Genomic DNA, 57671 nt, shown 5'->3' on the forward strand with positions numbered 1-57671 from the left:
AGTGGTAATCATAATTACCCCCGACGACCCTTCAGAGCCATAAAGCGCTGCTGCTTCAAGACCCTTCAGAACAGTAATGCTTTCAATATCATTGGGGTTAATATCTGCAATACGGTTCATGTAGTCATTGGCACGGTTTGGACCATCAGATACCAAGCCACCTTGAGAGAAAGTATTGTTACTTACGGGTAAACCATCAATTACATACAAAGGTGAGTTGCTACCACCAATAGACGTAGCACCACGAAGCTGCACTTGTGCCGATGCACCTGGTAAACCTGTTGTTGGCGTCATCGTAAGACCAGCCACACGACCTTGCATCGCCATCAAAAAGTTACTGCGACCAGTGTTCGAAATTTCCTCACCTTTTACATCTTGTACCGAGTAACCTAAGGCTCTTTTTTCTTGCTTAATTCCTAAGGCTGTTACAACTACCTCGTCAAGTGCAGAGGTCATAGATTTTAAGGATACATCGATTTTTGATTGTTTTCCTACTTTAATTTCTTGTTTTTCAAAACCTAAAAAACTAAAAACCAAAATAGTGTTGTCCGTTACCGAAATCTTAAACGTACCGTCTTCGCTGGTGGTTGCTCCTTTAGAAGTACCTTTGATACTAATACTTACACCTGCTAAACTTGCGTTGTCTTCGGCATTTGTAACTTTTCCTGTTACCTGTCTGTCTTGGCCATAACTCAATTGCACTGTTCCTACCACAATGCACATGAGAAGCCATGTGAGTTTGTTGAGTAATATTTGTTTCATAAATAAAATTGGTTGTTGTTGATTTGAAAAGACATTGTGTATGGTTTATGTGAAAAAACGGAATGACAGTACTTTTCTAGTGCGCTGAGAAAGCTACTAGAAACTACCAACTAGAGAAATGAAACAAGAATAGAAAAGACAAACCGAAGGTGGTGTATAATCAGTTAAATAGAGGTAAGTAAAATGTTATTCAATTGTATGTTGTCTATCTGAAAGTGCTTAAAGTCAGTTGATTAAGTGCTTAAGATAAGACTAAAATAAAACTAACAATTCTTTTACTTAAAAATGAATACATCCATAGGTTTGAGTACACTGAATGTTGGTACTGATAGTGTTTAGAATGATTTGTTTATAAAAAAATAAAAATTATAATATTCACTCAAACTTAACATTCGTAATTCAATGCGATAGATCTCAGGTCTTTTTCATTCAAAACAGTGAAAAGGGCAAGCAAAGGCTTACCCCTTTCTGTTTTGTTATTTAGTTGTGTTGATTAAAGGTAAAATGGTTTAATTGTCAGGATTATTCGGTGTTGAAGGGTTATTCAAACGTTCGGTATTTGGATAAGGGTAATAATTGCGAGAGCGCTCTGCACTAGCACCTTTATCAAATCCTGGACGTGCAAATCTTCTTGAATCTTCTAGATCCAAACCAGACATATATAATTCGATACGACGATTTCTGTAAATTTCGGTCAATACCGCATCTTGTGTATTGGCACCCGAATATGCTGTTAAGCCAGCCCCAAGCCCCCAAACGTCGGTAGTTTTGGTCAATACTTTGTTCAATTCAACTACAGCATTGGTCAAGTCATTTTTTCTTGCATAAGCTTCCGCCTTAATCAAGCTTATTTCACCTGGTAAATACACTGGTATCGAGACAGTATTGGCTGTAAAAAATCCTTTTCCACGATATACACCTTGTACTGGACTGCGTGAACTGAAGTAAAAATCAATGCGTTTGTCGGCTGTGTTAGGTGCCAAACTTGCAGGCAAACCCATATTCAAATCCAATGGCTGATACACGTTGATATTACTCAATGCAGTTTCGAAAATAGGGTTACGACTTTGGTCATCAAACTTATATTCTGACTTTTTGGTAAGGTCTACTTTATTGGCAAGTTCGATTGCTTTGTCATTGTTGCCCAACATTAAATAATATCTTGAAGCCAAGGCATAAGCCGTATTTACATAGTCAATTCCACCAACAATTCGGTTTGTGAAAGTCGTAGGAGCAGTAGTAGTTGCCACTGCATTAGCAGCCGACTCTAAAAGCGTTACAGCTTCTTGTAAAACCTCCTGACGGGTATTAAATGCTGCGTTTTCAGAAACTTTTACTGGTGCTTTTTCAAAAAACTGTGCTAATGTACCTAAAGAAATAGCCTTGAAAATTGAAGCGTGTGCCGAGATATACGCTTTCAAAGCTGGGTCATTTACTTTTGATACATTGTTCAAAATCAAATCAGCGTTAGCTTTTACTAGATTGGATTGCTCCCAAAGATTTTTGACAACGCCGTTGGTTTCAGTAACATTGGCACCGCCTTTTTGTAAGAAATCTTCATCGGCATTACCAGCGTTGAGTACCGTAAGGGACTTTGTCGTCAAACCTGCGGCAGTAACCGAAGCGTAAACTGGACTAGTACGAGACACCGTAAAACGATATTGTAGGCCATTACACAAGGCAATTAAGCCATTTGGGTCGTTTACTACTTGTGTTTCACTGGCCGAACTTGGGTTGAGATATTCGCTCTGACAACCCGTAAGTCCTAAGGTCAGTGCTAATCCCAAAATTGATAGTTTATTGAAATATTTTTTCATACCTATAAAGGTTGTTAATGCTCTAACTAAAATTTTCTTTTGTACAATTGAAAGTGAATTCTGCTAGTCCTGTTATTAGAAGTTTGCAGAAATAGTCAACTGATAAGTACGAGGAATTGGAATATTACCAAAGTCTACACCTCTCAATAAGCTACTGTTACCACCTGCGTTTGTTTCTGGGTCAAAACCGTTGTAGTTATCCCACGAAACTAAGTTACGACCCACTAATGATACATTTAAGTCGTATTTACCAGCTAAGGCTTTTACAAAAGAATATCCTAATGATACTTCACGAAGTTTGACAAATGAACCATTATCTACACGATATTCTTCAATTGGAACAAGGGCGAAAACAGTACCACGAGGAGCCGTGCCACGTAGTTCGGCTTCGGCTAAGTCACCAATACCTACGTTGTTACGAGTACGCTTGTCAGCGTTGAATACTTGTACGCCTTGAATAGCATCCAATAGGAAACGAAGAGATAATTTTTTATACTGAAAATTAGAGCTAAATGAGCCTGTCCAGTCTGGATTTGGATTACCGATAACAGAAGTAATAAATGCACCTGTTGGTTGTCCTGAGGCATCTCTTGAGGCATCTCTTTGTGGGGTATAACTCAAAATACCTGTTTGTGTACCACGTTCACGTTGTGGAAAACCTTGTAGGGTAAGTAATAACGAGCCGTCGGCATTGCGTGCATAAGGGTTGCCATAGAATACTGATGCTGGTTGACCTTCAATCAAGAAGATAGGAGCGCCCGCTGCGTTGGTAATAGCGACGTTGCCACCAGGAAGTTTGGTGATTTTGTTGCGGTTGCTACTAAATACCACGTTAGCATCCCATGAGAAATCTTTCGTTTTGATAACATTGGCACCCAATGAAACTTCAAAACCCTTGTTCTGCATTTCACCCACGTTGTTTACAATACTCGTTCCACCCGACGAAGCGGCTAGTACACGGTTTACCACCAAGTCGGTGATATTTTGTGAGTAATAAGTCAAACCAAGGGATACTTTGTTTTTTACTAAAGAAAAATCTCCCCCAAATTCTAACTCACGCATACGTTCAGGTTTTACCGATGGGTTAGCTAACTGACGACCTGGCAAAATGGTGCTTTTACCCAAATAGGCAGCAGGAGAAAATTGCCAAAAGCGGTCATAAGTACCCAAAGCTGTCAAACCACCCGCATCACCAAATGAGGCACGTAATTTGGCACCATTTAACCAACCGTCTTTTCCTTCAACCAATACATACGAACCACTGATTTTTGGATATAATTGGTTTGTTTGGTCTGGTGAGAAAATAGTCGAACCATCACGACGAATGGCTCCTGTCAAGAACGCACGATTTTTGTAACCAAAAGTAGCTTGAAAAAACTGTCCAGTTACTGCATATCTGTCGAGTCCGTAGGTTGCAGTTACCGTGGTCGAAGCGGCTCCACTAACAGTTTCGATAAATGGAGCCAAGTTCTGACCAGTAGTTGTACTTATATCTGTTTGCGTAAATTGGTGGTTAAAACCAGCCGTTAACGTCATTTTTACATCATCCGAAAGATTTTTGTCATAACCAATATTTACGTCAGTATTGAACAAAAACGTATTACTACTAGCTGTTGCAGCAAAACCCATTGGGTAGCGCTCTAATGGCAAGCCTGCTTCAGTAGCGTAAGGATATGGTTTGATTGTATTTTTTCCTAATTGAGAAAAAGCGTCAATACCCATTACCCAGTCAATCGTAAGCCCTTTGGCTGGCGTCAAGTTCAATTGTAAGTCCGCAATAGTACGGTTGGTAGCCTGTGAAAAATCCATATCCTCAATGGTAGACAATGGGTTTACACGAGTAGGTTCTACTGCCAAAAGGTTTCCTGCTGCATCACGTTTGGTAATATCATAAATATTGTTGGTGATGTTTACAGAGTTGATAGGGCTATAAAATACGTTTCCATTTGGCTTTTCATTTGAGAAGGTGTTGATATAATTCAAACCTGCTGAAACTTTAGCCCAGTTATTCAAATGCTGGTCAACTCGTACTTTGAGTCCGTAACGCTGAAAATCAGCACCTTTAATAATGCCTTGATTTTTCATATACGAAACCGACGCCAAATACTGTGTTTTTTCATTACCACCCGTAATAGATAGATAATTGTCGGTGCCTACGCCAGTTCTGAAAATTTGGTCTTGATAGTCATAACGAGTAACATCTACCAAATTTGTTGCTAAAGGAGTACTTGTTCCATCTCTCAAGATATTGGTTGTAGTAACACCTGGGTTAGCCGCAATTTGAGCTGCCGAAACTCCTCCGATAGTATGTAAACGTAAACCAGCAAAACCAAACTGTTTCCCGTAGGTGCTCACAAATACTTTTTTGCGTAATTGATTTACACTCATGCTTGTTGAGAAGGTAACCTTTGGTGTTCCTGACTTACCTCGTTTGGTCGTAATAATTACCACCCCGTTGCTTGCACGTGAACCGTACACCGCTGCTGCTGCTGCACCATTCAATACGTTGATAGTTTCAATATCCTGAGGGTTAATATCCGCCATACGGTTGGTACCAAGGTTAGCAACACCCGCTTGAGCGTCTACAGCGATTTGAGATACGTTCGACGAAGCGTTACTTACAACAACCCCATCGATTACATAAAGCGGATCGGAACTACCTCTCAAAGACTTAGTACCTCTCAAACGAATACTAATACCACCTGAAGGATCTCCTGAGTTTTGTGTAATTTGCGCCCCCGGAATTTTTCCTTGCAACGCCGAGAACAAATTTGTTGTCCCTGTCTTTTGGAGTGCGTCTGCTTTTACCGAGTTGATAGTATTACCAAGCTCACGTTTGTTAGACGATAACGTAGAACCTGTAAATACAACTTCGTCCAAGGCAAAAGCATCATCATCGCTTAGGGTAAGGTCTAGGTTGAGGGTATTTGAACTCCCTAACGTGATATTTTTTGTCGCATTTTTATATCCTATAGAACGGAATATCAATTCATAGCTGCCTTCTTTGAGGTTTGCACGCAAGGTGTATTCACCTTTAGCATCGGCAACCGTACCCAAAGTTGTACCTTTGATGATTACCGAAGTACCTGCAAGTGCTTCATTTGTCGATTGAGAAGTGATTTTTCCTTTGATGGTATAGGTTTGAGCAAGAGCTGAAATTGACATCAGCATCAGTGCTACCAAAACCATAAAAGGTCTCTGTAAAGTTTTTTTCATAAGTCAATACATGGTTAAAATTGGATGAATGATTTTTGCGCTTTTATGCTAAAATTTTCATGAATATAATATTAAAACAGGCAAATACCTGCATTTTTAAGCAAGGAAATATTGACAAAAATATTGATTTTATTCAGATTTGTTTAAATTTATATAAATATATTACAAAAACTAAGTATAATTCCCTAATTATTAATCATTAATACTTAAATAAAACGGCAAAAACCTGCAAGGTTAATGCTTACTAATCGCAATAGTATGTTAAAAAAAGAAAGACAGGCCTTTATCATCAAGGAAATTAACCTGCACAACAAAGTCTTATCTTCAGATTTGAGTATGGCTTTGGATGTGTCTGAAGATACTATTCGGCGTGATCTCAATGAGTTAGCTTTAGAAGGACGTGTTGTGAAGGTACATGGTGGAGCTTTGTCAAAATCATATCAGATGGCCGCCGTACAGACTGATACTTATGCGTATGAGAAGAAAGAGGTAATTGCCATGAAAACTTTAAAGCTATTTAAAGATGGTATGGTAATTCTTACAAGTGGAGGCACTACCATGCGTGAAATTGCCAAGCGTTTACCAGAATCTTTACAGGTAACTTTTTTTACAATCAGTCCACTTATTGCCCTCGAACTAGCCGAGCATCCTAAAGCCGATGTGATTTTGTTGGGTGGTCAGCTTTCCAATGCGTCAAAAGTAACTATTGGGGCAGAGGTGGTTCAGAAAATCAGCGAAATCAAAGCGGATATTTGTATTTTGGGTATCAATGGCATGGACTTGGATGGTATTACCGATTCGGATTATGAAATTGTGCAGGTCAAAAAGGCCATGATAAAAGCATCGAAACAGATGATTATCCCCACTATTTCGGAAAAACTTAACACTGCGCTTCGTTATAAAGTAACACCGACAGCCGACATAGATTGTTTGATTACAGAGCTTTCGCCTTTGCATGATACGATTCAACCTTATTTGTCTCAGGTGAAACTTGTTTTATAAGGATGAGGTTTTCGGGGAAAATGGGTAACTTTGACGAAGAAAATATCTGAATTTGAGGGTAGGTTGAAAAATATCACTTTCAACTATTCATTGTTTCAAATTCGATTTCACGTTAATCAAAAATCAAAAATGTCGTCAGTTGTAATTGCTCCTATCGCAGAAAGTTTACCTCAATTTTTATCTGATTCAAAGTACTCAAAGGTACACGTGATTGTAGATGAAAATACAAAACGCCATTGCTATTCGCTCGTAAAACCTTTTTTACCCAAGCATACACTCACTCAAATCAAGTCGGGGGAACAAGAAAAAACCTTAGCTACTTGCGAAAAAATTTGGCAAGATATGACTGATGCCGAATTGGATAGACACAGCTTAGTTGTGAATATTGGCGGTGGTGTGATTGGTGATATGGGTGGTTTTTGTGCGTCGACCTACAAAAGAGGGATTGATTTTATCCAAATTCCGACAACCTTGTTGTCTCAGGTAGATGCTAGCGTAGGAGGGAAGTTGGGTATCGATTTTCATGGATTCAAAAACCATATTGGCGTATTTCGTATTCCCAACACCGTTTTGATAGATCCAATTTTCACTAAAACCTTACCATTTAATGAATTGCGTTCTGGTTTTGCTGAAATCGTGAAGCATTGTTTGATTGCAGACAAAGCCAAATGGGATATTATCAAACGTAAAGACTTCGAAGCACAAGATTTTGCTGATTTGATTAGTCACTCTGTCGAAATCAAAAAAGCAGTTGTGGCACAGGATCCTACAGAAAAGGGTTTACGTAAAATACTTAATTTTGGACACACACTTGGACACGCTATTGAAACATTCTATTTGGGTAAACCAAAATTACATTTACTCCATGGAGAAGCTATTGCAGCAGGGATGATTTGTGAGGCGTTTGTAGGTTTCAGAAAAGGATTGATTACCCAAAAAGAATTAGCTGAAATAGAAGAATTTATTTTCTCTGTTTACGGTATTGCAACCATCCAAGCAGAGGATGTAGAAGAAATCATCGCACTTACGGCGCAAGACAAGAAAAATAAAGGAAAAGAAGTAAGATTCTCTTTATTGGAAGGTATCGGAAAATGCGGTTTTGATATTGCCATCAATGCCAAAGAAATGAAAGACGCTTTGGCGTATTATAGAGGTGATGTGAATTAGTATATGAGTGAACAGTGATAGAGTAACAAAGGCACAAAGTGTGAATTGAGGCACAAAGTAGCAAAGGCACAGAGGCACAAAGTGTGAATTGAGGTATAAAGTAGCAAAGGCACAGAGGTACAAAGTGTGAATTGAGGCACAAAGTAGCAAAGGCACAGAGGCACAAAGTGTGAATTGAGGCACAAAGTAGCAAAGGCATAGAGGCACAAAGTGTGAATTGAGGCACAAAGTAGCAAAGGCACAGAGGCACAAAGTGTGAATTGAGGTATAAAGTAGCAAAGGCACAAAGGCACAAAGTGAAAGATAAAACACTTTGTGCCTTTGTGCCTTTGTGCCTTTGCCACTCCCTAAAAATTCGGTTTCAACAAATATTTCGAGTAGAAATCGTCAATTACGCGAACAGCGTCGGTTGGGTTATCTACTAGCGAAATCAAATCCAAGTCATCTGGATTGATATTACCAGCATTTACCATCGTCGTTTTAATCCAATCAAGCAAGCCACCCCAGTATTCTTTACCCACTAATACCACAGGGAAACGACCAAGTTTATGTGTTTGAATCAACGTTAGGGACTCAAACATTTCGTCGAGTGTACCAAAGCCTCCTGGCATAATAATAAAGCCCTGTGAGTATTTGACAAACATTACTTTGCGTACAAAGAAAAAGTCAAAATTGATACTCTTGTCATTGTCAATATATGGATTCGGATGTTGTTCGAAAGGCAATTCGATATTCAAACCAACAGATTTTCCTCCTTGTAGTTTAGCACCTTTGTTGCCTGCTTCCATAATACCAGGACCACCACCCGTGATTACACCATATCCATGGCGAACCAATTTAGCGGCAATTTCCTCAGCCATGATATAATAAGGATTGTCAGGTTTTGTACGAGCAGAGCCAAAAATCGAAACACAAGGGCCGATTTTTGCCATTTTGTCGATACCTTCTACAAATTCTGACATAATCTTGAATACTCTCCACGATTCTTCAGAACGAATTTCTGCCCAAGTGTGGTCAACAAAAGCTCTCTTAATTTTGTCTTCTTCTTTCAACAACTTTTCGCTTTCTCTTTCAGTCATAGCTTTTTCCGGTTTTTATCGTTACAAAATAATGGTTTCTTACACAATGGTCAGTACCTTTGTACTAAGCACCGAAAAAGCTTAACGTAAAAAAAATATTTTTTGTTACACATTCACTGAATTTTTTTCAAAAATGTCAAAGAAAATTGCCATCGGAGGTGACCACGCAGGTTTTGAATACAAAGCAGAAATTGTAAATTATTTACAATCAAAAGGTTACGAGGTAAAAGATTTTGGTCCATACAGCACTGCATCTTGCGATTATCCTGACTTTGCTCATCCAGTAGCATCGGCAGTTGAAACAAAAGAGTTTGATTTGGGTATCTTATTGTGCGGAAGTGCCAATGGTGTGGCTATTACAGCCAACAAGCATCAGGGAATCCGTGCGGGTTTGGCTTGGAATACAGAAGTAGCTAATTTAGTACGTTTGCACAACGATGCGAATATCGTTTGTGTACCTGCTAGATTTGTGAGCTTAGAAGAAGCTTTTGCAATTGTAGATACTTTCTTGAATACAGAATTTGAAGGTGGTCGCCACCAATTGCGTGTGAATAAAATTCCATGCTAATCGATGATTCTTCTATAATTTGGAGATTGGAGTGTACGAAGGATTCTAAAACTATCTATTTCGGATATCGGATGTGGGATTTCGGAAGTGTAATCTTTTATTTTTTGTAAAAAATAGAGGTAATTTACTTTATTTCCGAAATCAGAAATCCCAAATCCGAAATTATTGGAAATCCTTCGTACAACCCTAATTTGGAGATGAGAATAGGCTTATCTCCAAATTATCAAATCACCCTTCCGTCCTCCATCTCAATGATACGCTGTGTTCTTTCTGCAAAATTAGGGTCATGCGTCACAATCAATAAAGATTGTTTGTACTCTTCAGATAATTGACGGAATATATCAAAAACCACCTCCGTATTTTTCTTATCCAAATTTCCTGTAGGTTCGTCACCCATAATAATTAGTGGGTCATTGATAAGTGCTCGTGCAATCGCCACACGCTGTTTTTCGCCACCTGACAGTTGATTGGCTTTTTTTAGCGCCTTGCTATCCATGCCCAATTTTCGCAAATGCTCAATGGCTCGATGTTCTAATTCTTGATGAGAAATCTTTCCTAGTTTTAACCCTGGCAACATGACGTTTTGGAGCACACTAAATTCGTTGAGGAGGTAATGAAATTGAAAAACAAATCCAATCTTTTCATTGCGAACACGAGCCAATTCAGCCTCGGTTTTACCTGTAAGCCTTTCCCCATCAATCCACAATTCACCCTCATAGTCAGTATCCATTGTTGAAAGGATATAAAGTAAGGTCGATTTTCCACAACCAGACTTTCCGACAATAGAGGTAAATTGACCTTTAGGTATTTCGATGCTTACATCTTTCAAAATAGGCACCGTAACAGGGTCGTGAAAGCTTTTATTGATATGTTTGGCTTCAAGCAACATTCCGATTTTAGATTTTATGGTTGAATTGGCCCTTGCCGAATGCCGATACCTGACATCCGACCGCCCCAAAAGCTATTTTCCTCTAATAATATCTACTGGGTCAATTTTACTAGCTTTTCTTGCTGGAAACAAACCTGCCAAATAGGTTGTAATCAAGGAAAAAGTGATACCAATCAAGTAATATTTCAAGTCATAATTCACAGGATAGGTACTTATAGTAGGTAAAGCTGCCGTTTTGAAGGGTACATTATCGATTAATAGTGACAATAGAAATCCGAAAAACAGTCCCGTGCAACCACCCAATATACCAATACTGATAGCGATGGTAATAAATATCTTCTTGACATCGCTTCCTGCAAAACCCGTAGCTTTCAGAATGGCAATGGTATCCATTTTTTCATAAATCAACATATTCAAGATATTGTAAATCCCGAAACCAGCCACTATGAGTAATGTAATGCCGACTGCATACGAAATCAAACTGCGCAAACTACTACCTGTTTCAAACTGTGCATTAGCGGTTTGAATATCCTCGGCATCAGTGCCAAAAATTTGTGCATATTCTTTGCTTACCGTAGGAGCCATATTCAAATCATACAATTTAATTTGAATATCGGTCACATAGGCATTGCTTTGTCCGATGAGTTTTTGAGCTGTTTTTAAAGAAGTATAACTCTGAACTTTATCTATCTCGCCCAGTCCAGATTGGAAATATCCTACCACTTTTAAGGGAAATCTATCACCTTTGGCGGTGGTGATTTGTACCACATCGCCAATATTTGCTAACATTTTGTCTGCCAAACCTTTTCCCAAAATAATACTATTGGGAATATTTTTCAAATCCATATACGAACCTGAAGTAACGTAATCGCCAAACGAAAAAAGTCTTGCTTCTGCCTCTACATCTATTCCGTTGACTACGCCTGTTACATCTGTTTCGCCCACATTGAAAAATACTTGGGCAATCATTTTGGGTGAAATTCCCAAAACGCGTTTGTCTTTTTTTAAAGTATTAATGATGGCAGCACTGTTGGCAATCTGAGCATTTTTCCCGTTGGGCTTGATAGACCTGATAAAATTGTGATATTTCTTATAACGACTATCTAGCAAAATAGGCTGATTTTCATTGGCTTTTATTTCGTTAAAAAGTCGTACATGTGGGGTTCTATTCAATACTAAGCTATCCAAGAGGTCGTTGAGCCCGTTCATAAAACCCAACAATGCGATGAACATGGTAATACTAAACATCACCCCAATGGCCGCCACCAAGGTTTGTTTCCAACGAGCCAAAGATAGCGATTGAGCAATATTCCAAATTAGTGGGTAGTTCATAGCGTAGGTTTTTGGATAGCGTCTTGGGCAGTAATCCCTGATAAAATTTCAACACGTTGGAAGTCCTTCAGTCCAACTTTTACAGGTCTTTTTTGACCATCTTTGTCCAAGATAAACTGTTCATCAACCAAATAATTTCTTGGAATCGTCAATACCTTTGGTCTTTCAGCAGTAATGATATTTGCCTCTACATTGAGGTTGGGATACAAGACTTGAGGTTGCACTATAAAGCCAGCTTTTACTGTAAAAGTCCTAGTTTTTTCATTCATTAAAGGGTCAATGCTATTAACTCTGGCTTCAAATACCTGTTTGTCGTAACTATCTAAAGTAAGTAATATTTTTTGTCCAATTTTGACACGAGTAATATCATCTTCGTCGATTTGTAATTCAAGTATAAAAGCTTTTGCATCGCCGATAATAGCCACAGGGTTTTGGATAGCAACCATTTCACCTATTTCTTTCGAAAAACTATAAATACGTCCAGACACCTCGGCTCGAACGGCAAAGTCAGAAGCTATACTCTTGGCCAAAGCGACATTTTTGGCAGATTGTTCGGCAGAGAATTTAATTTGACGACGCAATTCGCTCACTCGTATTTCGGCTGATTGGAAGGCTGTTTGGGAGTTATGATAGGCTAGTTCACGCTGTTCTTGATCTACTTTTGTTCCGATTTGTTGTTGCCAAAGAGCATTTTGTCGACGCCAAAGCAGGGAGTCTGAACGTAGTTTTTGATAAGCTAAATCTTTAGCGATAACCGCATCACGCAAACGTTCCTGATTAGATTTGACAGAAGCATTTTCAAAACTCAACTCCGCATTCTCGATATTGAGTTTTGCACTAGGGTTAGCGATTTCGAATAAAATTTGCCCTTTTTCGACAAAATCACCTTCTTTTACTTTTAAAGAAGCAATAACTCCTGCGTTTTTAGGAAAAACCTGATATTGATTGACACTTTTTACGATCCCCGAAGCATAAACTGACTCGGAAATTGCCTGAATTTGAGGGTAAATCGTTTCCACCTTTTTCTTACAGCCTGTTATCAGACCTATCAGTAAGACTCCTGCCAACCAATGTTTCATGTGTGTTAACTTTAAAGTTGTTTATACGTCAGCCTCTCAAAGCATCATTTTGTTTGATGATGTAGGAATGTTTAAAATTAGAAAGATTTTGCAAACTCAATCATGAGGATAATTGGTTTTTGTCTTGATAATGGTCAAAATCTTGGGTAAATACTATATGAAGTTTTACTTTTTGTTAAAATCCTGAAAGATATATAAACCTTTATTGCCTATTTATAAAGATAAAATAACTAAAATTGGTGATTATTTTTATTTAAATATCTGATTTTTTACTAAAAATCAGTGAAGTGTAAAAATATATCTTTGTGGCAATCTACCTTTGTCCCATCCATTTTACACATCAATCGGAAAAGTAGTATCAAAGTGTTGCTTTGATTTAAAAAGGAATCGTGTGTGAATCACGAACAGACGTGCTACTGTATTTAACCGCTCTTCGGGGCAAGTCGTGTACAATATATCCATTGTTCCAGCTGGAATGAGAAGGAGTACAACGATGTTATAAGTCAGGAGACTTGCTGCTTTTCTCAATGACAAGACTCTCACGAATAGGGTGTTGGACGCGCATTGATTTTTCAAACTCATTTACGAATGAGTGATTGAGCACATTAGTGATTTTAAGACTATGTTTAAATTTTATAAGTCATTGAAAAATAAAAGTATCTATTTGTTTTTCTGAAATCCTGTTGTTTGAGCCGCAGGCGAGTTTAGGATTTCTTGACTTTCTTTTGTTACTTTTCTTGTGTCAAGACAAGAAAAGTAAGGAGTGTCAAAATGAAAATTTGTTTTTTCAACAAATGCCAGATAAAATTTTTAAACATACTCATAAAACTAATAAGCTCTATTGATATAAATTCAGGTCAGCTTTTGTTAAACATCAAAATGTGGTGTTTCATGATGTTTGCTTTTGAGAAAGCCGAAAGCTGATACCTGAAAGCTTTTGAAAAATCTGTTCCATTCGTTGAAGGTTTTGTGTGTTGTGCCTAAATGGTTGAGTATTTCATTTTTAAACATTCAACCAACATGCTTACTCACATCCTTGGCTATCCACGTATCGGTAGCAAAAGAGAACTCAAAAAAGCCTGCGAACAATACTGGTCAGGCAAAATCAGTAAAGAAGAATTACAGTCTCAGGCATATCAGTTGAGATTAGAACACTGGAAAATCCAGCAGGAAAATGGCATTGACCTTATTCCAAGCAACGATTTTTCTTTGTATGATCATGTACTAGACTTGTCATTGACACTAGGCGTAATTCCACAACGTTATCAGGCATTAGTGGATGGAAAATCTAGTAAAGAATTAGATATTTATTTTGCTATGGCTCGTGGTTATCAGAAGGAAGGTTTTGACGTCGTAGCCTGCGAGATGACCAAATGGTTTGATACCAATTACCACTATATCGTTCCTGAATTTACTAAAAATCAACAATTTTATAGATTCTCAAATAAGCCCATTCAAGAGTTTGAAGAGGCAAAACGATTGGATATAATCACCAAACCTGTCTTGATTGGCCCCGTTTCTTATTTGCTTTTAGGAAAAGAAAAGGAAAAAGGATTTAATCGTCTAGACTTGATTCAGCGTTTGTTGCCTGTTTATATCGAGTTATTACAGGAACTTGAAAGTCGTGGCGCACATACGATTCAAATTGATGAGCCTTATTTGGTGATGGATTTGTCGGCAAAAGAAAGAGCTGTTTTCCAAGAAGTTTATCAGCAAATTAGAAAAGCATTGCCTGCCCTTCAAATCGTTTTGGCGACTTATTTTGAATGTTCTGGCGATAATTTATCTACTACGTTAAGCCTCCCTGTCGATTGCCTTCATGTTGATTTAGTTCGTTGTCCGTCTCAATTAGGAGATATTCTCGATCAGGAAGCTTTTGTCAATGGAACTACCAAGCTTTCGTTGGGCTTAGTAGATGGTAGAAATATTTGGAAAAATGATTTTACCAACTCTTTAAGTTTTATTGAAAAAGCTCTTTCAAAACTTGGAGAAGAGCGTGTTTGGATTGCACCATCGTGTTCATTATTGCATACGCCTTACGATTTGGATTTGGAAAAAGACGAAAGTGTATTAACTCCAACCATCAAAAATTGGATGGCTTTCGCTAAACAAAAATTGAAGGAGGTGCGTACATTGGCTGATTTGACCAAACCACAATTGTTTAGCAGTTTAGCTTCTATTTTGACTGAAAATCAACAGGCTATCGAAAGTAGAAAGTCTTCAACCCTCATTCATCGTCCAACGGTTAAATCTCAAATTCAAGGTATTAAAAACGCTGATTTTGAGCGTGAAGCACCGTTTGCACTTCGCCAGTCGATTCAAAAAGAATTATTACGATTACCGCTGTTACCTACAACAACGATTGGTTCTTTTCCTCAAACAACAGAAGTACGTCAGTTAAGAGCTAATTATAAAAAAGGTCTTATTTCTGATGAAGTTTATACACAAGAAGTAGAAACTGAAATCAAAAAGGCCATTCATTGGCAAGAAGAATTGGGCTTGGACGTATTAGTTCATGGCGAGTTCGAGCGTAATGATATGGTTGAATACTTTGGTGAGCTATTGTCTGGTTATGTATTTTCTCAAAATGGCTGGGTACAAAGTTATGGCAGCCGTTGTGTGAAACCTCCCATTATTTTTGGAGATATTGAGCGCAAAGGAGATATGACAGTTCGCTGGACGAAATATGCACAATCACAAACTTCTAAAATTGTGAAAGGAATGCTCACAGGACCAATCACCATGTTACAATGGTCATTTGTGAGAGACGACCAACCAAGACGATTAACAGCATTTCAGTTGGCATTGGCTATCCGTGAGGAAGTTGTCGCTTTAGAAAAAGCAGGCATCAAAATTATCCAGATTGACGAACCAGCCATACGTGAAGGTTTACCATTGAGAAAAGAAAATGCGCCAATTTACTTGGATTGGGCAGTAAAAGCCTTTCGTTTGAGTGCTTCAGGCGTATCTAATCGTACACAAATACATACACATGCTTGCTATTCAGAATTTAATGATATTATCGATTCGATTGCTGATTTGGATGCTGATGTAATTACGATTGAAACTTCTCGTTCGCAAATGGAATTATTGGATGCGTTTGCTGAGTTTAAATATCCAAACGAAATTGGACCTGGTGTATATGATATTCACTCCCCAAGAGTACCGACAGTTGAAGAAATTACAACTCTTTTGGAAAAAGCATTGACCTATATTCCTCTTGAAAACCTTTGGGTAAATCCTGATTGTGGACTAAAGACTCGTCACTGGGAAGAAACGGAAAAAGCCTTGAAAAACATGGTAGGCGCTGCCGAAGCATTAAGAGCCGAAGTTGGTGCAACAGTAAAATAGTCCTTTCTCTAATTGAATGATTGGTGATTGAGTGGTTGAGTGATTATATTTTATATTTCACTAGTTTAGACGCAATGCTTTGCGTCTAAAAGCAGCGTAATAATCTTAGCCAATCCAAATTTTAGCATTAGGGTTATTCTCCCATTAGTATCAAAAAAGCGGTCGAAAAATAATTTTCGACCGCTTTTTTGATATTGTAATTTTTAGACGAAAGGTATTGTATTTCTACCAACTGTTTGTAGATAAAAACAATCACTCATTCGCTAAATCACTAAATCATTCAATTACTTTCGGAACTCTAAAATACTCGCCGTCTTGTTTTGGCGCGTTTTTCAAACCTTGTTCACGAGAGATATTTGGAATTACTTTATCCTCACGCAAAGCATTTACCTCAAGGCTCATGTGCGTTAAAGGTTTTACGTCTGCCGTATCAATTTCATTAAGTTCTTCCATCCATGTCAACACAGAGTTGAGCGAACCCATCATTTCATCTTCAGCAGATGCGGGCATTTCGAGTCTTGCCAAATGAGCAATCTTCTGTAAAGCTTCTTTGTCGATTTTCATCAGAAAATAATTTAGTTAACAGATTCTCATTTCTCTAAATCATCACGACCTCTCAACTTTTTATCATCCATGTGTTTATTCAAAAACTCATTGATTTTATTGATGTCAACAGTTCGATTGATTTCTCCGAAAGAGTTGATTGTTATATCGAATCCAGCAAGTTCGTCATGAACCTTCGGGAGTTCATTTTTTGCATTATCTTTTTTCTTTGCCATAACGTAGTTTAGAAATTTTGAGGTGAGAAAATAATTACTCAAATACTTCTCAAAGGTCTAAATTAATCACTTAATCATTTATTTACTAATTTATCTTTCAGAGATAAAGCAGTAAAGATTTAAGGTAAAAAAACTATTACTTACCTACAAAATCAAAAATCCTAAACACCGTGTTAAACAAGCTTTCATCAGCAGCAAACTACAAGGTAGTCAATGCTGTATCAAGGCGTTGAATAACGGCATCTTTGCCGATAATTTCCATCAAAAGCATCAAGTCAGGACCTGCACCTGCACCTGTAACAGCTACACGAAGTGCCTGCATAACTTTCCCCATTTTGATGCCTAGTTTTTCTAATTCGGCAGATAAGGTATGTTTGATTTCGTCAGCTACAAAATTTTCTAAAGCTGGCAATGCCTCTTTGAAAGCAGTGATTGCCTTTTTAGCATCGTCGTTCCATTTTGAAGCAATAACCGCTTGGTCATAACTTGTTGGAGCTACAAATAACGCATTAGCTTCTGAAACAATTTGCTGTGGGAATGTTACACGCTCTTTGAACAGATGAACGATTTTTACCGCTTTATCACTTTCAAATTCTGTTAAGTATTGAGATGCTAAAGCCTCGTCAGTTTGTTGACGCAAATACTGTTCGTTGTACCATTTGGCTTTATTGATGTCAAATTTGGCACCCGATTTATTGATACGCTCCAAAGAGAAAGCTTGTGTCAATTCTTCCAAACTGAAAATTTCTTGTTCGGTGCCTGGGTTCCAGCCTAAGAAAGCCAAGAAGTTGATTAAAGCTTCTTTCAAATAACCTTCTTCTCTAAAACCAATTGATTTAACGCCTTCAGGGTTAGTCCATTCTAATGGAAATACTGGGAAACCGCCGATTTCCGCATCACGTTTTGATAATTTGCCATTGCCTTCTGGCTTAAGCAATAACGGAAGGTGAGCAAATTGAGGCATGGTGTTTTCCCAACCAAATGCACGATACAACATCACGTGCAATGGCGCCGAAGGTAACCATTCTTCTCCACGAATTACGTGAGTGATATTCATCAAATGGTCATCAACAACGTTTGCCAAGTGATAAGTTGGCAAACCGTCAGACTTCATCAAAACTTTATCGTCGATGGTTGAAGAGTGAACGTGTACCCAATCACGGATTAAATCTTTGAAACGGATTTCCTCTTTAGCAGGTACTTTCAAACGAATTACGTACGGTTCGCCTGCTTCGATTTTTGCTTTTACCTCTTCTTCCGTTAAAGTCAATGAGTTTTTCAAGCGAGTACGAGTTACAGCATTGTATTGGAATGCCGAACCTTGGCTTTCGAAAGTAGCACGCATCGCGTCTAATTCTTCAGACGTATCAAAAGCGTAATAAGCTTTGCCAGCATCTAATAAGATTTGAGCGTGTTCTTGATAAATAGCCGAACGCTCAGATTGGCGATATGGCTCATGTGGGCCGCCTACACCAACACCTTCGTCAATAGTGATTCCCAACCATTGAAGCGACTCAATGATGTATTGCTCAGCGCCAGGAACAAAGCGGTTTTGGTCTGTATCTTCAATACGGAGCAACATTTTGCCCCCTAATTTTTTAGCTAATAAATAATTATACAGTGCTGTTCTTACTCCACCAATATGCAAAGGCCCCGTAGGACTTGGAGCAAATCGAACTCTTACTTCTTGACTCATTATCTCTTGGTTTTATTCAGACTGCAAAGATAATTGAGATTTATGTGAATATTGTACGGAAAAGGAAAAATAGCAGAGAAAGAGAGGAAACAAGAAAAATCCATCCATGAGCAGGGCTATATCGGATTTGAGATTTGGGATTTAGGATAGGGGTGCTTATTACTCGAAAGAAACAATGACACCCCTATCCGAAATGAAATATCCAATATCCGCAGCTTTCAAAATTTTCGATTACAACTTTATACATGAGTGAATCGAGCTATGAAAGCCGAAAGCAGATATCCGAATGCCAATTAGGCTACTGCAATACAAGAAATCTCAACGTTCACGTCTTTAGGTAAACGAGCTACCTCAACAGTTTCGCGAGCGGGAGGGTTAACCGTAAAATAGCTACCATACACTTCGTTTATCAAAGCAAAATTGTTCATGTCTTTTACAAAAATCGAACACTTTACCACGTTATCGAAAGTCATATTTGCTGCTTCAAGAATCGCTTTTAAGTTTTCCATCACTTGTTTAGTTTCTTCTTGGATGCTTGCACCTGCTTCTACCAATGCCAAGGCGATTTGACCAGATACATATAAAGTACCGTTTGAAAGAACAGCTTGTGAATAAGGACCGATTGCCGCTGGCGCTTTTTCTGTGAAAATTATTTGCTTACTCATGGATAGTTTAATACGTTTGTTAACGGAAAAAATGATTTTGCTCGCAAGATACAAAGTTTGATTCTTTATCAGGAAGGAAATATCCGATTATGTTTAAATGCCATTCTGTAATCAATATCGTTAATGTATTGCACAAACATCATTTATCTTTTATCTAAACTATCCCCATCATGTTACCTATCAATCATATTCATCATATCGCCATTATTTGTAGTAATTACGAGGTTTCGAAAAAGTTTTATACCGAAATCATGGGTTTTGAGATTCTACAAGAGGTTTATCGTGAACAAAGAGATTCGTACAAACTGGATTTGAAAGTAAATGGTCTATATCAAATAGAACTGTTCTCTTTTCCTAATCCTCCAGCACGTCCGTCACGCCCCGAAGCAGTTGGTTTGCGTCATATTGCTTTTGAAACCGACGATGTCAAACTAGTACATCAATTAATTACCCAAAAAGGGGTCGAATGCGAGCCTGTTCGTATCGACGAAACAACAGGCAAAGAATTTTTCTTTTTTGCCGACCCTGATGGATTACCCATAGAGTTTTATGAAAAATAAAGGTGTTCAATACATGCTAATGTCCTCTTTATGTTTTGCCATAATGAGCGCCATTGCAAAGGTATTGGGCAAAGTATTTCCTTCGGTCGAACTGGTGTTTTTCCGAAATATTGTAGGATTAATTTTTATTATTTCCTCCATCGTCAAGCGACCTTTACAGCAAGTAGGAGGGCGGTTTGGTCTTCTGACCTTACGAGGTATTATGGGGACGATTTCTCTGTACACCTTATTTTATTGCATTACGCATATTGGTTTGGCTCAAACGAGTACCTACGGACAAGCATTCCCCATATTTCTTGCTATTTTTTCCTATTTCTTAACCAAAGACGAGCAACTCAATCGAAAACAATGGGCGGCCGTTGGACTAGGGTTTGTCGGAATCTTATTGATATTCAAACCAGATGTTCGAATCCCAATGCAACATCATTTGGCTGGGTTAAACTATGCGATTTTTACAGCACTATCTTTCTTATCAATCCGTGAACTGAAGCGATATTATGATACCCGTTCGGTAGTCATGTCTTTTATGCTTACAGGTGTTGTGGCAAGCATTATATCCATGATTTTGGGCGAGTGGATTACTGATCGTCGCTGGGATTTTATGATAGGGAAATTTGTGATGCCGCAAGGTATGCAATGGTTTTGGGTATTGCTCATGGGACTTTTAGCGATGGGCGTACAAATTTTCAATACTTTAGCATTAGGAGCCGAAAAAGCTGGAATCGTAGGAGTAGTAAGTTACAGCAGTATAGTCTTTGCAATGATTCTTGGTACAATTTTGGGTGATAAACTACCCGATACGATTACTATTCTAGGCATTGTCTGTATCATTATTTCTGGCATTTATATTTCCATCAAAAAGGAATCAAAATAAAAAATATACCCATGAAAAAAGTCTTATTAGGGATTACAATATTGGTTGTTGGCTTGGCAAGCTGTAAAAAATCAGGCAATTCATTCGAAACCGCAACAAGCGATACTTTAACGTATGAATTAAAAAAGTTTGAAAAGAAAAGCGATAACTGTATAAAAGAAGATTCATTGTGTGCGACTGTACGTTTTGAGTATCCCTTTTTTAAGAATGAAGCATTAGACCAGCAAATTCAAACAGATTTGATTGCTATTTTCCAGGATAGTTCTGATTCCACGGTTGTACCTGCTAAAAAAGTCGACGACCTAGCTGAACCCTTCATCAAAGAATACGCACAAACGCTTGAAGAAGGCAAGAATTATGCGGAAGATGCCAATGAGAAAAACCCTGGAGGCTTTTTTGTGATGCCATGGATAGAGGAAGCAAGTTTGAAAGTCGAACGTCAGACAGATACCTATTTGATGCTCAAGGCCAATACCAATTGGTTTAAAGGTGGTGCACATCCCATCAGCATGGAATACTATTTTGTGTACAATCGTGAAACCTTGAAAAGAGTAAAACTAGAAGACTTGTTTGAAAAAGGATTTGACCAAAAATTGCTGGCAATAGCAGAGAAGCAGTTTAGAATCAATGAAAAACTCAAGCCCAATGAGCCATTAGACGACCTACATGGGTATTTTTTCGAAAATGCAAAGTTTATTCTGAATGATAATTTTACGTTAACTCCCAAAGGGCTCAAATTTTTGTATAATGTGTATGAAATTAAAGCTTACGCTTTTGGAGTCACTGAACTGGAGATTCCTTATGAAGACTTAAAAGAAATTTTGAAAAAATAAATAAAAAAAGAGGCAATATCGATTGAAATTGCCTCTTTTAAATTTAAGATTTAAGTGAACTTTTGTGTAAAATGAAACTATTAATTTGCCAGGGGTAAGGTAAAAGTGTACATCTGTAACCCATGATATTATTTGTTTAAACGTGACTAGTGTAGAATATTCGTGATAATCTAAAAATCAACTACTTCCGTAGCTGTTTGGTGCAGGAATCTGTAACAAATGTAAGAGATAACCCGTGGAAGGTGTCAACCGTTTACTCAATCATCGACCGCTTACGCATTTTTTTTAACAAGAATCAAGAAATTTATTTAATGATAACTTGGCAGGATTTTGAAAAAGTAGACCTCCGTGTGGGGACTATCATCGAAGTGCAGGATTTTCCAAAAGCTAAAAAGCCTGCTTATCAACTCAAAGTGGATTTGGGGGAAGAACTTGGTATTAAAAAATCTTCTGCACAAATTACCAAGCTCTATACCAAAGAGGAGCTTATCGGCAGACAGGTGATTTGTGTGGTGAATTTTCCTCCTCGACAAATAGCCAATTTTATTTCTGAAGTGTTGGTGACGGGTTTTGAGCAAAGCGACGGAGAGGTTGTTCTCACTACCGTCGAGCGCAATGTGCCTAATGGTACAAGACTATTTTAGATAACATTTTATATTTTAGTGGGTTAACAAATATTAACGTTTGAAACTTTTTTTCGAATCGAGAAGTTTTGTAAATTGCAGTGTCGTTTGAAATTACGTTCTTTTTAGCCTTGATAACCTTCTCAGTATGAAAACATCTACTCAAAATAAAATTTTGCTTTCAACTTTACTACTTGGCGTATGGGTCAGTAGTAGTGGTTTTGGTTTGGTTGAGCCGACAACGGTTCTCGAAAATCGTCGCCATAAATCAGAAATGAGAGCTGATTCGAGTCAGAGTCTTGAAAGATTGAAGTTGGAGCAGGACAAGGATAAGAAAGAAAGCTCCAATAATTCAAATCAAGATTCGGATGATTCTGACAAAAAAGTAACCGATTCTTTGATTCAATGGATAGCCAATAGTCTTCATGTTGTGTTTATCAATTTTATAAATGCATTGTTCCATTTAAAGTAGTATATGAAACTTTTTCTCTCACGCATATTTTGCCTGTTTTTGGCTTTGCAAGTGCTTCTTTCGAGCGCTGGCTTTGCTATGAATGAGCATTATTGTAAAATTAAAGGAGAGAAAGTATGGTCGTTGAGTAAAGTTAGAGGTTGTTGTTCTGTTAAAGAAAAAAAGCAATTTCAAACTAAATCCCCTTCTTACAAAAAATCAAAATGCTGTAACGATAAGGTTTTTCATGCTAAAGTAACAACAGAATCAAGTCAGAATACCTATACTGATTCGATTGACCATGTTTCTTTGATTTGGGAAAGCCAAATGCCTCCGATGTGGGTTTTCCGCAACGAGATTTTGCCTATCGAAACGGCTTCTGTTTTATATTACCATTCTCCTGCGCCACCACCTTCGGGGCGCCAAATTCTTGTTAAAATACAATCTTTCCTCATTTGAGATTGCACTTTTGATCATATCATTAGTGTGTTAAAGGTGTGCATTTTTGAAAATGCCTCACTTTTTATATTTCCTCAAAATGAAAGATTTTATGAAAACTACCTATAATGGGTTGATTCCTAGTATAATTCTTGGAGTAATCCTGCTCTTTATTTCTTCTTATTCAATCATGGCTCAAACAGTAGTAAAAGGCGCTGTTTATGAGCAAAAAAGTGATAACTCTTTAGAGCCTCTTATTGGTGCTAGTGTGCGCTGGGCCAATGCCAAAAGTGGTGTACTTACCGATACAGAGGGAAATTTTTCTATCTCGAAAAAGCCTGAAAATCATGAGCTTATTGTAAGTTTTGTAGGTTACAAAACAGATACGCTTATGGTACACACCACTGGATTTGTGAAAGTACTTTTGCAAGTAGCTGGTCAGCTTAACGAAGTAACGGTTACTTCATCTCCTACCAATATCGACCGACTAAATCCCATACAAACAGAGTTTATTAATACCAAAACATTGGCAAAAGCTGCGTGTTGTAACTTATCTGAAAGTTTTGAGACAAATGCTTCTGTATCTGTAAGTTATGCGGATGCGATTACGGGGTCTAAACAAATTCAAATGTTGGGTTTGTCAGGTAATTATGTACAAACCAATGTAGAGAATATCCCAAGTGTTCGTGGGTTGGCAACTACTTTTGGATTAAACTATATTCCTGGTACTTGGATTTCTTCGATTGATGTATCAAAAGGCGCAAGTTCGGTTGTAAATGGCTATGAATCAATGACTGGAGCATTGAATGTAGAGCTCCAAAAACCTGATGATTCAGACAAACTGTATGTGAATACCTATATTAATTCTTTTGGTCGTGGTGAGTTGAATATCAATACCGCTCGCAAATTGAATGATAAATGGTCGGTAGGTTTGTTGACGCACGGTTCGGGACAAAGTATTTCGATTGATCAAAACCACGATACGTTTAGAGATGTGCCGTTATTTGGTTTGGCTACTGCGCTCAATCGATGGAAATATCAGTCTGATCGTATGATGGCACAATTTGGCATAAAAGGCTTGTATGAAAATAGAACAGGAGGGCAAAACGCTGCTGATTTTGTCAATAAGCCTTATTACGAGTTTGGCAATAGAACCAAAAGGGTAGAGGCATTTGCGAAGATTGCAGCGCTTTTTCCAGAAAAACCTTACAAAGGCTTGGGCTTTATTATGAATGCTTCTGTACATGATGCCAATGCGTATTTTGGTTTGACATCTCGTAGTTATACAGGATTACAGAAGACGTTTTACAGTAATTTGATTTATCAAAATATCATCGACAATACCAATCACACTTATAAAGTGGGAGCAAGTTTTATCGCTGACTCATATCGTGAAAGCTATTTAGATTCGGCTTTTCATCGCAATGAAATAGTGCCAGGTGTATTTGGTGAATATACTTATGTAATTCCTGAAAAATTTACGTTGGTCTTGGGAGGACGTATGGACTTTCATAATCTTTATGGAAATCGTTTTACCCCAAGAATTCATGCAAAATATGACTTGTCGAGCAACACACACTTGCGAGCAAGCGCAGGTAAAGGCTGGAGAATGCCCAATGCTATTGCCGAAAACTTTGCGATGTTAGTTAACTCAAGACAACTATTGGTACTCGATCAAATTCGCCCTGAGGAATCATGGAATTATGGCGCAAGTTTAAGTCATGACTTTAAAGTGGGTACTCGCAATGCCAATTTGACCTTAGATTATTATCGTACCGATTTCAATAATCAATTGACTGTAGACATGGAATCAGCTTATTATATCAAGTTTTACAATCAACGAGGCAAAAGCTATTCTAACAGTTTCCAGGCTGAGCTAAATTATTCGCCCATAAAACGAATGGATGTGAAATTAGCTTATCGCTTATTTGATGTGAAAAACGATATAGTGACAAGCTCAGGAGAATTGGCTTTGCTACCTAAAATGTTTGTCAACCGAGATAGAATTCTTGTAAATGTGGGCTATGCTACCAAGTTTGATAAATGGAAATTTGACCTTACATGGCAGTGGAATGGCAAACGTCGCATTCCTGATGCAAGCCACGAGCACGTTCAAACTATAGATTCTGAGCCAGTCTACGCTCCAGCATTTTCTAATATCAACGCCCAAGTTACTAGAGGGTTTTATCGTTGGGAGCTATATGTTGGAGGAGAAAACCTGACAGGATTTAGACAAAGTAATCCAATTATGAGCGCTAGTAATCCATTTAGTCAACACTTTGACGCCTCAATGGTCTGGGGACCTATCACAGGTAGAATGGTGTACGTAGGAATGCGTTGGAAAATTCCTTCGAAAGTCTAGTATAAACGTAAATTTATTCATAAACTCAATTTAAAAATCAAACTCATGAAAAAACTATTGGTATTAGCGATGCTTGCAACAGGATTGGCATCATGTGGACAAAAAGAAGCTGCGAAAGAAGAAACAAAAACTGTAGCAGCAGATTCGACCCAACATGCAGAAGCACACAGCGATAGCACAAAAGCTTATAAATGTCCAATGAAATGTGAGGGAGAAAAAACGTATGCTCAAGCTGGAAAATGCCCATCTTGTGGTATGGATTTGGCTCAGGTTAAGTAAGCAAAACGATGAGTTGAGAATGTAGCGTCATTCTTAACTCATCGTTTTTAATTGTTATTTTAAACTTCTAATAAACATCAACATGAAAAAGCTAGCAATTATGTGGGTATTGATACTCACCACATTTTTATCCTTTGCAGATAATCCATCGACAGTAAAAATCAAAACATCGGCTATTTGTGAAATGTGCAAAGAGCGTATCGAAAAACGTTTGGCATTTACGAAGGGCGTTAAAGATGTGAATCTGAATTTGGATGATAAAGTCGTTTCGGTGACTTTTAACCCTAAAAAAACTAATGTTGAAGCACTTAAAAAAGTGATTACAGAAACAGGTTACGACGCCGACGATGTACAAAAAAATGAGGAGGCACATAGCAAACTTCCAAGTTGTTGCCAAAAAACTAGTAAGGGAATGAAACACTAAAATGCGTTTAGTGAAAGATGACCAACCTTTGTTCAAACTTTTAAGTGGAAAGAGAGTTATTAAGGAAAAGCAAAGAATACCTAAGCTTGCTTTTGAACTATATGAATATTTTTCTGAAGACCTCAGTTGAAAAAAGTATCCAAGAAGTGTGGGATGGTTTTGATGAAAAGCTTTTCAAGGCTTTGGCTCCTCCATTTCCACCCTTTCGAGTATTACGATTTGACGGATGTTTGACTGGCGATAAAGTTGGAATAGAGTTAGATTTTATCTTTTTTAAACAAAATTGGGAATCAGATATTATTGAGCATCAAAAAGCGGACGGAGAATACTTTTTTGTAGATAAGGGAAGTAAGTTGCCATTTTTTTTGAGTACTTGGCTGCACAAACATCGAATTGTTAGAGAAAATGGGCAGACCTATATAATTGATGATATAAAATATAAAACACCAAATATAATTTTGGACTTTTTGATTTATCCAGTTTTATATCTTCAATTTTTGTACAGAAAACCAATTTACAGAAGATACTTCAAGGCATAGATTTGTTACTCAAAATCCTAAAACAGAATCCACTCTATTTGCAAAGGGTGGATTTTTTGCTTTATTTCGTTAATTCAAAATCCACTAATCGGAAGAAAACTTCGTATTACAGACTAAACATTTATCAAATGAAATTAAACATTACGACAAAAATTCTATTGGGTTTTGTGATTGGTGTAGCCATCGGACAGTTTCTGAATGTGAGTATGAGTCCAGAGGCGGCTGCGGCCATTTCATCAAAATTTCAAATCCTCAGTAAGGTATTCCTTAAGCTCATCAAGATGATTGTTGGGCCGTTGGTATTTTGTACATTGGTAGTAGGGATTGCCAAATTAGGGGATTTCAAAGTGGTAGGTCGTATTGGTATCAAGACCCTATTATATTTTTACTTTGCTACTATTTTATCGTTAATCGTGGGGATGGTGGTTGTAAATGTAACCCGTCCTGGCGAAGTACAACAGTGGCCTCGTCCGCAAGCAGGTACAGATACGGGTATTACTGGTAGCAAAATGAAGTCGATGGAAGACTTTATCTTACATATCTTTCCTGATAGTTTGTTTAAGGCATTAGCCGAAAATGAAATTCTTCAGATTGTAGTATTCTCTATCTTTTTTGGTATTGCTCTTGGTTCAATTGGTGATAAAGGTAAGATTATCATCAAAGCCATTGATTCTTTAGCCGAAGCAGTATTCAAAGTTGTAAGTTATGTCATGGAGCTTGCTCCGTTTGGCGTATTGGGTGCTATGACTGCCGTAGTTGCTAGCAAAGGGTTAGGAATTTTGGTGAGCTATGCTTACCTATTGCTTTGTTTCTTTGGAGGATTGCTTTTCTTCATATTCGTAGTACTTTGGGCTATTTGTTTGGTTATGAAAATTCCATATTGGAAATTATTGGCCGAAGTAAAAGATGCGCTCTTTTTATCATTTAGTACCGCTAGTTCTGAAGCATCATTTCCACAAACTATTGCAGCTTTGGAACGTTTTGGGTGTTCGCAACGTATCATCGGATTTGTATTGCCATTAGGTTATAGCTTCAATCTCGATGGTTCAATGATGTACATGACCTTTGCTACGGGCTTTATCGCTCAGGCGTATGGTGTACCATTGTCATTAGAACAACAAATTACGATGCTTTTAACGTTGATGATTACCTCAAAAGGTATTGCAGGCGTACCACGTGCCTCATTAGTCGTAATCGCAGGAACGTTAGCCATGTTTGATTTACCTACCGAAGGTATTGCGCTCATTCTAGGCGTAGACCCATTCTTAGATATGGGACGTTCAGCAACTTCGGTTGCAGGTAATGCAGTGGCAACTTGTGTGGTGTCGAAATTGGAAGGTGAGTTGCAGAATGTGTAATTAGCAATACATGATAAATGAAAAAGGGGTTGAGCTTGCTCAATCCCTTTTTCATTTATTATGTATTAATTATTTTCAATAAATACGAGCTGTTAAGAAAAAGAAACTTTTTAATAGGTAGAGTAGATGGAATAAACCTATCATGTTTAGTATTATTCAGAAAGTAACTAACTTTAGACTTTTAGCGTTTCAAAAATCATTAGAGGAATAAATATGAAAAGTGCCAGAGCAGAAGAGTTGAAATTGAAGTATCAGGAGCTGGAGCAAGCAGAGAAAAAAATCCTGTTGGTGCTTTCCTATCTCAATAAATTCATACCTATTGGGGTAGTATATAGATTATTTGATGTATATCAAATCAAAGATGAGAATAGAAAGGATTTTACACAGCAAAAGACCAAAAGATGTATCGATGACTTGAAGAAAGCAGGTTTTTTAAGAACCCATTTTGGAGCAGAAATAGCTCTTTCAGATGAGATTTCTACCTATATATTTGAAGAACTTATCAAAAGTCCTTATCTGGAAAGTATCCAACAGTTGACAAAGGCTAATAGTCGGTTTATGACTGATAATAGACTTTATTTTAACGATTTGAATGAGTTTAGAGTTGCTATTTATACTGGTGATTTTAGTCAGTTTAGTGTCAAGAGTCAGAAAGATGTTTATGTAAGCTATTCTCGTATAAACTTATTTCAAGACGCAATTGGTTCGGGATTAGATATTACCAATTTACTTGGAGGCTACATTGCTGGTCAGCAAATTCAATGTGTCGAATACGCTTTTCTGTATTACCTAAATATAGGAAAAGATTTAAGCCAGTTTATTTCAGGCTTGAATGACTTTAATGTCGACAGTCAGTTAATAGATTTGTACAAAGCCTACTATCATTTTTTTAGAGCAGAATGGCAGGAGTTTAGTGCAATGGTTGAAGAAAATAATAGTTACTCCGACATATTAGCATTGCATGCCTTCTCGGAAGTAATGAAAGGAGAATATACGCTTGCGATTGAACTGTACGAAAAGTCGATTAAGCTTTGGAGAAAAGAAAACAATAAAAAGAAAGGATATTCAAATACCTTTTCACTTTTCGGATATGTACTGTCGTTGGCAAAAGTCGATAAATCTAAATTTATAACGTTCTACGAAGATTATTATGCTTTTCACCAGAAAAGTAACGTCCATTCCATTGTCTTTGAATTGATTATTTACTTTTACGGTTATTTTATTCAATCTTCCAAGTCACAACTTACCAACACGCTCCCACCAAGTATTTTTAGCTATTTGGGTTTAAGTATTATCAATGCTCTCTTTAAAAATGCTAGTTTGTCCTATAGTTTGGCAGAAGCCCTACCATACCTGACTTCCAATAATTATATAGTGATTGAGGCCGAAGTTTTAAATGCCATTGCGAAAAGAGAAGAAGAAAAACATACGCAAGCCAATGAAGAAAGATTAACGTTCTTAAAAGAACAGATAGGTACCACAATTTTGGGTAATCTTTTGGCAGAGCAAGAGGACTGGCAACGGGCATTGTTACTCTTACAAAAAGTAGCAGATTCAATTGGTGGAGTTACAAGTACTAATGAAAAATCAAACGTACGTCTGGCTTGGGGGATAGATTTACACTTTGATGAAGTTTGGCCAATTGAACAAAAATTACAAAAAAATGGTACTTGGTCGGTAGGAAGAAAAGTGGCACTCAAGAGATTGTACAATGACGAGTTAGATTATTTGACCGAACAGGATAAATTGGTTATTCAAAAGAGCATTAGCGTTCAAAACAACTATAATGATTGGAGATATAATTCTAGCCAATACGTAATTAATTCCTCCGAAGCTTACAAATTACTCTGTGATCATCCTCATTTGTATCTGCAAAAAGGTGCTGAGATGATTCCATTTACGCTATCCAAAGGCGAGGTGATACTTCAAGTAAAAAGTACGAAATCCAAGCTAACGGTAAAATTTGATGAGAAAATAGAGGGTTCTGGTATAAGGCTGATTAAGCAAACGCCCAATCATTATAAACTTGTCGAAATAACACCTGCGCATGTGGCCATTAAGAATGCGTTCGGGAATAATAATTTGGAAGTCCCTATCGAAGCGAAGACTGAACTATTGAAATCATTGGAGTTGATTTCTAAAAAAGTGGTCATTCAAAGTGATTTAGAAGAACAGTTTGAATCATTACCTATTTTGGATGCCGATGATAGGATATATGCCCTGATTAATCCACAAAATGATGGGTTTTTAATAGAGTTTTTTATCAAACCTTCTAGTAAAAAAGCCATGTTTTTGCCTGTAGGCAAAGGTTCCGAAACCCTCGTTTCTACGGTTGATGATGTTCGAGTACAACTCAAGCGAAATCTGAAGAAAGAACGCAAAAATTATGAGGCTATAATAGAACAATGCCCAACATTGGGAATGTTTGAAAGTGGAAACAATCAATGGACAGTTGATTCGCCCAATGATTGTTTGACTATCTTACAAGAAATGGCTGAGCCATTTAAACAAGGTAAATTAGTCATAGAATGGCCAAAAGGTCAGAAAATGAATTATTTAGGAGAAATCAATACCCAAAATTTATCGCTTAAGCTCAAAAGCCAAACCGACTGGTTTGAGGTATCTGGCGAGGCAAAATTAGATGATAAGTTGGTGTTGTCGCTTCGAGATATTTTGGATAAACTTGATACAAATGCCAATTTTATAGAATTATCGGAAGGGCAATTTATTGCTATTACCGAAAAGCTTCGTAAACAATTACAGTTGATGAACCGTGTTTTAGATACTGAAATGCGAGGTAATATGCATTTATCAGAAACAATCGAGGATTTATCGAATGACTTAGATAGTTTCAAAGCAGATAAAGCTTGGCTTGAAAATTTGAAGCGTATCAAGAAAATTCGTGACACAACCTACGAAGTGCCCAAAACGTTTGAGGCTCAATTAAGACCTTATCAATTAGAGGGTTATCAATGGCTCGCTCGCTTGTCTGAATGGGGAGTAGGGGCGTGTTTGGCGGATGATATGGGTTTGGGTAAAACGGTACAATCTTTGGCATTGTTACTCAAGCGCGCCGAACTCGGGCCAGCACTGGTGATAGCACCCGTAAGTGTTTGTCGAAATTGGGAATCCGAAGCGCTAAAGTTTGCACCAACGCTCAATGTACGGACCTTCGCAACGGCAAATAATAGAGCAGAAATGCTAGAAAGTGCTAGTACTTTCGATATTGTAATTGCAAGCTATGGTTTGTTACAGAGTGAAGAAAAGCTTTTTACAAAAAAGAAATTTGCTACTATTTTGCTCGACGAAGCGCAGGCTATCAAAAATAAAGCTACTAAGCGCTCAAAAGTTGTTATGGCATTGGACGGTGATTTTAAGATTGCAACAACAGGTACACCTGTCGAAAATCATTTGGGCGAACTCTGGAATTTGTTTAGATTTCTAAATCCAAGCTTGTTGGGAAGCCATGATAGTTTTCAAGAGAGATTCTCAAATCCAATTGAAAGATACCAAGATAAAGATGCCCAAAAGGCTTTACAGAAAGTCGTAAAACCTTTTATCCTCAGAAGACGTAAAAATCAGGTATTGGATGATCTTCCTGCCAAAACAGAAATCGTATTGAATATCGAAATGTCTGTTGAGGAACGCTCATTTTATGAGTCTTTGAGACAGTCGGCTCTTGAAAGATTAACCAGTGAAGAAGAAGGTCAGGATAAACGATTTAAGATTCTTGCCGAATTGACAAAGCTCAGATTGGCGTGTTGTAATCCAAAATTGGTCAATGACGACGTACCAATAGGTAGTTCGAAACTCGAAGCTTTTGTTGAAATACTCGAAGAACTTCGTGAAAATAATCACAGAGCATTAGTCTTTAGTCAGTTTGTAAAACACCTAGAGATTATCAAACAATATCTTACCGAAAATGGCATTGCTTATCAATACTTAGATGGCAGTACGCCTTCCAACAAACGACAAGAGAGCATTGATGCTTTCCAGAAGGGCACTGGCGACATATTTTTGATTAGTTTAAAAGCAGGTGGAGTAGGACTAAATTTGACGGCGGCCGATTATGTGATTCACCTCGATCCATGGTGGAATCCTGCTGTAGAAGACCAAGCGACTGACCGTGCGCACCGTATTGGTCAGCAACGCCCAGTAACAGTATATAGGTTGGTTACAGAAGATACTGTTGAGTCCAAAATATTGAAACTTCATGAAACGAAAAGGGATTTGGCAGATAGTCTGCTAGAAGGTACAGAAGGAAGTGGTAAATTATCAGCTGATGAATTATTGGCCTTAATTAGAGAAATATAGTTTTCAATGAGTGAGTGTTGATTGATTGAGTTAGTTATTATTTTAAAGTCTATATTTTAGCTGTAGAGACGCAATGATTGCGTCTAAAGCCGAGTTGTATCTCGTATCAAAAAAGCGGTCGGAAATTGTTTTTCCGACCGCTTTTTTTGAAAAGTTGGAGAAGAACTCCTATGTTAAAATTCTGTATGACTTATATTTTACAATTGGTAATACCTATCTTTCTATAAGATTTTTAAAACTTCACAGCACGCTTGGCAGGAAAGTACGAAGCAGCAAGGGTCATTATGATGACGACAACTGCCGTAAAAAAGAAGTCATTGAATCGCATTTCTACAGGATAGGCATCTACCAAAGAGCCTACAATTCCCATTGAAACAAAACCATACATTTCTTGAAGCCAGCAAATGGTAAAACCTAGAATCAAGCCTACCAAAGCACCACTAAACGCTACAATAGCACCTTCATATAAGAAAATTCGCTTAATTACACTTTTTGATGCGCCCATAGCACGAAGGGTTTTAACATCTGGTTTTTTCTCAATAGCCAACATTGAAAGTGAGAAAAAGATATTAAAGCTGGCAATTCCGATGATAAATGAGAGGGTAAGAAATACAAAAAGCTTTTCGATTTTGATGGCACGTAATAGACTGGCGTGTTGCTCGTCTTGGTTTTGTACGACAAAATTTTCTCCTAATAAATCCTGAATCTCACTTTGTATTTGAGGAATTTGCTTAGGGTCTTTTACTTGGATTTCTAGAGAAGTGCGCTTGTTGCCATATTCAAATAGCTCTTGAGCAAAACTGAGTGGCACAAACACAAAATTATTATCATATTCTTGCTCGATGGCAAAAATACCTGTCGGCAGTAAGTTTAAACGATTGAAGGCGTCTGTCGAATTAAAATCGATAGTTTTGCTATGATTGTTACGAGGATACCAAGTTTCGAGTGGATAAAAAGCGTCTACATCAACCCCTAGTGTAAAAGCTACCCCAGAGCCAACCACTGCATAAGAGATACCTTGACCGCCCAATTTTAATTCACCATCAATAATGCTCGATTTGAGGCGTTGTTGTTTGAGAAAATTGTCATCAACTCCTTTTAACGTTACCACCATTTGAGCTTCTTTATACCTAATGAGGGCACTTTCTTGAATAACTTGTGTAATAGTGCTTACGCCATCTACCGCTTGAAGTTTGGCAAGAAAGGCAGGAGTACATGGAAAGTTTTTCCCTTTTTTAGCACTGATTTTTAATTCAGCATCAAAAGTTCGGAAAAGACCTTTTTGGAAAGCTTCTAATCCATTAAACACCGATAAAACAATCACCAATGCCATTGTACCAACGCAAACGCCTAGCATTGAAATCCAAGAAATAAGGGAAATAAAGGAAGTCTTTTTTCGAGCAATGAAATATCGTTTCGCAACAAAGAAAGGCAAATTCATGATAGGGAGCTCTTGGAGATAAGATAAACAAATATATAAGAAGCAATGAGTATAAAAGTGAAGGAAATGAAACGTAAATGAGATTACGTTTCAAACCTAAATTCTTCACTTACTATTGGTGCAACCCAATATTAATCCTCAATTTCTTCTCCTTCTTTCAAAGGTGGAATGTCTAAGCTTGAAATTAAACGATCCATTTTGGCAGCATATTCGGCGGTATCATCCAAAAAGAACTCCAAATCAGGAATAATACGAGCTTGGTGACGGATACGTTGTCCCAAAACTCCTCTGATTTGTTTCGTTTTTTCACGAATCTCCTGCATCAAACCTTGTTTATCGTTGGCAAGCATGAAGCTCAAGTAGATACGAGCAATAGACAAATCTGGTGTTACTTTTACATCGGTGATTGTGATGAAAGCATTACCAAAAGCACTACGCATATCTTTTTGAAAAATCTCGCTCAAATCTTTTTGAATCTGACGAGAAAATTTTTGTTGTCTTTTCGAATCCATTTCCGCTAGTCTTTACAAATCGGCATATATTGCCATCTATGAATAAATAAACCAATAGCACTGGTTATCATAGCGATTTTCTGAGGGTGCTATTGTAATATTAATGCAAATTTCGGGAATTTAATTTGATTAACCGTAATTTCGTGAAAAATACCTTTTAATTAAAGTAACAGTTATGTTAAGTTTTTTCAGGGTGAATGCCCTCTATCAAATATTTAGTTTATTGATTTTACTAATCATATCTCGTATTCATATATTCTTGTACGGTTCGCCTGAGCTGATTCCTGAATTACAATGGATGCTAGTGGGCGAGCAAATCAATAAAGGTTTTGTAATGTACTCAGATATTTGGGATAATACCGCGCCGTTCTCTGCTATGGTATATGCAGGAATTGATAGTATTGTTGGTCGTTCTCAATTTGCGTATCAATTTCTAGCCTTTTTTGTAGCTGCTTTTCAGGTAATATATTTCAATGTGGTGATTAACAATAGAGATATTTTTCCTAAAAGAACCTATTTGCCTGGTTTGATGTATGTAATCTTTTTAAATATCTCGATTGACTGCGCTACGCTATCGCCTGTGTTGATGGGCACTAGTTTTTTGTTGCTAGCTTTCGGGACAATTGTTAAGCAAGTTAACCGACTAGAGGCTACCGATGAAGTGTTTGAAATTGGCTTTTTGATTGGGGTGGCCACATTGTTTTATCCTCCCGCTTGTGTTTTTATTTTGTGGGCGATTGCTTCATTATTGTTCTTTAGTGGTGCTACATTGCGTCAGCATTCATTGGCTATATTTGGTTTCTTATTCCCTTTATTTTTGACTGGACTATTCTTTTATTTGGATGGTACTTACGATGATTTTTTCCAAATATTTATCTCATCTGTATTCCAAATTCGCCAGTATAACCTCAATGACTTCCGTACGCTATTGGCGACGTTGTTTCTGCCATTTATTTTTGCTGTTTTGGGTTTTTTGAGATTGGTCAATGCCACAGGATTTGTCAATTTTCAGCTTCGTTGTCAACAAGTGATGATGCTTTGGGGATTAACAGGTTTTCTTTCGATAGGACTAATGCCCTTTTTGGCGCCAATGCAGTTCATTATTTTTGTGCCAGCTTTGGCATTTTTTGCAACAAACTTTTTTAGTAGTTTCAAAAAAGCATGGATGGCCGAAATGCTCTTTTTGGGTAGTTTATCAGTAATGATTTTTTTCTATTTCCAAGGGGCAAACGATAGCGATGAATCTTTTGCAAAGCTAAATAATTTGAAAATCAAGCGTAATAGTGCTTTTCCTTTCAAGAGTAAAAAAGTATTAGTGTTGGGAAATGGTATGGAGGAATACTTAGATAACTATGCTGCCACGCCTTACCTTAACTGGAACTTGGCAAAATATGAATTAGAGAATTTAGATAATTACGAAAATGTAATAAGTATCTTGAGAAATTTTGAAAAAGATACGCCAGAAGTCATTATAGACAAAGCGAATTTAGTTCCTAAACTGTTTAAAAGAATCCCCGCACTAGCCCGTCGCTATCATGCTGATGGTAAATGCGTTTATTTATTGAATTCGTAGAAAATAGCTTTGTTTTATTTTAAGGTAAATATTTTAGTTAAATTGATAGTACAGTTTTAACAATAAAAGCATTTGCCATACGAAAATGTCAAAATATATCAATCCATACACTGATTTTGGATTCAAAAAAATATTTGGAGAAGAGGCAAACAAAGACCTTTTAATAGATTTTTTGAATCAACTGTTACCTCCACATCATCAAATTGCCAATTTGCAATTTCGAAATGGTGAAGTTATGGGAGAACTATCTCAGGATAGGAAAGCAATTTTTGATATTCATTGTCAGTCTACCGAAGGAGAAAGGTTTATCGTTGAAATGCAAAAAGCAAAAGTTAATTTCTTTAAAGATAGGTCTCTATTTTACGCAACTATCCCCATTCGTGAACAAGCCAAAAGAGGTGATTGGGATTTTAAATTGACGCCTATCTACCTGATTGCTATTTTGGACTTTCAGTATGATGAACAGGAAGAAATACAAAAGTTTTTAAGATCTGTGAAATTGAAGGATCAAGATGGAGATGTATTTTATGATAATTTGACTTTTAAGTTTATCCAAATGCCTCTGTTTGATAAGGATGCTACGGAATTAGAAACACATTTTGACAAGTGGATTTACTTTTTGAAAAACTTAGAAACATTCGATTCTATTCCTCATATTTTAGAAGAAGATATTTTTGAAAAAGCCTTTAGTGTTGCTGAGTTAGCCAAAATGACTCCTGAGCAATATGAGCAATATCAAGAAAGCTTACTGACTTATATCGAAGTGAAAGAGGTAGTAAAAACGGCTGAAGAAGAAGGTCGGAAAAAAGAAAAAATATTAGTTGCTCAAAAAATGAAACAGATGGGCTTATCTCTCGAGCAGATTTGTGATATAACTGGCTTAAGCGAAAAAGAAATAAAACACATAATAAGCTAGGTTACTTCTTAAAAATGGTTCATCTCGAATTTTAGAATTTGGGATATTCTTCAAATTTTCATCAAAAAAGCGTTCAGAAAATATTTTCTGAATGCTTTTTTGATGAAACCATGCTGGAACTTACTCAGCTTAAGACGCAATCATTGCGTCTCTACTGCTAGAATACAGATTTTAAAAAAATCACTCAATCTCAATTCACTCAATTTAAGAGACTTTTACTTTTTTCTACCCTTCAAATACGCTTCCATTTCTGATAGACTCAAAGCATTAAAAGTCATATCGGCTGTCAAGCCACCTTTGCGGGCGTTGGCAACACCAAAGTGCATATCAAAATACCCTTCTTTCTCGTGGGCATCTGGATTAATAGACAACTTAACGCTTTTCTCCAAAGCATATTGAATATATCTCCAATCCAAATCCAAACGATAAGGGCTTGCATTGATTTCAATCACAACACCATTGGCAGCGCAAGCATCGATTAGTTTGTAGTGATCGACAGGATAACCTGCTCTTGATAATAGCAATCGTCCTGTAGGGTGCCCCAAAATCGTTGTATAAGGATTTTCTATGGCTTTTATCAAACGATACATAGCTTTTTCTTCAGTCATTTTCAGGTTTTGGTGCACCGATGCTACGATATAATCAAAGCTTTTTAATACCTCCTCATCATAGTCCAAAGAACCATCTCCCAGAATATCGGATTCTATTCCTTTGAGAATTTTAAAAGGTTTGTCGCCTAGTGCATATTGTGCATTAAGCTGGTCGATTTCGGCATGTTGTTCCGCTACACGGACTTCATTTAGTCCTCGAGCATAAGATGCTGTTTTGGAGTGGTCGGCAATGCCAAGATACTCAAAGCCCAATTCACGACAATAATTGGCCATCTCAGCCAAAGTATTTTTACCATCTGAATAAGTAGAGTGATTGTGCAAAATACCTTTGAGCGAGTCCCAAGTTACGAGTTGGTCGTTATTATGTTTTTGAATCCAATCAAACTCAAACGCACCTTCACGCATTTCAGGGATGATATATGGAATGCCTACTTTGGCATAAATAGCCTCTTCGGAGTCAAAAGTTTGATTTTGAACGGTCTGATAAAGATGATGCTTGGCTAAATGTTTTGGCGAAGCACTGAATATAAAACCTTGATTAATAAATTGTTTTTCAGGACAAATAATCACTTCGATAGGAATCAGTTTGCCTTCTATATTGCCACGCCAAGTAAATGGCGATGAATCTTTTTCGTTTTGCTGTAGGGTAGGAGTAGCATTAAGTAATTGTTGTACCTCCCAAGGTTGGTCGTGACCCACAACCAATTGAATAGACTCAACCACTTCATTTTTACGACGAATATCTCCTACGATTTGAACATGTTCAAAAACTGGCTCAAGAATATCGAGAATAAAATCGGCAATTTCTTGTCCTTTTTCCATTCTTAATTTGCCCGAATTCGACTGGTTATAAAGAATAGATTGCTTGATACTTTCTTGAATTTTGTCCCCAAAACCTTTGAGTTTGGCTACTTCACCATTTTCACAAGCTAGCAATAATTCACGGGTATCGGTAATTCCCAATTCCTGCCAAATCATGCGCACTTTTTTAGGACCTATTCCTTTGATTTTGAACATCTCCAAAATGCCTTCTGGAGTTTTGTTTAATAGTTCATTTAACTCTGCAAGTTGTCCTGTGGTACGAATTTCTTCGATTTTTGAGGCAGTGCTTTTCCCAACTCCTTGTATAGCCGCCAACTGTGCTATGGGAGTCGTGATAAAGTCCTCAGTAGCTTTGTCCAATGCACGCACAGCAAAGCCGAGGTTTTTTATTTTAAATTCATTCTCGTCGTGAAGTTCCAATAACTTGACGGTTAGTTCGAGAATGTCCAGTATATCTTGATTGTTCATATCGTAAAATTTAAAAGCGCAAGGAAATAGAGTTGTAGTGCTACACCTCAATTAAGGGCGTTGGCAAGCACGTTACTTCTTTTCAAAAATAGCAAAAAGGGTACAAAACAACGATTGTGTATGTACCCTTTTATCAGAATTTTCTCAAAGTATTAGGACTGTTGATTAGCTTCTTGCTCCGCCAATACTTCTGCTACAGGACGAAAATTGCCTTTTTTGAGCATTTCGTTTTCTGGCTCGTAAGGACATACTTCTAAGATCGTTGTAATATTAATATCAGTAATCTGGTAATCGTTGAGGTTGCCCAAATTCTTTTTTAGTAAAGTATAAACTTCACCTGGGTCGTTGGCATTGATTAGCATCATGTGAGCCGTTTTTTTCTCTTTTTGCGATTTCTCATCAAAAGAGATATACTGCACTTTTGCTTTAAACCAAGTTTCGGCATTGTTGTCTTCAAAAAACACCTCACTTAGTTTCATTTTTGTAAGGTTTGTAATTTGAAATTCGGGTGTATTGCTGGCCACAATCTCAAAAACTCTAGCCTCTGCGTCGGTGTAAGATACTGCATCAATCAAATACGCTTCGTTGATGGTTTTTAATGAGCCTGCCTCGTCCTCTCTCTGGTAACGAATTTTGGCCAAATACCAAGTTGCCATAATTAATCTGTTTTATTTTATGCCTGCAAAACTATCAAGACTTTCTTAATATTCCTCAAAGCGCGACCCAAACATTTTCGGTACAATTATTCTTCTTGAATGAATAAGCGAATTTTTTCTGTTGCTTCGAACAATTGTCGATTGATGTAGCGTAAATTTGGCTATTGAGTTGCTACTTATCTGAAATAACTCATTTTCATCCCAACTAAAAACCTTATGAAAAAAATAGTACTTGTACTTACCTGCTTGTGTGAATCATTATTAGGTTTTTCACAAAAGAAATCTGTTGCAGTTACTCCAGCGGTTTATTATCCTGAGGCAAAAGAGTGGCAAATAAAATCTCCAGAAAGTGTAGGTTTAAAATCAGACAAAATTCAAGCGGCAATAGAGTTTGCTAAGTCCCACGAAATTAAGAATCCTCGTAGCATGGAGGTTAATCATTACCAAACCTTCGGTAAAGAACCCTATGGCATCGGAATAGGACCTTTTGCAGATAGGGGCGAACCAACAGGAGTGATTATACATAAAGGATATGTCGTGGCGACTTGGGGTGAACCATTGCGTTGTGACATGACCCACTCAGTGACCAAAAGTTTTTTGTCGACCGTCGTTGGCTTGGCTGTTGACAACGGGCTTATTGGTTCTGTCAATGATACAGTATATAAATATGTGCCACCGATTGAGGTTTATGGAAACCCAGTTGCTCGACCAGCCGAGGACTATGGCAAACCAGAATTGCTCAAACCATTTGATACGCCACACAATCGTAAAATTACTTGGGATCATTTATTGCGTCAGACGAGCGATTGGGAAGGAACACTCTGGGGTAAACCTGAGTGGGCAGATCGCCCAAGTGCTAATCCTACCGAATGGACTACCCGACCACGCAATACGCCAGGTTCAGTGTATGAGTACAACGATGTACGGGTAAATGCTTTGGCTTTGGCAGCTACAGGCGTTTGGCGTAAACCTTTACCCCAAGTACTCAAAACCATGATTATGGATCCAATTGGTGCTTCTAATACTTGGCGCTGGACGGGTTATCGCAATTCTTGGATTGTACTAGACGGACAGCCCGTGCAATCAGTGAGTGGAGGTGGACATTGGGGTGGAGGCATGTTTATCAATGCTTATGATATGGCTAGATTTGGTCTATTATGCTTGAGAAAAGGTCGTTGGAAAGACCAACAACTTATTTCAGAAAATTGGATTAAACAAGCCTTAACGCCAACCTCAGCCGAACCAACGTATGGTTATATGAACTGGTTTTTAAATACAAATCAGAAATTGCTACCGAGTGCTTCGCCAAACGTGTATTATCATTTGGGCAATGGCACCAACATGGTTTATGTCGACCCAGACCATGACTTGGTAATGGTGGTGCGATGGATTGATAATAAATCTTTAGATGGAATGGTAAAAGCTGTTTTGGAGGCTTTTTGAGATGGTAAAAAAAATTAGAAAAAAATACGCTAAAAAATATAGTGAGTAAAAATACTTATTTTTAAAAGGGATTCTTTTTTATTTATAATCTCCCATTTAAAAAGTACTATAAAATTATTATTTTCAAAATATTGTTTGGTAAATCAATTTGGAAGCAAAATATAATTTTAATAAATTAGGTTTTACGTTCTGAACAAAACACTAAAAGAAAGCCTATGAACTTTAGCTTCAACAATTACAATACAGAAGGATTTTACGATGAAATGTTCGATGCAGAAGGAAATGTACGAATAGGATATGAAGCCTTCAAAGAGCGTGCCGAGCAATTGGGCGTAGAGGAATTTCTTCGTCGTCATCAAGCGGCTGAACGTTCGTTGATGGCCTTGGGCATTACTTTTAACGTGTATTCTGAAAACGAAGGTACTGAGCGTATCATGCCCGTGGATATTATTCCAAGGGTAGTAGCTGCCGACGACTGGGCAAAAACTGAGAAAGGTTTGGTTCAGCGTATCACAGCATTAAACATGTTTTTGGACGATATTTATAACGACCAAAAAATCCTAAATGATGGAGTAGTTCCTCGTGAGTTAATCGAGTCTTCGAAAAACTTTTTGAAGCCATGTATCGGTTTAAAGCCTCCCAAAGGTATTTGGATTCACATTACTGGTACCGATTTGATTCGTGGCGACGATGGTGAATTTATGGTTTTGGAAGATAACTTACGCTGTCCTTCGGGAGTAAGTTATATGCTCGAAAATCGTGAGCTATTGAAGCGTACTTTCCCTGAAGTACTTGGTAAAACACGCGTGCAACCAATCTCGGATTATCCAACACGCTTGTTGCAAATGTTACAATACATTAGTGACCGTCCAAATCCAACGATTGTTGTACTTACGCCTGGAATTTATAACTCTGCGTATTTCGAGCATTCGTATTTGGCTCAACAAATGGGCGTGGAGCTAGTTGATACCCGTGACTTAGTCGTTCACGATGGTTATGTAAAAATGCGTACAACCAAGGGTTTCCAGATTGTTGATGTAATTTACCGTCGTATCGATGATACGTTCTTAGACCCACAAACTTTCAATCCTCATTCTTTGATTGGTATCCCAGGGTTGATGGATGTGTACAAAGCAGGTCGTGTGGCGCTTGCCAATGCCCCAGGAACAGGCGTAGCCGACGATAAGGTAATTTATGCCTATGTGCCTCGAATCATTAAATACTATTTAGGAGAAGAGCCAATTATTCCAAATGTGGAGACCTACATTTGTGGAGAGGATGATGATTGTAAATATGTGTTAGAAAATATTGAAAAGTTAGTTGTCAAAGAAGCGAACGAAGCGGGTGGCTATGGTATGTTGATTGGTCCGAAATCTACGAAGGAAGAACAAGAATTGTTTAAAAAACGTATCAAGGAAAACCCAAGAAACTATATTGCTCAACCAACAATCTCGTTGTCGCGCGTGCCATGTTTGATCGATGACCACGCAGAAGGTCGCCACGTGGATTTACGTCCTTATATCCTTTACGGAAATGGAGTACAAGTAATCCCAGGAGGACTGACTCGTGTGGCGCTGCGCAAAGGCTCATTGGTAGTTAACTCATCTCAAGGCGGAGGCTCTAAAGATACATGGGTGTTGTACTAAGTATGAATGTTGAGTGCAAAGTGTTACGAAATTCACAGCTCATCATTCGATACTAATATTTAAGTAAAGCGCTAAGAGATTAGCATTGAATTTACTTTTCCTAAAAAACAAATTGTCACAGATGCATAATTAATATGTATTTGTGGCAATTTGTTTTTTGTTGAATAAAGTTTAAAATATTAAAATTTATTCTTAATTTTCAGGCACTTACAATTGAGATGCTTCAATGAAAGATAGTTTCACCTTACTAAATTCTAACCTATTTTTCGACACCAAAGCTCGCTTCTGTAATCTATTATCACAATTCACTAAATCTTTTATAATTTATTTTACTATGAAGAGAATATTTCTACTTCTTGCACTGATGTGCTTGACAGGGCTAAATACTTTTGCCCAAAAAAAAGCTAAAGAACCTTTAACAGAAGCTGAACTACTCAAAGCTCAACAAGCCTACCTTGACTCAGTTGAAACTGCAATTAAGTATCAAACAGGTACTATTACACTCTCTAATAATTTGGCAAAACTGAAGATTCCTGCTGGATTTAAGTATATTAATCCTGAGCAATCCAATCAAGTGCTGACAGAACTATGGGGTAATCCACCAAGCGAAGGGATTTATGGGATTATTTTACCCGAAAAAATGAAAATCACTGATGAGAATGCCTATGCGTTTGTAGTTGAATGGGATGAAATGGGTTACGTGAAAGATGATGACGCTGACGAAATTAATTATGATGACCTCTTAAAGGATATGAAAGAGGACATGGAGTCTGAAAATGAGGAAAGAAAAAAGGAGGGATATCCTGCTATTCAAATTGTAGGTTGGGCTTCCAAACCTTTTTATGACAAAAATCGTAAAATTTTGCATTGGGCTAAAGAACTTAAGTTTGAAGGTGGCTCAGAAAATACCTTAAATTATAATATCCGAATTTTAGGAAGAAAAGGAGTACTTGTTCTCAATGCAGTAGCTGGAATGGCTGAATTTCCGCTGGTTAATAAAGACATTAATAAAGTACTTGATATCGTAGAGTTTACAGATGGAAACAAATATGCAGACTTTAATCCCAGCGCAGATAAGATTGCCGCTGTTGGTATAGGAGGATTGGTAGCAGGGAAGGTCTTAGCAAAATTGGGAATTTTAGGAGTTTTGGCTAAGTTCTTTGCACCACTTCTTAAGTTTGGCAAATTGTTGATTGTGGCTGTCGGAGCAGGATTGTCTGCAATATGGCGATTTTTTACAGGGAAAAAAGAAGAGGAGGGTGAAGTACCGAAAGAAATTAATCCAGAAGAACCTACAGAGCCAACCGTGTAGTTATTTGTATTTTATAGTAAAATATGAGTCATCCCGAATCTTACTTGTAGAGACTCAATGCATTGCGTCTAAATAGGTATTGTTTTGAAGTAAATCATCAAAAAAGGTGGTTGAAATTAGTTTTTCAACCGCCTTTTTTGATAAACTTTGGACAATAACCCTAAGTTAAAATTCGGAATGACTCACGTTTTAATACTAGCTTGTAATATCTGACTCTGCTTGAGGTGCAATGCATTGCGTCTCTACAACTAGAATATAAATTTTAAATTAATCACTCATTCATTCAATCGCTAAATCACTAAATTCGGAATGACTCATGTTTTTCTTACTGAATCTTATAAGCTTTTGGCGCTTGCTGATTGATACCAAAAACTATCGTTTGATTTAGTTGTAGCACCGACCGAACGTCGCCTTTGATTTTCAGCCCTGACTTATTCTGTGGAATGGTTACAAAATTTCCTTTTCCATCGCCTTGTAAAAGTAAACCATAATTGGCATCAGATTTTCCAAATTTGAGTCGAGTGATATTTTGATTACCTGCAAGCAATACATCTTTTTTACCGTCTTTGTTGTAGTCAAATACCAACAGGTTGTACACTGGTGCAAATTGTGCTTCTATCGGTAACGCTTTTTCTTCAAATTTGTCTTGTGCATTCAAGGTAAAATATCCTGTCTTGAGATAATTAGCTGTTAACTTTTCGGCGCCTTCTAGTTCTTTGTCGTCAAAAATATCTTTTAACGTGGCATCTCCATAACTGTCGTAGCTCGTGAATTTTTTACGCTTAATGGTAAGTTGTTCAAGCAATTCGTCACGGGTAAGATAAGGATATGACTTTCCTTGAACGTAAGTACACAAAATTGGATCGACAGTTCCGTTTTGGTCAAAATCTTTGAAATATAATTCGGCAGGTTCTTTAAAACTTACTTTGCATTGACTGTTAAGCCCTTGATTTCCTAATAAGATTTCTGGCTTACCATCACCGTTCAAGTCTTCAACGACGATTTTATTCCACCACCCTTGATAATTTTTATCAAAGTACTTATCCGTCTGATTTTCTATCTTATTCCCTTGTATAGTAAATACCGAAATAGGCATCCATTCGCCCACAACAAGCAGTTCTTGCTTTTTATCTTGATTCAAATCCACAAAAGCAGCGTCTGTCACCATACCAATTTTTTGTAATTCTGCTGGTGTTTGATCTTTGAAAGTGCCATTGCCTTGGTTAATGAGGATATAACTTCGTGGTGTTTCTGGATATCTGCCAGGAATTACTCTTCCCCCTACAAACAAATCAGGTTTTCCATCTTGATTGACATCGCCTACTCGAACGCAACCCGTGCTTACTGGCATAGCAGGCAGGGCAGAGGCACTCAACGTAAATCCGCCTTTGCCGTTATTGATAAATAGTTGGTCTTGAAGCAATGGATCATTTTCGGTGAAATTTCGATACCCGCCATAAGCCACATACAAGTCTACTTTTCCATCGCCATTGGCATCGAAGAAAATAGCATCGCTTATATCAGCATTGGTTTTGGTATTAATACTTTGTTTGCTGAACCCATTGGCTTTATTTTGGATAAATAACTCACTGTTTTTACCAAAACATCCACCTACAAATACATCCTCCAAGCCATCTTGATTCACATCGGCTTTAATCATGACTGGTCCAACGAATGACATCGCTTGCGTGAGTAACGACTGACGCTTAAAATCATTTTGAACTATCGTTGCCGCTGCGCTTTGAATAGGGGAGTTGGTTTCAACTAAATAGGTATTAACCACTGATTGTTTAGGAGCGCTATCTGTCGCATTTTTCTCTTCCAATACTAAGGCTTGGTCTGCTTTAACATTTTTCAAAACTTGTACTTTACCGCTTGCCCAAGTAACCTTCAGTGAATCAATTGTTTGTGATTTTCCTAAGCCAAAGTGGAGTTCAAAACTTACATTTGATTGGAAACCTCGCGTTGGCATTTGCTCTTGTTGTTGTGAATTCCCAGAAGCGTATATTCTAACCGTTGTTCCGATTCCCATCGTGTTGGGCGCATTTCCTTTGAACTGAATATTGAGGTAGTGATTCTCAGACTTTTGCTTGCTTTCATTCTGGTAAATAAAGGCAGGAAGATTGATATTATTGACCACTAAATCCAAATCGCCATCTTTATCAAGGTCGCTATAGGCTGCGCCGCTGCTATTTGATGGACGACTTAAGCCCCATTTGTCGGATAAATTGGCAAATTGGAGATTGCCTTTGTTACGGAACATGTAATTACTTACATTGGAAGAAGGCATTTTTTTGACTAACTCTAATACATCTTCACGCTGAAAACCACCCTGTTTTTTCTTGATGAAATCATCCATATATTTCAAAAAGTCCAAATTAGTATAGTCATGCAAATAACCATTGGTTACATACAAATCTTTCCAGCCATCGTTGTCATAATCTGCAAAAAGTGCTGACCAGCTCCAGTCTGTATTCGAAATTCCCGATACTTGTCCGATTTCACTAAATGAGCCGTTCCCGTTGTTTAGGTGCAACATATTGCGCATATATTGGTGGTGAAAACCTGATTGTACGCTCAAGTCAAACTTGTAATAGTTGTCGGGAGCCATCAGTAATTTTTGACGACGATTGTCTTCTGGCAACATATCCAAGGTAAAAATATCTGGCAATAAATCATTGTTAATATCAGCTACATCGTTGCCCATCGAAAAGTTGGAAGTATGCCCTAATTGCTCAAGACTAACCTCCGAAAACCCTCCTTTTTGATTGTTGAGATACAACCTATCAGGAACCGCGTAGTCGTTGCTTACATAAATATCTGGCCAGCCATCTTGGTTAAAGTCTGCAATTCCTGCCCCTAAACCATACGAAAGAGCCGAACTTTGAATACCTGCCTGACTTGTAATATCTCTAAAATACCCTTTATCATTGGTATAAAATCGTGAGCCACTCACCGAGTCATCTACTTTCAGTAACTCGGCAGTATCTGACAAATTGAGTACTGGAAGTGATTTGATATTATGATTTAAAAGAAAAAGGTCGAGATCACCATCTTTGTCGGCATCAAAGAAATACGCATTGGTGCTCGAAGCAGGGCTATCTAAGCCATATTTTGCAGCCTCCTCCAAAAATGTTGGAATACCATTGGCATCATTCCCCTGATTGATAAAAAGCTCGTTGGCTTTTTTCTCTGGACGAAGATTCCCAGAATGACACACATAAATATCTAGTTTGCCATCGCCATTAATATCCACCATCGTAACGCCAGTCTTCCAAGGGCCTTGGCGACCAGCTACGCCAGCTTGGGCAGTAATATCTTGAAACACCATTTGAGTTTTGTTCAAATAAAGCTTGTTTTCATTCATATTACTGGTAAAATACAAATCATCATAGCCATCTCCATTGACATCGCCCACGGCAACGCCTCCACCATTATAGAAGTACTCGTACATGAGTACGTTGGTATTGAGCCCTTCGTCTATTACGTTTTGGAAATCCACATGAGTTTTTTCTGCAGGTAGTAAGGTGAAAAGCTCATCGGGAGACTCATCATCTTCTGAGGGAGCTTTGGTGGAATCTGTACAACTGATGAGAATACTTGTACAGAGAATGAGAAAGGCTGAATAGGAAAAAATTTTCATGCTTGTTAAATAGACAGTTTTAAAGGGTCTGCTTGATTTAGATTTTGTTAATTAATAAGCCATTTTACCACTTTGGATTGGTAAGCTACTTATTGCTTAAGAGTTATAACTACTGAAAACTACCCAATTTTCTCGAATTTTTTAAAGAAGATATAGAGAAAAAGAAGGAAAAAGTAATCTCATCAAGCACTTCATGTATGGCGAAACAAAGAGTACTATAAAGTGCTTGCTCTAACATTTTTTTTCGGTTGAAGTGAGTATTGAGCATTCCTCAAAAGGTAGTGGAGTAATCTTTAATAAAAATATTTAAAATATCTATAAAATATTGTTTTAATCAATAAAATATAGTTTCAGGGCGCTCTAAAATATACTTTTTATAGGTGCGTATTTCAGATATATTCTTCTTTTATCGTATTATATTGACATTAATCAATAAGTATGCAGACCAATTGGCTGTTTTATGATAAATTTTATTCTTTTTGTGCAAATGTTTGCACAGCCGTATTTATTCAAAAAACCAGAAAAAATAAAATAATTCTCAATTTTATGAATAATGGTATGGGTATAAAAAGTACAACTATTTCTTAATTTGTTAAAAGTATGTCTGTGCTTAGACCCCACTTTCATACTACAGGCGAGCTTGTACATGATGGCTTGACCATATCTATCTAAAGTAATAATAACTATGAAAATTTCGGACGACTGCGTGTTCAAGATTGAGCATTGCCTCAATACCTACGTGTATTTATTCCAATCCCATTACAATTCCATAACATAAAAAATTATGATTAATTCTACTCAGTGGAAGCATCAGAGTCGGAGAATTTGTTTTCTGACTTTGGGGTTCATTTTTATGGTTTTTGCTAATACACTTGCCCAAAGTGTAAAAGGAAAAATCACTGATGACAAAGGTCAAGGTTTGCCCGGGGTCAACATTCTAGTGAAGGGCACTAGCGTCGGTACTACATCCGATGTCAATGGTGTGTATTCAGTGAATGCTGGTAAATCTGCGACATTGGTTATTACCTCAGTTGGGTTTATTTCCCAAGAAGTATCTGTGAATAATCGTTCTGTTGTTGACGTTGCACTTGCTACAGATGTCAAATCTCTCGAAGAGGTTGTTGTAGTAGGTTACGGTACGCAGAAAAAAGTGACTGTTACAGGTGCTGTTGTTGCAGTACAAGGTGAGAAAATTTTGAAATCACCAGCAGTGGATTTATCAAACTCATTGGCAGGTCGCTTGCCAGGTTTGGTGGTTGTCCAACAAAGTGGTGAGCCAGGAAACGATGGTGCAAGTATCTCGATTCGTGGTACAAACACCCTTGGTAACAGTAGTCCGCTTGTTGTAATCGATGGTATTCCTGATCGTGATGGTGGTTTGGGTCGTTTGAACCCACGTGACATCGAATCGATTTCGGTATTGAAAGATGCTTCGGCGGCAATTTATGGTGCTCGTGCTGCAAACGGTGCTATCTTGGTAACTACCAAAAGAGGTAAGACTGGTAAGCCAACAATTACTTATGACATGAACCTTGGTTGGGCTCAACCAACAAAAGTTCCTCAAATGTCTAGCGCTGCGGAGTATGCTAAAATCATGAATGAGCTTCCGATTTACAAAAACATTCCTGCAGGCGAGTGGGGTGCAGCATGGCAAAGTATCCAAAACACAGGTACTTACAAGTCTCCAACTGCAGGTGTTGGTACAATCAATGCGAATTATAGCCCAGATGCTGTGAAGAAATATGCTGATGGTTCAGACCCTTGGCGTTATCCAAATACTGACTGGTTTGGCGATGCATTCAAAACTTGGACGCCACAAACTCGTCATAACTTACAGTTATCGGGTGGTTCTGAAAATATGCGTTATATGGCTTCTTTGGGCTATGTTTCGCAAGATGCGTACTACAAAAATTCAGCTACTAACTATCACCAATACAACTTCAGAACAAACCTTGATGCCAAAATCAATAAGTACATTAGTGCTAACTTGGGTATCATGGTGCGTCGTGAACAACGTAGATATCCTACTGAAAGTGCAGGTTCGATCTTCCGTATGTTGATGCGTGGTCGTCCGACTGAGCCAGAAGTTTGGCCAAATGGAATGCCAGGTCCAGATATTGAAAATGGTCAAAACCCTTATGTGATTACAACCAATGCTACAGGTTATGTAGATAACCCAACAGACTATGTGCAATCAAACGGTTCAGTAATCTTGACTAACCCTTGGGTAGATGGTTTGAAAGTAACTTTGTCAGGTGCTATCGATAAAAATAGCCAGACAAGCAAGACTTGGCAAACACCTTGGATGTTGTACTATTGGGACAAGCAAACCTATCAATCTGATGGTGTAACGCCTTTGTTAGTAGGAGCCATTCGCTCAAACTTTACTGATCCACGTTTAACTCAATCATACAGTAATGTTTTGAATACCAACTTGACTGCTATGATTAACTATGACAAGAAATTTGGTGCAGACCATAACTTGAGTTTCTTGGCTGGTGTAACTCGTGAGACTTTTGATGGTGACAACTTCTTTGCTTACAGACGTAACTATATTTCTTCGGCTGTTGACCAGTTGTTTGCGGGTGGTTCTTTGCAACAAAATACAGGTGGTAGTGCTTACAACCGTGCTCGTTTGGGGTATTATGGTCGTGTGCAGTATAACTACAAAGAGAGATATTTGTTAGAATATATCTGGCGTTATGATGGTTCTTATATCTTCCCTGAGGCGCATCGTTTTGGATTCTTCCCAGGGGTGTTAGTAGGTTGGAATATTTCTAATGAAGATTTCTTCAAAGTAAAAGGTGTTGACAATTTGAAACTTCGTGCTTCTTATGGTCAAATGGGTAATGACCAAGTATTCTTCAATAACCAACTGCAAGAATATGCTTACTTGTCGACATTTGGTTTTGGACAGTATCCTATCAACAACCAAGTTGTAACGACTTTGAGAGAAACTGTTTTGGCTAACCCTAACTTTACTTGGGAACGAGCCAACAACTATAACGTTGGGATTGATGGATCATTCTTAAACAACAAGATTAACCTAACATTGGAGTATTTCTACAATAGAAGAGATCAAATCTTGATTCAAAAAACAGGTTCAACACCAGCATCTTCAGGTATCAATTCTTTGTTGCCTCCAGTAAATGCAGGTATTGTTGACAACCGTGGTTTTGAATTCAATGTATCTTATAACGGAAAAGCATCAAAAGATTTGACTTTCAGAGCTTCAGTAAACGGAGGTTATGCTAAAAACAAGGTAGTGTTTATGGATGAAGTACCAGGAGCTCCTAGTTACCAGCTACAAGAAGGTAAGTCTATTGGTGGATATTTGGTGTATGAATATGATGGCGTATTTAAAAACACTGCTGATATTGATGCAAACAAATTAGACTACTCGGCAGTAACGTCAAAATTGATTCCGGGTGACATGAAGTTCAAAGACGTAAATGGCGATGGTAAAATCAATGGTGATGACCAAGTAAGATTAGACCAGAATGCAACACCAACATTCAACTTTGGTGCTACTATTGATGTTCGTTACAAAGGCTTTGATGTAAGTGCACTCTTCCAAGGTGCTATGGGTGCTGCTATTCGTATTCAAACAGAATCGGGTGATATTGGTAACTATTTGAAATACTCTTATGATCACAGATGGTCAGTAGACAACCCAAGTAGCGTAGACCCACGTTTGGCAAGTAGAGGAGATACCTACTTTACTGGCGGTAACTACGGTAACAATACCTATTACCTATTTAGTAAAAACTATGTTCGTTTGAAGAACATCGAATTAGGCTATAATTTTCCAAGTAATATTACTGAGAAGTTAAAATTAGGAAGTTTGAGAGTTTATGTCAATGCATTGAATTTGTTGACAATTGACAAAAACAAAATCTTTGACCCAGAGGCGACTGCTCAAGGTGGTGTGTACTACCCACAATCACGTGTGATAAATGCAGGTTTGAGTCTAACCTTCTAAAAACGTAATTTAACATGAAGAAATTTAGTATAAAAGTAGGCTTATTCGCTGCTCTGATGGGGCTTACTTTATCTTGTGATCAAGAATTTTTGAATACCAAACCCTTAGATAAAATATCGAGTGCAGCAACATGGGCCGATGGACCACTTTCGGAAGCTTTTGTTTTTAACGTGTACTCTTTCTTAGGATATGGTGGTTTTGAAGAGCAAGCTTTAGCTGCTTACACCGATGAAGCGATGTTTACCCACGCTGGTCGTAATATTAATACTTTTACGGAAGGCACTGAAAGTCCAAACAACATTGCTTGGGTGAGTGACACCTACGGTTGGGATAAAATGTACTTGGCTATTCGTGAGGCAAACGTAGCACTTGAAAACCTTCCAACAGCTACTTTTACCAATGCTACATTGAAGGATCGTTTGATTGGTGAGTCATACTTCTTGCGTGCTTACTACTATCAGCAGTTGTTGCGTTTTTATGGTGGTGTTCCACTCATCAGCAAATCTTATGGTTTGAATGAAGACTACACTGTAGCTAGAAGTTCGTATGATGATTGCGTGAAGTTTATTGTGAGTGATTTGGATAACGCCATCAAACTTTTGGATGGAAAACCATCTACACCAGGACGTGCTACCAAGTTGTCAGCGATGGCATTAAAAGCACGTGTATTGTTGTATGCCGCGAGTGATTTACATGATGGCCCTACCGCTAAAGCAAAATCTCCAGTGTTAGCTACCTATCAAAATATTGATTTGTTGGCATATCCTTCTGGTGACCGTGCTGCTCGTTGGCAAGCGGCAAAAGCTGCTGCAAAAGCAGTTTTGGATGCTACTACGGGTTATAAATTGAATTTGACAGCACCAGTGTCTGTTGAAGAAGGTAAAAATAACTACAATGCCATTGCAATGGGTGGTCAAAGTGCCGTAGCGGATCCTGCTGCTGCATCTGAATTGTTGTTCCAACGTACACATACTGCTTTGTACACACAGGAAGATAACTGGCCTTTGGGTGGTATTCACTATGGTATCAACAACGGACCAAACGGTTATCACAACTGGGCAGGTAATACGCCAATCCAACAATTGGTTGACGATTACGAAATGATGGACGGTACTAAATTCGATTGGAGTAATGCTACACATAAATCAGCTCCTTACGAAAACCGTGACCCTCGTTTTTATGCTTCGGTTTTATACGATGGTGCACCTTGGAAGCCTCGTCCTGCTGACGTTAGTGCATTGGACCCTGCTAACCAAATCCAAACAGGTTATTATGATGATGGAAAAGGAGGATTATTAAATGGTATTGATACACGTGAATCAGCCGTAGAAAACTGGAACGGTAGCCGTACGCACTACTATACTCGTAAGTTTATTGATCCAAACCCAGCATTGGCAGATAACCAATCTTCTGCACAGGTGATTCCATGGCCGTTTATTCGTTATACTGAAATGGCTTTGAGTTATGCTGAAGCAAGTCTCGAAACAGGCGATGAAGCGGAAGCTTTGAAATGGATTAACAAAATTCGTTTCCGTTCGGGTATGCCAGCTGTAAATGATAAAGGAACTGCTTTGCGTGATCGTTTGAGAAATGAAAGACGTATCGAGTTGTCTTATGAAGAGCATCGTTATCATGATGCACGTCGTTGGATGATTGCTGCTTCTACGGTAGGACGTGGCGTAAAATCTATCCACGTGGAGGCTAAACTTAAGTCAGGAATGACTGCTCCTGCTATCTATAAATACGATAAAAATCGTTACAATTATAGCTACTCAGTGGAGGATAATACGTCTAACGAAACGCGTACTTGGAACGACAAAATGTACTATCGTGCGTTGAGTCGTAACGAGGTATTACGTAATACCAAGTTGGTACAAAACCCTGGATATTCGAATTAATCCTATCCCTAATCCAAATATCAATTAGGCAGTCAGAAATGACTGCCTAATTTGGTTAAATCGTTTTACATCTCTGGAGATGCTTTACCACTAATTCAATGATTTATTTTACTTTATGATTTTATCAATATAAAATATACATATATTGTGCACTAATCAGTCAATATTAGAGTTGTACTACTAGGTAGAAAGCATTTGACTTTTCCTCTTTCAACATAAATTTATAAAATATGAAACCTTCAATGAAAAGCTTAGGTGTATTCAACGGGATAGTTGCAGTTGCTTTAGTTGGCTTTTGTATAAGTTGTCAGTTTTTTCAAAAAAAAATTACTGAGCAAGACTACGCTACCCGCTGGTCGGATATGGCTTTGTATATTACCAAAAATACCCCTGGCAACTCGCCAACTTATGCTTCTAGATGTCTTGGTTATATTGGTCTTACCATGTACGAATCCGTGGTGCATAGCGACCAAACTTATGCCTCAATGGCAGGTCAGTTAGACAGTCTAAAAAGCTTACCGATACCTCAGCCGAATCAGACCTATGATTGGCTTATTGCACTCAATGCATCTCAGGCGCATATCATCAAGGCGCTTTACAAGCAAACCTCTGATGTAAATAAAACAAAAATAGATTCACTCGAAAATGCTTTCCTAGAAGCACGCTCTGCTAATATCACTGACCCCGAAATTACAAAACGTTCTATTGCCTACGGACGTGCAGTAGCCGAAAAGATATTCGAATGGGCAAAAACAGATGGAGGCAACGAAGGCTATTTTAATAATTTTGATAAAAAAAGAGTCTATCCTCAAAAGCCAGGAGGATGGCAACCTCCACTTTATAGTCAATCGATTAGTCGTTCACCATTACATCCTGATTGGGGTAAAAACCGTACCTTTTTAATAGCAGATCATAAAATAGCAGCTCCTAAGCCCATTCCTTTTGACTCAGTACCTCAATCTGAATACTATCAGCAGTTTTTGGCAGTATATCGTCAAAGAAATGCTTTGACTCAGCAACAAAAAGAAGCGGCTGTATGGTGGGGAGATGATCCAGACGAAACATTTACACCACCAGGTCACTCTTATTATATTGCAACACTAGTGATTAAGAAAATCAATCCTCCGCTCATCAAATGTGCCGAAACGTATGCTCGTGTAGGTATGGGAGTTGCAGATGCTTTTGTTAATTGCTGGAAATGGAAATATCAGTTTTTTACAGAACGTCCCAATACCTTTATTCCAAAGTATATCGATAAGTTTTGGGAGTCATTTTGGCCAGATCCACCATTTCCTGCTTTCCCATCAGGTCATGCTATTCAAGCGGCTGCAACAGCAACAGTTTTGGGCAATTTGTACGGCAATTCAATCACCATCGTAGACGACTCACACGTAGGACGCAAACCCGATGGGCTGCGACATGTAGAGTTTAAGGCTCGTACATTTAATGCGCTTTGGGATATTGCCAATGAAGTAGCTAACTCCCGCTTTTACGGAGGTATTCATACGCCAATGGACAACGATGCAGGCTTGCAAAAAGGAAAAGAAATAGGAGAAAATATCAATAGCCTTATATGGCAAAAAAGCCTCTATAAAAAAGAATAATAAAAGTTGACAATAGCGTATTTGCCTTCAAAGACCATAAATCATGGCAAAACTCACCACTTTTAAGTCATTTTACTACTAAAACCTACAAGTATTAATACTAAAATATCTAACATAGCTCAAGTTTGACACCTACCACTATATCCCTATGAGCTATTGTTATACTACTTGATATTTGAATGAGACTTTTGCGCTCATTCATGATGCTCAATTGGCCAGCTTTGGCGCTCTACTAATTTTAAGGATAGATTATGTTTTGCAGTTATACAATTGCAGGGTGTTTCTTTTTGTAGCCTACTGTACGAAATACGCCTGATGATGAGTTGCATCACTAGCCATATCACCGTTCAAGTGACGATTCTCTTTTATCTCTTTAAGCAAATTTCTATGATTAAACCTTTACTAAAATTAGGAATAGTGTTTCTTATGAGCACTACTATGGTTCAAGCGCAAAAAATGTTTACCGATGTTTCAAAACAAGCAGGTATCAATCTCCAATTCGAAGTATTCGAAGGGTTTTTGGGTGGTGGAGCATGTGTGTTAGACGTCAACAATGATGGTTTTGACGATATTTTTATCGCTGGCGGAAAAGCTGATGACGTTTTATATCTCAATAATCGAAATGGAACCTTTACGAATATTTACCTAAGCTCAGGGCTTACTAAAACCCAAAAGTACTTAACGCAAGGAGCAGTAGCAGCCGACGTAAACCGCGATGGTTGGGTAGATTTATATGTCACGACAATTACTTCAAAAGGAACAAAAAAGATAATTCCACGAGAAATCAATTTGCTTTTTTTGAACAATAAAAATAACACCTTCAGAGACGCTACCAAAGAATATGGATTAGACGAACTGTATTCTTTTAGCACAGGAGCCAACTTTGGCGATGTCAATGCCGATGGGTATCCAGATTTGTATGTAGGGAATTATTTTACCCAATACCCAGGCGATTTGAGTACTATCAATGCCTCGATGATTGTTGGGGCAAATCAAATAGGAGAGGGCAATTTGTTGATTAACCAACAGGGAAAAGGTTTTAAAGATGAATATAAAAACTACGGACTTTCGCACAAAGGCTTTGGTTTTGGAGGCGTTTTTACCGATTATGACAACGATGGCGACCAAGATTTGATCGTCAACCATGATTTTGGGTATAAAAAGACCCCTAACTTGTTGTTGGACAACCAATATCCTATGAGTTATTTCAATGACGTAGCGCCTAAATTGGGTATGGACTTGAAAATTAATTCGATGGGAACTGCCATTGGTGATTACAACGATGACGGATTATTGGATTACTTTTTTACCAATATTCGTTTTAATAAGTTTATGGTCAATAATGGGGCAGGCAAGCCTTTTTCTGACAAAACTGCTGAGACTGGACTCAATACGATTACAATTAGTTGGGGCGCAAATTTTGCCGACTTTGATCACGATGGTGACCTAGATTTGTTTGTGGTCAATGGCGATTTGAATCCCAATTGTGTACCAATGGCCGATTTTTATTTTGAGAATAACAAAGGGAAATTTATCGATTTGGCAGGACTCAAAGGCGTAAATGATTATGGAATTGGTCGTGGCTCGGTGGTGTTAGACTATGATAATGATGGCGATTTAGATTTATTAGTGGTTAATCAAAAGCCAGTAATGCCCAATTTTCCAGCAGAATCAGCCACCCATTTGTACCGCAATGATGGAGCAAAAGGCAATTGGATAAAAATTACCTTGAAAGGTATTCAAGCCGAAACACACGGCTTGGGCTCTAAAGTGGAAATCGTGGTCAATGGAAAGCATCAAATTCGTGAAATAGACGGAGGAGGTTCGAGCCATTTATCACAAAATGCCACGTTTGCCCATTTTGGACTTGGAAATGCTACTCAAATAGATGAAATTATCGTGCATTGGACGGGAGGATATAAGCAAGTGCTCAAAAATCAGAAAGTCAATCAATTAGTAGTCATAACCGAAGAAGAACATGTAAATCCTTTAGTCTGGACTAAATTAATCATAGGAGTAGTCGTAATATTGGTACTTTTAGGAGGATTTTTTATTTGGAAAAATGTGAGAAAAAAGAAATAAGCATTTTATGGATAAATGAATGAGCGATAAAGAAAGGGGGCATCCCTAATTTAGTGATTTAGCGATTGAATGAGTGATTAATTTAAAATTTGTATTCTGGCAGTAGAGACGCAATGATTGCGTCTTAAACTGAGTAAAATCTAGCATAGTAGAATCAAAAAAGCGGTCGAAAAATATTTTTCGACCGCTTTTTTGATGAAAACTTAGAGAATAACCCCAATCTTAAAATTCGGGATGACTCATGTTTCTATAAAAGACTTTCTACAAAATTGATAATTTTAGGCAAAAAGATAATAATATGACAAATCATAGAAGCCATAGCCGTTATCCAAACTGAGCCAGCAGCAATATCCTTGGCTTTTTTCGCCAAAGGATGAAAGTCTGGAGAAGCCAAATCCACAACCGCTTCAATGGCAGAATTAAACCCTTCCGAAGCAATCGCCAGTCCATTACCCAATATCACAAATAGCCACTCTGTAACGCTAATATCGAAAAACCAGCCAAACAAAAGCCCAAAGCCGAAGATAAGAAGATGAATACGAAAGTTATTTTCTTTCAGCAACATTCCTAAGCCCTGAAAAGCATAATTAAGACTTTTAAAAAAT

The 57671-nt window shown here is 37.8% G+C and carries 42 protein-coding genes and 1 riboswitch (2 of these 43 only partly in view); of the genes, 25 read left to right on the forward strand and 17 right to left on the reverse strand.

Annotation, left to right across the window (positions count from 1 at the left end):
* The 3 genes from QM481_RS13770 to QM481_RS13780 all read right to left on the reverse strand — a co-directional run.
* Positions 1–762, reverse strand: the beginning of a protein-coding gene (locus QM481_RS13770) for a SusC/RagA family TonB-linked outer membrane protein (protein ID WP_283382163.1). Its footprint begins 2409 nt before the window's first position; 762 of the gene's 3171 nt are visible here — the first part of the coding sequence; it begins with the start codon at positions 760–762; its stop codon lies beyond the left edge, outside the window.
* A gap of 509 nt (positions 763–1271) precedes the next feature.
* On the reverse strand, positions 1272–2579 hold the full coding sequence (locus tag QM481_RS13775) for a RagB/SusD family nutrient uptake outer membrane protein (RefSeq protein ID WP_283382164.1): 1308 nt from the start codon (positions 2577–2579) through the stop codon (positions 1272–1274).
* Between the two features lie 75 nt (positions 2580–2654).
* A complete protein-coding gene (locus QM481_RS13780; protein WP_283382165.1) occupies positions 2655–5795 on the reverse strand; it encodes a SusC/RagA family TonB-linked outer membrane protein in 3141 nt (1046 codons plus the stop codon).
* Between the two features lie 258 nt (positions 5796–6053).
* Between QM481_RS13780 and QM481_RS13785 the strand changes: the two genes are divergently transcribed.
* Together QM481_RS13785 and aroB are read left to right on the forward strand one after the other, a co-directional pair.
* Positions 6054–6797, forward strand: a complete 744-nt coding sequence (locus QM481_RS13785; RefSeq protein ID WP_166552544.1) for a DeoR/GlpR family DNA-binding transcription regulator — start codon at positions 6054–6056, stop codon at positions 6795–6797.
* A gap of 129 nt (positions 6798–6926) precedes the next feature.
* Positions 6927–7964 carry a 3-dehydroquinate synthase gene (gene aroB / locus QM481_RS13790; RefSeq protein ID WP_283382166.1) on the forward strand — a complete coding sequence of 346 codons (1038 nt, stop codon included), beginning with the start codon at positions 6927–6929 and terminating at the stop codon, positions 7962–7964.
* 347 nt (positions 7965–8311) lie between these two features.
* Here aroB and QM481_RS13795 read toward each other — a convergent pair whose 3' ends face one another.
* Positions 8312–9043, reverse strand: coding sequence for an LOG family protein (locus tag QM481_RS13795; protein ID WP_095166495.1), 732 nt, complete (start codon positions 9041–9043; stop codon positions 8312–8314).
* Positions 9044–9176: 133 nt separating this feature from the next.
* On the opposite strand from QM481_RS13795, the gene rpiB reads away from it, so the two are divergent.
* A complete protein-coding gene (gene rpiB, locus QM481_RS13800; RefSeq protein ID WP_166552542.1) occupies positions 9177–9611 on the forward strand; it encodes a ribose 5-phosphate isomerase B in 435 nt (144 codons plus the stop codon).
* 223 nt (positions 9612–9834) lie between these two features.
* Here the strand turns inward: rpiB and QM481_RS13805 are convergent, their stop codons facing one another.
* The 3 genes from QM481_RS13805 to QM481_RS13815 form a co-directional block, all read right to left on the reverse strand.
* Positions 9835–10500, reverse strand: coding sequence for an ABC transporter ATP-binding protein (locus QM481_RS13805; RefSeq protein WP_283382167.1), 666 nt, complete (start codon positions 10498–10500; stop codon positions 9835–9837).
* A gap of 72 nt (positions 10501–10572) precedes the next feature.
* On the reverse strand, positions 10573–11832 hold the full coding sequence (locus QM481_RS13810; protein WP_283382168.1) for an ABC transporter permease: 1260 nt from the start codon (positions 11830–11832) through the stop codon (positions 10573–10575).
* Positions 11829–12911, reverse strand: a complete 1083-nt coding sequence (locus tag QM481_RS13815; RefSeq protein WP_283382169.1) for an efflux RND transporter periplasmic adaptor subunit — start codon at positions 12909–12911, stop codon at positions 11829–11831. Before QM481_RS13815 ends, QM481_RS13810 begins: the two co-directional genes overlap by 4 nt.
* Before the next feature lie 336 nt (positions 12912–13247).
* Positions 13248–13445, forward strand: a riboswitch (cobalamin riboswitch).
* Between the two features lie 486 nt (positions 13446–13931).
* Here QM481_RS13815 and metE point away from each other — a divergent pair.
* Positions 13932–16262, forward strand: a complete 2331-nt coding sequence (metE, locus tag QM481_RS13820) for a 5-methyltetrahydropteroyltriglutamate--homocysteine S-methyltransferase (protein ID WP_283382170.1) — start codon at positions 13932–13934, stop codon at positions 16260–16262.
* Positions 16263–16538: 276 nt separating this feature from the next.
* Here metE and gatC read toward each other — a convergent pair whose 3' ends face one another.
* The 4 genes from gatC to QM481_RS13840 all read right to left on the reverse strand — a co-directional run bounded on the left by gatC (position 16539) and on the right by QM481_RS13840 (position 19402).
* The gene (gene gatC, locus QM481_RS13825; protein WP_283382171.1) at positions 16539–16826 is read right to left on the reverse strand and encodes an Asp-tRNA(Asn)/Glu-tRNA(Gln) amidotransferase subunit GatC; all 288 of its coding nucleotides are present in this window, start codon (positions 16824–16826) and stop codon (positions 16539–16541) included.
* A 26-nt stretch (positions 16827–16852) separates the two neighbouring features.
* Complete coding sequence (locus QM481_RS13830; protein ID WP_166553033.1) at positions 16853–17041, reverse strand: hypothetical protein; 189 nt, start codon at positions 17039–17041, stop codon at positions 16853–16855.
* Between the two features lie 199 nt (positions 17042–17240).
* On the reverse strand, positions 17241–18737 hold the full coding sequence (gene gltX, locus QM481_RS13835; RefSeq protein ID WP_283382172.1) for a glutamate--tRNA ligase: 1497 nt from the start codon (positions 18735–18737) through the stop codon (positions 17241–17243).
* 293 nt (positions 18738–19030) lie between these two features.
* Positions 19031–19402, reverse strand: a complete 372-nt coding sequence (locus QM481_RS13840) for a RidA family protein (protein ID WP_283382173.1) — start codon at positions 19400–19402, stop codon at positions 19031–19033.
* 170 nt (positions 19403–19572) lie between these two features.
* Here QM481_RS13840 and gloA2 point away from each other — a divergent pair, with 170 nt between their 5' ends.
* The 12 genes from gloA2 (at position 19573) to QM481_RS13900 (ending at position 32457) form a co-directional block, all read left to right on the forward strand.
* On the forward strand, positions 19573–19962 hold the full coding sequence (gene gloA2, locus QM481_RS13845) for an SMU1112c/YaeR family gloxylase I-like metalloprotein (RefSeq protein WP_283330272.1): 390 nt from the start codon (positions 19573–19575) through the stop codon (positions 19960–19962).
* On the forward strand, positions 19952–20836 hold the full coding sequence (locus QM481_RS13850; RefSeq protein ID WP_283382174.1) for a DMT family transporter: 885 nt from the start codon (positions 19952–19954) through the stop codon (positions 20834–20836). The genes gloA2 and QM481_RS13850 overlap by 11 nt, the downstream gene beginning before the upstream one ends.
* An 11-nt stretch (positions 20837–20847) precedes the next feature.
* Entirely contained in the window at positions 20848–21669 is an 822-nt protein-coding gene (locus QM481_RS13855; RefSeq protein ID WP_166553029.1) for an RsiV family protein, read from the forward strand.
* A 311-nt stretch (positions 21670–21980) separates the two neighbouring features.
* Complete coding sequence (locus tag QM481_RS13860) at positions 21981–22313, forward strand: tRNA-binding protein (protein ID WP_283382175.1); 333 nt, start codon at positions 21981–21983, stop codon at positions 22311–22313.
* Positions 22314–22440: 127 nt separating this feature from the next.
* Complete coding sequence (locus QM481_RS13865) at positions 22441–22764, forward strand: hypothetical protein (RefSeq protein ID WP_166553027.1); 324 nt, start codon at positions 22441–22443, stop codon at positions 22762–22764.
* Positions 22765–22767: 3 nt separating this feature from the next.
* Positions 22768–23202 carry an HYC_CC_PP family protein gene (locus tag QM481_RS13870; RefSeq protein ID WP_166553026.1) on the forward strand — a complete coding sequence of 145 codons (435 nt, stop codon included), beginning with the start codon at positions 22768–22770 and terminating at the stop codon, positions 23200–23202.
* Positions 23203–23293: 91 nt separating this feature from the next.
* Complete coding sequence (locus tag QM481_RS13875) at positions 23294–25543, forward strand: TonB-dependent receptor (protein ID WP_283382176.1); 2250 nt, start codon at positions 23294–23296, stop codon at positions 25541–25543.
* A 45-nt stretch (positions 25544–25588) separates the two neighbouring features.
* Positions 25589–25822: a heavy metal-binding domain-containing protein gene (locus tag QM481_RS13880; RefSeq protein ID WP_283382177.1), complete on the forward strand. Its 234-nt coding sequence runs from the start codon at positions 25589–25591 to the stop codon at positions 25820–25822.
* A gap of 82 nt (positions 25823–25904) precedes the next feature.
* The gene (locus QM481_RS13885; RefSeq protein WP_166553024.1) at positions 25905–26246 is read left to right on the forward strand and encodes a heavy-metal-associated domain-containing protein; all 342 of its coding nucleotides are present in this window, start codon (positions 25905–25907) and stop codon (positions 26244–26246) included.
* A 101-nt stretch (positions 26247–26347) separates the two neighbouring features.
* The gene (locus QM481_RS13890; protein WP_283382178.1) at positions 26348–26785 is read left to right on the forward strand and encodes an SRPBCC family protein; all 438 of its coding nucleotides are present in this window, start codon (positions 26348–26350) and stop codon (positions 26783–26785) included.
* A 128-nt stretch (positions 26786–26913) separates the two neighbouring features.
* Positions 26914–28143 carry a dicarboxylate/amino acid:cation symporter gene (locus QM481_RS13895; RefSeq protein WP_166553022.1) on the forward strand — a complete coding sequence of 410 codons (1230 nt, stop codon included), beginning with the start codon at positions 26914–26916 and terminating at the stop codon, positions 28141–28143.
* A gap of 213 nt (positions 28144–28356) precedes the next feature.
* Positions 28357–32457 carry a DEAD/DEAH box helicase gene (locus tag QM481_RS13900; protein WP_283382179.1) on the forward strand — a complete coding sequence of 1367 codons (4101 nt, stop codon included), beginning with the start codon at positions 28357–28359 and terminating at the stop codon, positions 32455–32457.
* Between the two features lie 232 nt (positions 32458–32689).
* Here QM481_RS13900 and QM481_RS13905 read toward each other — a convergent pair whose 3' ends face one another.
* Together QM481_RS13905 and rbfA are read right to left on the reverse strand one after the other, a co-directional pair.
* Entirely contained in the window at positions 32690–33898 is a 1209-nt protein-coding gene (locus QM481_RS13905; protein ID WP_283382180.1) for an FtsX-like permease family protein, read from the reverse strand.
* Between the two features lie 131 nt (positions 33899–34029).
* Positions 34030–34410 (reverse strand): 30S ribosome-binding factor RbfA, encoded by a 381-nt coding sequence (gene rbfA, locus QM481_RS13910; RefSeq protein ID WP_166553019.1) that lies wholly within the window; start codon positions 34408–34410, stop codon positions 34030–34032.
* A gap of 223 nt (positions 34411–34633) precedes the next feature.
* Here rbfA and QM481_RS13915 point away from each other — a divergent pair, with 223 nt between their 5' ends.
* Together QM481_RS13915 and QM481_RS13920 are read left to right on the forward strand one after the other, a co-directional pair.
* Positions 34634–35983 (forward strand): hypothetical protein, encoded by a 1350-nt coding sequence (locus tag QM481_RS13915; protein WP_310589667.1) that lies wholly within the window; start codon positions 34634–34636, stop codon positions 35981–35983.
* Between the two features lie 85 nt (positions 35984–36068).
* Entirely contained in the window at positions 36069–36899 is an 831-nt protein-coding gene (locus QM481_RS13920) for an Rpn family recombination-promoting nuclease/putative transposase (protein ID WP_283382182.1), read from the forward strand.
* Positions 36900–37114: 215 nt separating this feature from the next.
* On the opposite strand, the gene QM481_RS13925 is transcribed toward QM481_RS13920, so the two are convergent.
* Both QM481_RS13925 and QM481_RS13930 read right to left on the reverse strand, forming a co-directional pair.
* Positions 37115–38800, reverse strand: a complete 1686-nt coding sequence (locus QM481_RS13925; protein ID WP_283382183.1) for a PHP domain-containing protein — start codon at positions 38798–38800, stop codon at positions 37115–37117.
* A 152-nt stretch (positions 38801–38952) separates the two neighbouring features.
* On the reverse strand, positions 38953–39456 hold the full coding sequence (locus tag QM481_RS13930) for a DUF4494 domain-containing protein (protein WP_166553016.1): 504 nt from the start codon (positions 39454–39456) through the stop codon (positions 38953–38955).
* Between the two features lie 216 nt (positions 39457–39672).
* Here QM481_RS13930 and QM481_RS13935 point away from each other — a divergent pair, with 216 nt between their 5' ends.
* The 3 genes from QM481_RS13935 to QM481_RS13945 all read left to right on the forward strand — a co-directional run bounded on the left by QM481_RS13935 (position 39673) and on the right by QM481_RS13945 (position 43857).
* Positions 39673–40899 carry a serine hydrolase domain-containing protein gene (locus QM481_RS13935; protein WP_283382184.1) on the forward strand — a complete coding sequence of 409 codons (1227 nt, stop codon included), beginning with the start codon at positions 39673–39675 and terminating at the stop codon, positions 40897–40899.
* A 215-nt stretch (positions 40900–41114) separates the two neighbouring features.
* Positions 41115–42545 (forward strand): circularly permuted type 2 ATP-grasp protein, encoded by a 1431-nt coding sequence (locus QM481_RS13940; RefSeq protein WP_095166547.1) that lies wholly within the window; start codon positions 41115–41117, stop codon positions 42543–42545.
* Positions 42546–42879: 334 nt separating this feature from the next.
* Positions 42880–43857 (forward strand): DUF2167 domain-containing protein, encoded by a 978-nt coding sequence (locus tag QM481_RS13945; RefSeq protein WP_283382185.1) that lies wholly within the window; start codon positions 42880–42882, stop codon positions 43855–43857.
* A 325-nt stretch (positions 43858–44182) separates the two neighbouring features.
* Here QM481_RS13945 and QM481_RS13950 read toward each other — a convergent pair whose 3' ends face one another.
* On the reverse strand, positions 44183–47500 hold the full coding sequence (locus tag QM481_RS13950; protein WP_283382186.1) for a VCBS repeat-containing protein: 3318 nt from the start codon (positions 47498–47500) through the stop codon (positions 44183–44185).
* A gap of 784 nt (positions 47501–48284) precedes the next feature.
* Here QM481_RS13950 and QM481_RS13955 point away from each other — a divergent pair.
* The 4 genes from QM481_RS13955 (at position 48285) to QM481_RS13970 (ending at position 57066) form a co-directional block, all read left to right on the forward strand.
* A complete protein-coding gene (locus tag QM481_RS13955; RefSeq protein ID WP_283382187.1) occupies positions 48285–51482 on the forward strand; it encodes a SusC/RagA family TonB-linked outer membrane protein in 3198 nt (1065 codons plus the stop codon).
* 14 nt (positions 51483–51496) lie between these two features.
* Positions 51497–53380 (forward strand): RagB/SusD family nutrient uptake outer membrane protein, encoded by a 1884-nt coding sequence (locus QM481_RS13960; protein ID WP_283382188.1) that lies wholly within the window; start codon positions 51497–51499, stop codon positions 53378–53380.
* A gap of 230 nt (positions 53381–53610) precedes the next feature.
* Positions 53611–54984 carry a vanadium-dependent haloperoxidase gene (locus QM481_RS13965; protein WP_283382189.1) on the forward strand — a complete coding sequence of 458 codons (1374 nt, stop codon included), beginning with the start codon at positions 53611–53613 and terminating at the stop codon, positions 54982–54984.
* Positions 54985–55410: 426 nt separating this feature from the next.
* Positions 55411–57066 carry a CRTAC1 family protein gene (locus QM481_RS13970; protein ID WP_283382190.1) on the forward strand — a complete coding sequence of 552 codons (1656 nt, stop codon included), beginning with the start codon at positions 55411–55413 and terminating at the stop codon, positions 57064–57066.
* 247 nt (positions 57067–57313) lie between these two features.
* Here the strand turns inward: QM481_RS13970 and QM481_RS13975 are convergent, their stop codons facing one another.
* Positions 57314–57671, reverse strand: partial view of a diacylglycerol kinase family protein gene (locus QM481_RS13975; RefSeq protein ID WP_283382191.1) — the 3' portion only. The gene runs 17 nt beyond the window's last position; 358 of the gene's 375 nt are visible here — the last part of the coding sequence; the start codon falls outside the window, past its right edge; its stop codon occupies positions 57314–57316.

This window comes from Flectobacillus rivi (assembly GCF_030056655.1).
Classification (GTDB): domain Bacteria; phylum Bacteroidota; class Bacteroidia; order Cytophagales; family Spirosomataceae; genus Flectobacillus; species Flectobacillus rivi.

What these genes read in the sequence shown, in the direction of transcription:
- QM481_RS13775 (WP_283382164.1), bottom strand. Translation starts at nt 2,579, where the DNA reads ATGAAAAAATATTTCAATAAACTATCAATTTTGGGATTAGCACTGACC.
- QM481_RS13780 (WP_283382165.1), bottom strand. Translation starts at nt 5,795, where the DNA reads ATGAAAAAAACTTTACAGAGACCTTTTATGGTTTTGGTAGCACTGATG.
- QM481_RS13785 (WP_166552544.1), top strand. Translation starts at nt 6,054, where the DNA reads ATGTTAAAAAAAGAAAGACAGGCCTTTATCATCAAGGAAATTAACCTG.
- aroB (WP_283382166.1), top strand. Translation starts at nt 6,927, where the DNA reads ATGTCGTCAGTTGTAATTGCTCCTATCGCAGAAAGTTTACCTCAATTT.
- QM481_RS13795 (WP_095166495.1), bottom strand. Translation starts at nt 9,043, where the DNA reads ATGACTGAAAGAGAAAGCGAAAAGTTGTTGAAAGAAGAAGACAAAATT.
- rpiB (WP_166552542.1), top strand. Translation starts at nt 9,177, where the DNA reads ATGTCAAAGAAAATTGCCATCGGAGGTGACCACGCAGGTTTTGAATAC.
- QM481_RS13805 (WP_283382167.1), bottom strand. Translation starts at nt 10,500, where the DNA reads ATGTTGCTTGAAGCCAAACATATCAATAAAAGCTTTCACGACCCTGTT.
- QM481_RS13810 (WP_283382168.1), bottom strand. Translation starts at nt 11,832, where the DNA reads ATGAACTACCCACTAATTTGGAATATTGCTCAATCGCTATCTTTGGCT.
- QM481_RS13815 (WP_283382169.1), bottom strand. Translation starts at nt 12,911, where the DNA reads ATGAAACATTGGTTGGCAGGAGTCTTACTGATAGGTCTGATAACAGGC.
- metE (WP_283382170.1), top strand. Translation starts at nt 13,932, where the DNA reads ATGCTTACTCACATCCTTGGCTATCCACGTATCGGTAGCAAAAGAGAA.
- gatC (WP_283382171.1), bottom strand. Translation starts at nt 16,826, where the DNA reads ATGAAAATCGACAAAGAAGCTTTACAGAAGATTGCTCATTTGGCAAGA.
- QM481_RS13830 (WP_166553033.1), bottom strand. Translation starts at nt 17,041, where the DNA reads ATGGCAAAGAAAAAAGATAATGCAAAAAATGAACTCCCGAAGGTTCAT.
- gltX (WP_283382172.1), bottom strand. Translation starts at nt 18,737, where the DNA reads ATGAGTCAAGAAGTAAGAGTTCGATTTGCTCCAAGTCCTACGGGGCCT.
- QM481_RS13840 (WP_283382173.1), bottom strand. Translation starts at nt 19,402, where the DNA reads ATGAGTAAGCAAATAATTTTCACAGAAAAAGCGCCAGCGGCAATCGGT.
- gloA2 (WP_283330272.1), top strand. Translation starts at nt 19,573, where the DNA reads ATGTTACCTATCAATCATATTCATCATATCGCCATTATTTGTAGTAAT.
- QM481_RS13850 (WP_283382174.1), top strand. Translation starts at nt 19,952, where the DNA reads ATGAAAAATAAAGGTGTTCAATACATGCTAATGTCCTCTTTATGTTTT.
- QM481_RS13855 (WP_166553029.1), top strand. Translation starts at nt 20,848, where the DNA reads ATGAAAAAAGTCTTATTAGGGATTACAATATTGGTTGTTGGCTTGGCA.
- QM481_RS13860 (WP_283382175.1), top strand. Translation starts at nt 21,981, where the DNA reads ATGATAACTTGGCAGGATTTTGAAAAAGTAGACCTCCGTGTGGGGACT.
- QM481_RS13865 (WP_166553027.1), top strand. Translation starts at nt 22,441, where the DNA reads ATGAAAACATCTACTCAAAATAAAATTTTGCTTTCAACTTTACTACTT.
- QM481_RS13870 (WP_166553026.1), top strand. Translation starts at nt 22,768, where the DNA reads ATGAAACTTTTTCTCTCACGCATATTTTGCCTGTTTTTGGCTTTGCAA.
- QM481_RS13875 (WP_283382176.1), top strand. Translation starts at nt 23,294, where the DNA reads ATGAAAACTACCTATAATGGGTTGATTCCTAGTATAATTCTTGGAGTA.
- QM481_RS13880 (WP_283382177.1), top strand. Translation starts at nt 25,589, where the DNA reads ATGAAAAAACTATTGGTATTAGCGATGCTTGCAACAGGATTGGCATCA.
- QM481_RS13885 (WP_166553024.1), top strand. Translation starts at nt 25,905, where the DNA reads ATGAAAAAGCTAGCAATTATGTGGGTATTGATACTCACCACATTTTTA.
- QM481_RS13890 (WP_283382178.1), top strand. Translation starts at nt 26,348, where the DNA reads ATGAATATTTTTCTGAAGACCTCAGTTGAAAAAAGTATCCAAGAAGTG.
- QM481_RS13895 (WP_166553022.1), top strand. Translation starts at nt 26,914, where the DNA reads ATGAAATTAAACATTACGACAAAAATTCTATTGGGTTTTGTGATTGGT.
- QM481_RS13900 (WP_283382179.1), top strand. Translation starts at nt 28,357, where the DNA reads ATGAAAAGTGCCAGAGCAGAAGAGTTGAAATTGAAGTATCAGGAGCTG.
- QM481_RS13905 (WP_283382180.1), bottom strand. Translation starts at nt 33,898, where the DNA reads ATGAATTTGCCTTTCTTTGTTGCGAAACGATATTTCATTGCTCGAAAA.
- rbfA (WP_166553019.1), bottom strand. Translation starts at nt 34,410, where the DNA reads ATGGATTCGAAAAGACAACAAAAATTTTCTCGTCAGATTCAAAAAGAT.
- QM481_RS13920 (WP_283382182.1), top strand. Translation starts at nt 36,069, where the DNA reads ATGTCAAAATATATCAATCCATACACTGATTTTGGATTCAAAAAAATA.
- QM481_RS13925 (WP_283382183.1), bottom strand. Translation starts at nt 38,800, where the DNA reads ATGAACAATCAAGATATACTGGACATTCTCGAACTAACCGTCAAGTTA.
- QM481_RS13930 (WP_166553016.1), bottom strand. Translation starts at nt 39,456, where the DNA reads ATGGCAACTTGGTATTTGGCCAAAATTCGTTACCAGAGAGAGGACGAG.
- QM481_RS13935 (WP_283382184.1), top strand. Translation starts at nt 39,673, where the DNA reads ATGAAAAAAATAGTACTTGTACTTACCTGCTTGTGTGAATCATTATTA.
- QM481_RS13940 (WP_095166547.1), top strand. Translation starts at nt 41,115, where the DNA reads ATGAACTTTAGCTTCAACAATTACAATACAGAAGGATTTTACGATGAA.
- QM481_RS13945 (WP_283382185.1), top strand. Translation starts at nt 42,880, where the DNA reads ATGAAGAGAATATTTCTACTTCTTGCACTGATGTGCTTGACAGGGCTA.
- QM481_RS13950 (WP_283382186.1), bottom strand. Translation starts at nt 47,500, where the DNA reads ATGAAAATTTTTTCCTATTCAGCCTTTCTCATTCTCTGTACAAGTATT.
- QM481_RS13955 (WP_283382187.1), top strand. Translation starts at nt 48,285, where the DNA reads ATGATTAATTCTACTCAGTGGAAGCATCAGAGTCGGAGAATTTGTTTT.
- QM481_RS13960 (WP_283382188.1), top strand. Translation starts at nt 51,497, where the DNA reads ATGAAGAAATTTAGTATAAAAGTAGGCTTATTCGCTGCTCTGATGGGG.
- QM481_RS13965 (WP_283382189.1), top strand. Translation starts at nt 53,611, where the DNA reads ATGAAACCTTCAATGAAAAGCTTAGGTGTATTCAACGGGATAGTTGCA.
- QM481_RS13970 (WP_283382190.1), top strand. Translation starts at nt 55,411, where the DNA reads ATGAGCACTACTATGGTTCAAGCGCAAAAAATGTTTACCGATGTTTCA.